This window comes from Arcobacter suis CECT 7833, assembly GCF_003544815.1.
Classification (GTDB): Bacteria; Campylobacterota; Campylobacteria; order Campylobacterales; family Arcobacteraceae; genus Aliarcobacter; species Aliarcobacter suis.
In genome coordinates, this window is sequence record NZ_CP032100.1 from 1,957,622 (window position 1) to 2,015,292 (window position 57,671).

Consider the following 57,671-nt stretch of genomic DNA (forward strand, 5'->3'; position numbering starts at 1 on the left):
ATCATTTTAAGAGTAAATCAACTTGGAAATATAACTTATGTAAATGAGAAATTTTATACAATTAGTGGATATACCCAAGAAGAACTAATTGGGAAACCCTATGATAATATCGAAAGAGTTTTCCCTCCAAGCCAAGATGATAATAAAATAAGTAAACATCTAAAAAGTGGAAAAATCTGGAATGGTCAAATACATAATATTTTTAAAGATGGGAAAATTCATTATTTTCTAGCAACCGTAGTTCCAATAATAAATCTTCAAGGTGAAACTTTAGAATATATGAGTATTAGAAAAGAAATAACAGAAGTAGTTGAATTACATAAAGAAATAGAAGAAACCCAAAGAGAAGTTATTTATAAAATGGGAGAAATAGGAGAAAGCAGAAGTAATGAAACTGGAAATCATGTAAAAAGAGTTGCTGAATACTCAAAACTTTTGGCAAAATTATATGGTTTAAGTGAAAAAGAGTGCGAAATTCTTTTTACTGCTAGTCCAATGCATGATATAGGAAAAGTTGGAATTCCTGATTCTATTTTAAATAAACCTGGAAAACTAACTCCTGAAGAATGGGAAATTATGAGAAAACATTCGATGGTTGGTTATAACATTTTAAAAAACTCAAAAAGAGAAATTCTAAAAGCAGCAGCAATAGTTGCAAGAGATCACCATGAAAAATGGGATGGAAATGGTTATCCAAGAAAAACAAAAGCTGAAGAAACTCATATTTATGGAAGGATTACTGCAGTTGCTGATGTATTTGATGCGTTAGGAAGTTCAAGATGTTATAAAAAAGCTTGGAAAGATGAAGATATTTTCAAACTGTTAGAAGAAGAAAAAGGCAAACAATTTGAACCTAAATTAATAGATTTATTTTTTAAAAATATTGACAAATTTAAAGAAATTAGAGATAAATATAAAGATTAAAAAAGGAGGAAAAGAGAGTTTCTAACTTTCTTATATAAACATGACTTGTAAAAATAGAGTAAAACCAAAACTTCTTAGAGATATAAAAACAGAAGCTCTTTTAGTGTTTATAAGAACAACTTTAGAACAATGTTTTCATCAAATTGATAATGTAGGTTATAATTTTAGATTAGGGAATGATGAAGATAATGAAATTGTTTATTCTTCTTTAAAAAAATTATTAGAACAACTTCAAGATACAGTTATAAACTCAACTTATTTAAGAAGTTTAATTGAAAATGCCCATAAAAATGCAACTTTAAAAATACTTGCAAAAAAAGAAGAACCTTTAATGGTTTATTACGATACTTTAATAAAAACCATTGAAGTTTGTCTTCCAAATGGAAGTTTCTGGATACCTGAATTGGTTGTTATTTCACTTTTAAGTGAATGGATAATAGAAGAAGAAAAAACTGCTTATTTTTATCCATATTTAAAAGATATTGATTATATAGATTTGATAAATAGATACGATAATTCAAAAAAAGAATTAGATAATGAAAAAAAAGAGATTATAATGAGTATGTACAAAATCTCTTCAAAGTTAATTGAGAAGTTAAAAAAAGTAGAATATAAAATAAATACAACTAGAAAAAAAACTAAAAGGAAATAAATGATTAGTTCAAATGTAACAATAGATTTACAAAAACTAGAAAAACTTTTAAATAAAGTTGGAGATTTAGTAATAACAAACTCAATGATGGCTCAAAGTGTTGATAATTTACCAGCTAGTGAAGAAAAAAAGAATTTAGTTGAAAAAATCACTCTTTTTCAAAGACATATAGTTGAACTTCAAGATTATGCAACAGATATAAGAATGATTAAGTTTGAAAGTATGTACACAATTTATAACAATATTATTCAAGAAATATTACCAGCAAATAAATCAATTAAATTACAAATAGTTGGTGGAGAAACTAAAGTAGATAAATCTTTGGTTGAACATTTAGATTTATCTATTAAAACTTTGATTACAAATAGTGTTCTTTATGGAATAGAAACAAAAGAAGAAAGAACAGCAAAAGATAAAAATCCAGAAGCTACTATAAAAATAATCGCTCAACAACTAAATGGACAAATGTCATTTTGTATAGAAGATGATGGAATAGGATTTGATAAAGATGAACTGGATTTTGAAGAAGAGTTTCCTAAAATCAAAGAAGATAATCAACTAAAAAATGTTTATAAAATTAAAGAAAATGTAGAAAAATTAAATGGAAATATAGAAATAAAAAGTGATTTAGAAGAAGGTTTTTCTTTTACAATAACAGTTCCTTTAACTCACTCTATTTTAGATGGTTTAAATATAAAAATTGGAGATAATATTTTTATTTTACCAACTTCATCAATAGTTGAATCAATTCAACCTACAAAGGAGATGATAAAACTAGTAGGTGATGGAAGTTCAGCTTTACTTATGTTAAGAGATGAATTTATACCAATAATAAGATTATATGAATTTTTACATATTGTTCCAAAAACACAAGATTTAAGCCAAGGTATTTTAATAATCGTAAAATCAGGAACACAAAAAGCAGCCTTTTTTATAGATGAATTTTTACAACAGCAACAAGTAGTTTTAAAAGCAATAGAAACTAACTTTAAAAAAGTTGATAGTGTTGCAGGAGCAACGGTAAGAGGTGATGGAAGTATTGGAATTATAATTGATGTTAAAAGTATTATTGAAAATTCATAAACTTTGAATATCAAACACTAAATTAACAATTTAATTCTAATATTGCATAAATGGTCATAAAAAGTTAAACAATATATCACAATTTTATATTTACAAACAGTCTTCCTACTAATTTTCTGAATGTAAGTTTTATGTTTAACTAGAATTTGACCATTTTTATCAATATAAACTTTTATTTGTAAAATAGCAATTATCCAGAAATGCTCCATTTAAAAGATAAACTATCGTTAAAATCATTACTACTAAAATAAAAACTCCTAAAATATATCCATTTTTTGAAAAACTTCTAAAAATATTTCTATCTTTAAATTTTTTTGTTATTAGTGATGTTTTATTAAACTTTAGCATTACACTCTCACAAGCACTTTCACAAAGTCCACATTGAACGCATCTTATATCAAAACCAGCTTTTATATCAAGTTCATCAATTGGGCAAACTTTTACACATTTATCACAGTCTATACAACTATTTTTATCAAAGAACTCAAAAGTTTGTTTCTCTTCTTGAGGCAAAATAGCACTTATAAAAAAATAAGGGCATAAAATTGAACAATACCAACCCCTAAAAACTAAAAAAATACTTGTAAATAAAGTAGTTAAAATTCCAACAAAAATCGAAGACATATCAAATTTCATAAAATTTAAAAATAAATCAATTGCTGAAGTAAAATATGAAATAGTTGAAAATGCTAAAATAAAAGCAAAAAATAAAATTGCAAAAAAAAGAATAAAAGGATTTTTGAGTTGTGAAGTAATAAAAGTTGCAAGGGATGAAGGACAGAAATATCCACAAAAAAACCTTGAAATAGTAAAATTCAATCCTAATAATAATCCAATAAACAAAGTAATTACAATATAAATAAGTTGATGAGTAGAAGCTTCAAAAGCCATAAATAAAAACTCAAATCTATGAAACTCAAAATTAAACATCAATAAATGAATATTATTAAAACTCATCCAAGGAAATAAAACATATAAAAAAAATGTTATAAGTAAAGTTGGTGCTAAAACCTGTTTTTTTGCCATAAATCTATCCTTTGTTCAGGTGGTAATGTACCATTTTCATATAAACCATTTCTCAAATTGGTAATTAAATTACTAAGTAAGTCCTTATTAAAAGAGTTATATTTTTTTACAACTTTTAACTCTTTATCAAAAACCAAAATATAAGGAACACTTTGATTTACTCCAAACTCTTTTGCACTGTTTTGAGTAATTGAAATTAACTCTAGATTGCTATTTTTAGAGATTGTTGAAGGAATTTCTTCATCAACAAAAAGTAATGTAATAAAAACTCCATTATTCTTTTGAGCCAAAGAGAGTAAATAATCATTTGTTTTTTGACATACAGGACACCAAGAAGTTACAAAAGCAACAACATTTATTTTATTTTTATCTAAATTCTCAATTAAAAAAGGAGCAGCATTTGCCACTCCTTTTAAAAATAGAATTAAAAATAAAAGTCTAAAAACTTTTATCATTTAACCTCTTTCATTTGTAAAATCCAAGAAACTAATTTTTTAGCTTCATCTGGTGATACATCTTGTGCTGGCATTGGAATAACATCATATTTATTCTCACTTCCATTCATAATACTTTTTATTAAAGTAGCTTCATCACTGCCTTTTAAAGCAACCTCTTTATATGAAGGACCTACAAGTTTTACATCAATACTGTGACAAGATAAACAACCTTTCGATTCAGCTAAAGTAACGGGGTCATTTAAATCAAGTGCTGGTTTATTTGCTAACTCTTCTTTATGTTTTTTATATTCAGCAATAGAAGCATTCATAAATTCAGATGTAGCTTCTGCTTGAAGAGCAAGTGGTTCTGCAAATGATACAACTCTAACACCTTCTCTTGTTGTCGCCATTAAAAAAATTGATAACAAGACAAGCGCTATAACTCTAAAAGCTGATTGAGGAGTTACAACCTCATCTTTGAATTTACTTAATACAAATAAAAATGCAATAATCAATAATATTGAAGAAATAAATGGTAAATAAATAAATCCTGTATGCATCAATGCTTCACTTATTCTTGCAGTAAACACAAATGGCAATAAAGGTAACACAACAATATTTAGAGGAGTTGCAAGTAAAAACCATTTTTTACCTTGGCTAATTGCAATTTTTCCTATTTCAGTATCACCTCTTTTTACCCATCTAGCTCCAATAAATATCATAACAACACCTGTTGCCATAAATGCTGTTAAAAAGAAATTTAAAAGTCTAAACCCAGTAACAGGAGTAAACATAATGTCCCAAATATTATTTATACTTGCAAATAATTCTGGTTGCATATATAAATTTGTCATTGACATAAATACAAATGGCAATGTAAAAAATGCTAATACCGCAGATATTCCAATTGTTATATGAAAACCTTTATGATTTTCTAAAGCATGCCAAGAAAATTTATAAGCATAAGAAAGTAAGAACGCAATTATATTTCCATAAATAATATGTAAAATATGTGGACTAACTTTTAAAATTGCTGTATAAAAAAATCCAGTAAAAAGTACAGAAATCACAAGTAATGGAGCAACTCCCCATAAAGCACCCATATTTTCTGAAACTGTTGTGTAGTTTGTCATTCTATAGGCAAACTTGTCATAATTTGAATCTTTTTTAAATACTCCCATAATATTATAAATAACAGAAGCAGTTGAAGCTCCAATTAACATATAAATAAAACAGATATGAACAACAAAAACTATAATTCCTAAAATACTAAAAAACTCTAAAGGTAATCCTAAAGTTGGTGTAATTAATGGAATATCAAATGGTAATTTCCAATTCATTTTATAACTCCTTTAGTATTTAAAGATTTAAGATAAGCTGCAAGGGCATCTTTTTCAGCATCAGTTCCAACAAATGGAGGCATATATGGAGTTCCACCACCTGGAAGATTATTTAATCTATTTCTAATTGCATCATGCGACCAACCTGTTGTTAAACCTTTTAGTCCATTGATACCATTTTCAGTGTGACAGATTCTACACTCAATTTGATAAATAGATTTTCCAACTTCTAAAATATTTGATTTATCTTCATTTACTACTTTTTTATTTTCATCTAAGAAAACTGCATGTTTTAAGATTCCCACTTTATTTAAATATGGAACATCTGTTGTTCTAATTCCATTTGAATACATATAGTTATAAATTAAGAATGGTTTTCGTATAAACTCTCTTACTCTTTCTTCATATCCCCAAAGAATTAAAAATCCTGCAACCATTAAACTAGCTGCTAAATAAGGCATTCTTTTTGGTGAAAAATAGGCAATAATAGTTGTTACAACTATTGAGCCACCAACTCCAATAGCCAGTAGATACATTAAATCAAATCTATCTTCAAAAGCTCTTGTCATTACAGCTGTTGGAATCATAGCAAGCGCAGCTGCTGGGATTTCTGTGTAATACCAATAACCAAAAACTGCACTTAAAGGAACAGTTATCATCATGATTCCTGCTAAAAACTTAACAAGTCTAGCTTTTGCTTCTTTATCTTCTTCATTTTTTGAAAAAGTTGCAATTATCCAAGTCCACATAATTGCAAGAGCTGCTGCAAATGCAATAGATGTAAATGTTCTAAATGCAAGAGAAGGCCACCAAGTTGGATTAAATAAAGCGTTGTTGTAGTTTACGTTCCCAGGATAAACTTCAGGGGCAACCCAAGGTTGTCCATCAAAATTTGGAGTAAGCATAAATGCTAAAATAGCCGTAATAATAGCCATTGTTAACCAAGAAGAAATGGCATAATAAACACCGATTCTTACAGTTTTTGCTCTTCCTTCAACACTTGTTTGATTTTTCTTCCAACTCATAAATAGTAAAAGTAAAAGTACAACTTCAAAGTTAAATACAATCCACTCTATAAACCATTTCCAGAAAAACACTCTAATTAATCCACCAATTGCATTTGGACTTAAAATATTCGCATGTATCCACATACCAACACCTGTTAATGCTCCAACTGAAGTAGAAATAATAAAGAAAACCATAACAACTTTAAACGTTAAGTTATACGCAGCCATATCGTTCTTTTTATTTGCCCACCAAGCCATTGCAGCAAGTACAACAGATCCTCCAACAGCACCTCCATGAGACACAAAGACATGAATAATTGCATTAATTGCCATTAACATTCTTTGCCCTATAAAAGGCATTTCAAATATGGGGTAATCAAACATACCCTATCCTCCCTATGTATTTATTTTGCTTTATGCAGAAGCTATTTTAATGCTACTAATGTTAATTGTGCGTTTGTATAAGAGTCTTATTTGACATTTATTTTGTAGCCATTTACTCTACTTGAGCTTATAATATCGTTACCGAGGAGTTGTCTAATTTTATGTATATGAAAACGTATTACTCCCATTTTAGAGTTACTATTTGCAGGATATGCTCCTTTTTCTAAATTCTCAGTTGAGACATAATATCCCCTAAATTTTAATAAATAATCTAATATTAATAAAGCTTTATCCCCTAGGATTATTTCATCTTTATTTTTTAATACTTTTTTATTAAAAATTTCATATTTTGTATTTTCTTTTAGAATTATAGAGTCTGTATAAACTTTATATTGTCTTCGTATAAGAGCTTTTATTCTTAAAAGTATCTCTTGTTCATCAATATTTCTAATTACACATTCATCACAGCCAGATAAAAAAGAGGGTTTGATAATATTTGGAATTGAAGCAATTACCATTTTCATAGTAACATCTTTATATTCATTTAATAACTGTATTAGTTGAAACCTTGGAAGTGATTTTTCATTGATATTTATTAAATACAAATCATATAAATTATTATAAATGCACTCTAGAAATTCGTTATTATTAGAACATATATCAACATAAAAACCATTATTCCTTAAGATTTCAATAATTTGAGAAATTGAACTGTCACTACTTTCTAAAACTATAATTTTTACTGCTTTCAATGTTTTCTCCAATTTTACAATTAAAGTATTTTAGAGAAAATCTATTAATTATCTGTTAGTTAAACAAGATATAATTCCTAAATTTAATTAAAGAATCAAAATGATAAAACAAGCACAAAAAAATAATATAACAAATATTTCAACTCTGATTTTAGATGCAATTCATCATATTGCAAATACTCTAACAGGAGAAAATGAGAAATCAGAAATCTTAGAAACTTTGGATAAATATATAACTATGGATACAAATAGATTAAGTTATAAAAATATCTGGATTTATGAAAAAGAAAATCAAACAGTAGGATTAATTCTTGCTTATAATTCAAATGATGTAGAAAAACTAGATACTCCAATTTTAGAACATTTAAAATCTAAAAATATTTTCTTAGATTCTTTTGATAAAGAGTGTTTTGAAGATGAGTTTTATATAGATACAGTTAGTGTTAATGAGAATTTCCAAGGAAAAGGAATAGCAAAAGAACTTTTTACTTTTATTGAAAAAAAAGCCAAAGAATTAGAATTTGATAAAGTTTCTCTTTTGGTGGATTTAGAAAATCCAAAAGCATTAGCTTTATATGAAAAAATAGGATTTAAGAAAAACAGGATTTTAGAAGTATCAAACCACAGTTATCATCACATGATAAAAATGGTTTGATAAAAAATTAAACTTTATTAGCATTTAAAAGAAGTAATAATCCCAAAATAAACATAAAAATTGGTGAAACTATTTCTAAAATATTTATTAGTTTTGCTGATTTTTGAGTTGTTTTATTTAAAGAAACTCCTAAAAATGAAGAAACAAAAAGAACAAAAGCCATACCTAAACTAATACTAATACTTGCAAGAAATACAGCAAAATAAGTTTTTAAGAAAAAAGCATAAACAAAAAGTAAAACAGTTCCAGGACAAGGAATAATTCCAGCTGTTAAAACAAAAATTAAATCTTGTTTTTTACTTCTTTTTTTACTTATTATAGGTTTATTTAAAGTTGTTTTTACAAAATTTATATTAGTTGGAATTGTACTAAAAGTAGTAGTTTGTAGTTTAACATTACAAGAACAAGATTTTTTACTTAATTTTCTATACAAAATATATAAAGCTAAAAACATAATAATTACGGCTGAAAAACTTGTGATATACGAAATAGAATCTTCCATAAATCTATTCATCACACTTTGTAAAATAAAAACTGAAAATAATACTATAAACAAAGCTCCAAGAATATGAATAAAAGCTGTAACTAAAGAGATAATAAATGCTTCAAAATATGAGCTTTTTTGAGCGCTAAAATATGAAAATGCCAAAGCTTTTCCATGTCCCGGTCCAAAAGCATGAATAACTCCATAAATAAAAGATGCCATAAGTAAAAAAGCTAAAGCAACATTATCACCTTTTTGAATATCTATTAAATATTTTTTTATATTATTGGTAAATTTTTCTAAAATAGTTTGTGAATTTTCGACAATCTTTTCTTCTTTATTTTCTATTTTTTTTTCAACTTTTTTTACATCTAAAGAAGTTTTTTCTTCATTAAAGTTATCTTCATTTGAAAGCAAAGTTGGTGCATCTATTAAAAAACTAACATCATTCATATTTGAAGTTTTTGAGATTTTATAAGGAATATACATTAATTGTTTTTTATCTTCAAATACAATATCAAAATAATTTTCATCATCTATTATTTTTATATATAAAATATTTTTATCATAAATTTTATAGTTTAAATCAATATTATATTCAAAACTCAAAGTTGAGTTTTTGTAACTCATTTTGTAATCTTTTATTTCAAAAGCATTTGATTCTTCATTTATTTGTTTATCATAAGAGATAGAAGTTATAAAATTTTTAGGTTTTAAATAATCAATTAAAGCAGTTTGAATAAGAACTAACTCTTTTTCATCAAAAGATGAATCTAAGTTTTTATCATAAATTTGCAATAACTCTTTTGTAAATTCATTTGCAAATACCCAATTTACTTTTAAAGTTTTTATATATTCTTTATCAGCTTTTATTTGGGTTGAGACATGAGTTCTTGGTGTATAAATAGAACACAAAGAGCATCCAAAAAGGATACTCTTTAAAAGAATAAATATTAAAAAATATCTTATCATTTATAGCTATTTGCTATTTGATTAGCTGTATTTAACATACTTTCTTTCCAATTATCAGACAAAGGATCAATTTCTACAACATTTGCATTGATATTTTTCGAGATTGTTTTAGCACTTTTTTGTGAAAATTGTGGAGCTACAAAAACAATTTTTATATCATGTTTTTTTGCTTCTGCAATTAACTCAATTAGCTCATTTGGTTTTGGTTCTTTTCCTTCAATTTCAATTGAAATTTGTTCTAAATCATATCTTTTAGCAAAATATCCCCAAGATGGATGAAACACCATAAACGCTTTATCTTGATATGGTTTTAATATTGTTTTAATATTTTCATCTAAAGCATCTAACTCTTTTATAAACTCTTCATAGTTTGTTTTATAAAAATCACTATTTTGTGAATCAATTTCAACCATAGCTTCATAAATATTTTTTGCTTGAGTTTTAACTAAAACAGGATCTAACCAAACATGTGGATCTAAACCTGAATGGTCATGGTCATGATGTTTTTCACTTGCATGTTTTTCATGGTCATGTTCCTCATGTTTCGCATCTACAGTATCTTCATCATGATGGTCATATTCTTCCATTTCTATTTTTTCAATTCCTTTTGTAGTATCTACAAATAAAGTATTTTTTGCATTTTGTTTAAATTTTTCCATCCAAGCTTGTTCAAAAGGATCTCCAACAAGAAAATAAACTTTTGAATTAACTAAAGATTTCATTTGCGATGGTTTTGGCTCATAATTATGAGGTGAACTTCCTGGTTTTACCATAACATTTATTTCAAATTTATCTTTTACTATTTTTTCTACAAAATATTTCTGCGGTAAAATATTAACTGTTATTTCAGGTTTTGAAGCATTTAAAAGTGTAAAAAATGCAATACATATAAACAATATTTTTTTCAAAATTAACTCCTATTTTATTTCTGCAACTTAGTTGCGATTTGAGAATTCTAATTAATTTATTCTTTAATGCAACTTAGTTGTAAAACTGATTTTAAATATAAATTGCTATAATAAGTACTATGGATAAAATAAATAACTTAACAGACATTACAAATATCAAGCTAACAACAGCTAGAAAATCAATTCTAGAAATCATGATTAATTCAAATAAACCTTTATCATACGAAGATATGAAAGATTTAATTTCTATGGATAAAGCTACTTTTTATAGAAATATCACGATTTTTGAAGAAGAAAATATTATTAGTTCTTTTGAGTCAAATGATAAAAAAAGATACTTTGAAATCAAAAAAACTCAACATTCACACTTCATTTGTTCAAGTTGTTCAAAAATCGAGTGTATTCATGAAAAGTTAAATTTTCATTTGCCTGAATATAAAATTGAAAATATCATAATCAAAGGTATTTGTAAAACTTGTTTAAATAAGGAGAATATATGATAAAAAAATTCATTATAATTAAAGATTTTATATCAAAAGAAGCGTTAAGCGGTATCATCTTATTTATTGCAACTATTGCTGCAGTTGTTACTGCTAACTCATCTTTGGGAGCAGAATATTATAATTTATGGCATATGCCATTGGGTGTTACGTTAGGAGATAAAACTATTTCTATGACTTTAACCTATTGGATTAATGATGGTCTTATGGCTTTATTTTTCTTAATGGTTGGACTTGAAATAAAAAGAGAAATGGTAATTGGGGAACTTTCATCAGTTTCAAAAGCTTCTTTTCCAATAGTTGCAGCTCTTGGAGGAATGATTATTCCAGCACTTATTTATGTGGCATTTAATCCAAACAATTTTATAGGTTTTGGTATTCCAATGGCAACTGATATTGCATTTGCTTTGGGAATTTTGATGCTTTTAGGAACAAAAGTAAATCCAGCATTAAAACTGTTTTTAATGGCTTTAGCAGTTGTTGATGACTTAGGAGCTGTTTTAGTAGTTGCTACTGTTTATACAAGTGAAATCAAAGTTGAATATTTTTTACATGCTGGAATTACTTATGCTTTAATTTGGTTTTTAAATTATAGTGGTGTAAAAAAAATATTGCCTTATTTGATTTTAGGAGTTTTTTTATGGGTGTTTATCCATGAAATTGGAATTCATGCCACAATCGCTGGAGTTTTATTAGCTTTCTCAATTCCTATTAGTTCTAAAATTGATGAACAAAAATTTATTCAAAAAACAAAAGAATCTATTGATGATTTTGAGAAAAATATTGATGAAATCCCTATTTTAAATCACCATCAAATAGACGCACTTGAGAGTATTGCCCATGGTTATGACAAGGTACAAAATCCACTGGTAAGACTTGAACACAATCTTCATGGAATATCTGCATTTTTTATTATGCCTTTATTTGCTTTTTCAAATGCAGGTGTTTTAATAGATTTTTCAACTGTTTCAGCAAACTTAATGATAGTTTTAGGGGTTGTTTTTGGTCTGATTTTAGGAAAACCAATTGGTATTTTTGGATTTACTTACCTTTTAACAAAACTAAAAATAATCAAAAAACCAGAAAATATATCTTGGTTTGAAGTTCTTGCCGTTGGATTTTTAGGTGGAATTGGATTTACAATGTCAATATTTATCACTCACTTAGCTTTTAATGATGAGGGAATTATTGCAGCAGTTAAACTTGGAATTTTTGCAGCATCATTTATTGCTGCAATTATTGGAGTAATTTTTATTTTAATGATGAAGAAAAAAGCATAAAACTGCTTTTTTCTCAAACTACTTATTTGATATAATTTCCCATGACAAAATTACTAAAAAATACTCTTTTTGAAAATATTAAAGATTTAAGTGAAAACTTCTCAAAACATTATCATGATACTTATACAATTGGAATCACATATAATGGAGTAATAAAAACCTATAACTCAAATAGAAGTTTTGATTTTTATAAATATTCAATTCGTGTAAACAATCCAAATGAAGTTCATAGTGGAGTTTCACAAGATTGGACTCATTCAAATTTTTACCCAACATTGGAACTTTTATGTGATTTATATGAACAAATATTTTTTGAAAAAAAAGTTCCATATTTTGAAAACTATATTATAAATGACAAATTTATATTTTTAAAGTTTCATAACTTCTTTGAATCATTTTTTAGAAAAGATGATGATATTATCATTGAATCAAATTTAATTGATGCTTTATCATATTTAATAATAAACTTCACTTCCCACACTAAAACTTATGACAAAATGTTTGATAATAAAATCGTTCTAAAAAAATCATTAGAACTGATAAATGATTGTATTGATGAAAATATCAGTCTTGATAAATTAGCAAATAATTGTAATCTTAGTAAATACCATTTTTTAAGAGTTTTCAAAAAAGAAATGGGATTAACTCCACACTTATTTATAATAAATGAGCGATTAAATCGTGCAAATAATTTGATCAAAAATGGAAAAACGATTAGTGAAGCAAGTCTGTTAGTTGGATTTAACGACCAGTCACACTTTAGCCGAAATTTCAAAAAATACTTTGGATACACCCCTACTTTACTTCAAAAAAATAGCAATATTGTTCTATAAATAATTAGCTATTTTTTATACAATTCCCTCATAAAAAGTACAAAAAGATTTTAAATGACACAAACAAACAAAAATATATTTTATTTTATGATGGTTTTAGCAATGGCTGGATGGGGAGCATCTTGGGTAAATGCTAAAGTATTAAGCGCTTATATCGATGAATATCAAATGATGTTTTTGCGAAACTTCTTTACAATTATCACCCTTGCACCTATTTTAGTAATCACTAGAAAGTTTTTTTACACAAATATAAAAAGTCTTATTTTGGCATTTATTGCAGCTATTGTGATGATTGCTTATTTGAAATTCTATTTTTTAGGGGTGAAATTTGGAACAGCAAGTCTTGGAGGAGCACTGGTTACAACAATGATTCCAATAAATACTTTTATTTTAATGGCATTACTTTTTGGAAAAGAAATGCTTAAAAAAGATATTTTTGCTCTAATTTTAGGAGTTGTTGGAGTTTTAACTATTTTAAATATTTGGTCTTTTTCATTTGAGCAAATATTTACAAAACATAATTCATATTTTTTATTTGCCTCAGTTTTATGGCCGATATTCACAATAATTAGTTCAAAATCAACAAAAACTTCTCCTTTAGTTTTTTCATTTTATATGTATGTTTTTATGACTATTTTACTTTTAATCTTTTTTGTAGAACCCACAAAAATGCCTTATGCAAGTTTTGATTGGATTTTTTGGGCAAATGTTTTATGTGTGGCTGTTGTTTCAACAACCTTCGCAACATCGATTTATTTTATTGGAATTGAAAAATTAGGAACAAATGAAGTTAGTTCTTTTATATTTTTAGTACCTTTTTTTGCAATAAGCTTGAGTATAATTTTTCTAAAAGAAGAGGTGAATATTTCTATTATAATTGGAACTATTATGACTTTAATTGCAGTTAAAATTCTAAATAATATTAAAATATTCAGAAATTCGAAATAGTAGAAATCTCTACTATTTCGAAAACTATACTAATCTTTTCATAACCAAATTTGCAGTTAAATCTCCCGTTACATTTACAGTAGTTCTACACATATCAAGTATTCTATCAACACCTAATATTAAAGCAATTCCTTCTATTGGAACTCCTATACTTTGTAAAATCGTAGCAAGAACTACAATACCAACTCCTGGAGTGCTTGGTGTTCCAATTGATGCTCCAACAGTTGTAATAGCCAAAATAAATAGTTCAAAAAAACTTAACTCTATTGCAAAAACTTGAGCCAAAAAAATTGCTGCACAAGCTTGATAAATTGCAGTTCCATCCATATTTATTGTAGATCCCAACGGTATAACAAATTTTGAAATAGAAGGTGGAATATTTAGTTTTTCTTCTGCTGTTTTTATAGATAAAGGCATAACAGCAGCTGAAGAAGATGTTGAAAATGCCATAAGTTGTACTTCTTTGATTTTTTCTAAAAATTCCATTGGTTTCATTTTTGAAACTAAATATACAATACTTAAATAAAAACATAAAACTAAAAAAAGTCCAAAAAGAACAGTAAATACATACATAAACATAGAAGAAATAGCATCAAATCCAATCTTTATCGTAATACTACAAATCAATCCAAATACAGCATAAGGAGCTAATTTCATCGCCCATTCTACGATTTTCATAGAAAAGGCTTGTAAGGATTTCGCTAAATCTATCAAAGGTTTTGATTCTTCATCTTTTAAGTTTAATAAAGCAACTCCCGCAAAAATAGCCAAAATTACAAAAGCTAAAATATTTCCCGAAAGTTCAGCTTTTGCAATACTTACAGGAATCAAATCAACTATTAAATCAGGAATAGAAATATTTTGAGTTTCTTTTTCAACTTGTATATTCGCAACAGTTATTTGGTTTATAATATCTTTGGAAACATAAGAACCAGGATTTATAAAATTTGTAATTATAATTCCCAAAGTAACAGCAAATAGTGTTGAAGAAATATAATATGGAACAATAATTAAACCCATTTTTCTTAATGCTTCAACACTTTTTGCACTTGTAATTCCCAAAATAATTGAACTCAAAACCAAAGGAATTACAATCATTTTTATCAAAGCTAAAAAAATATTTCCAATAAGTGCTATCCAAGGTGCAATTTTAAAAGCTGTTGCACTATCAACTAAAGCAAAAGCTGAAGGAGAAAGTAATAATCCAAAACAAACTCCCAATATCATTCCAAGTATTACTTGAAACCAAAGCTTTTTTACTACTCTTTTCATTATTATCTTGGATATGAACAATTATTTATATCTAAACAAATCCCATTTATATACTCTGGGCAATCTGTTGCTAACCATACTATTGCTTTTGCAACTTCTTCAGGTGTTGCAAATCTTCCAGTTGCCACTGTTTTTTTGAATTCTGCTTTTCTTTCTTCTGAATTGTCTTTTTGCATATCAGTTTCAGTTGGACTTGGAGCAACACAATTTACAGTGATTCCGTAAGCCCCTAACATTTTTCCATAAATTTTTGTAGCATTTATAAGCCCTGCTTTTGCTATTCCATACCAAACATCTGGATGACCTATTTGTCCTGCAATTGAAGCTGTATTTACGATTCTTCCATATTTTTGTTTTTTCATATGTTCACAAAAAATATTCATTAACTCAACTGGCGTATATAAATCTACATTCATAATATGCTCTTTAGCCTCTTTTGGATAGTTGTTATAAGTATATTTTGGTTGCATATAACCAGCATTATTAATTAAAATATCAATATTACCAACCTCTTTTGCTAAATCTTTTAAACCATCGACATCTGATAAATCATATTCAATTGCTGTTACATTTGCAACCCCAACTAAAGGACAAGTATCAAAATCTCGTGCAACAATTATAACTTCATATCCAAATTCTAACATAGCTCTTGAAACTGCTATTCCTATGCCTTTATTCCCACCTGTTATTAATACTCTTTTTGACATTATTTTTCTCCATCTTTTAATAGTTTATTATATAAACTCCTTGATTTCAATCATCTTAATAAAATTTACTTTATGATAAAATGTCGCACCCAAAAATTAGGAACTAAATGATTTATAAAAATGAAAATCAATTAATAAATATTATTAAATATACTCCACCCATATTTATTATTACTATTTCAATTATTATTACTTTCTTTTTATCTTTAGATAAACAAAGTGAACTTGAAAAAGAAAAAATTACAATTAAAAATGAATTTATTAAAACAAATAAAGAACTTGTAGAAATAGATGTTGAAAATTTACATGATTTTATTATCAAAACTCAAGAATCTACTGAAAAAAGACTCAAAGAGAATATTAAAAGTAGAGTTTATGAAGCAAAAAGTATTGCTATGAAAATTTATAATGAAAATAAAACTACAAAAACAAAAAACGAAATACAAAAGATGATAAAAGATGCTTTAACAGATATAAGATTCAATGAAGGACGGGGATATTTTTTCATCTACTCTTTTGATTATGAATGTATTTTATTACCTATTTCTAAACATTTAGAAGGAAGTAGTTTTTACAACTTTAAAGATTACAAAGGAACTTATTTAACAAGAGAAATAATAAAACAGATAAAAGAAGAAAAAGAAGGTTTTTTAACTTGGTATTATCCAAAACCAAATGACTTAACAAAAGGATATGAAAAAATAGGATTCAATGTTTATTTTGAACCTTATGATTGGTTTATAGGAACAGGAGAATATTTTGTAGATTTTGAAAATAGTGTAAAAAAAGAGGTTTTAGAATATATTTCAAAATTAGTACCAAATAAAACAAACTATTTTTTTATTCTTGATTATGATAAAAAAACTTTATTTCATGTAATTGATGATTTAATAAATCAACCTGCACAAAATGTTAAAAATCTAGAAAATACTAAAGTTTTTGATGATATGCTTTTTATGGCAAAAAAAGGAAGCGGTTTTATCACTTACAATCATAAACCATTCAATGAGTTTCGAACAAAAACAAGTTATGTAAAAGGTTTAGAAAACTGGGGTTGGATTTTAGGAAAAGGCTTTTATCACGATGATATAAATCAAATTATAAAAGATAAAACCGATGAATTAAATACAAAATTTCATACAAAAGTTATAAATATAATCTCTATTGCACTACTTTTAACTATTATTTTATTGTTAGTTTCATTTTATATGTCAAAATTAATTGAAAAAAAATTCTCAAATTATAAAAAAGAGATTAATAAATATCTTGAACAAAACAATAAACAACAACACATATTGTCTCAAAAATCAAAAATGGCAGCAATGGGAGAAATGTTGGGAAATATTGCTCATCAATGGAGACAACCACTTTCTGTTATAACAACGGTTGCAACAGGAATGAAATTACAAAAAGAGTTTGATACTCTTGATGATAAAACTTTTGATGAATCAATACAAAATATTACAAATTCTGCTTTATATTTATCAGATACAATAGATGATTTTAGGAACTTTTTTAGAACTGATAAAAATAAAAATACTTTCAAAATAGAAAATACACTTGAAAAAATTTTCAAGTTAACACTTACTCAATTTAAAAATAATGAAATTATTTTTGTTAAAAATATAGATGATTATGAATTATTTAATTTTGAAAATGAGTTTATTCAGGCGTTAATAAACATATTAAACAATGCAAAAGATGCTTTAGAAAGTAAAAATAATCCTAAAGTAATTTTCATCTCTACATATAAAAAAGAAAATAAAGGTGTAATTAAAATAACAGATAATGCAGGTGGAATTGATGAAAAAATCATTGATAAGGTTTGTGAACCCTACTTTACAACTAAACATCAAGCAAAAGGTACAGGAATTGGACTTTATATGACAGAAGAGATTGTTGTAAAACACTTAGAAGGAAGTTTTCTAATCAAAAATGTAGATGTAACTTATGAAAATAAAAGTTATAAAGGAACAGAAATTACCATTGAATTAGATATTAATCAAACTAAGTAATCAAAGATTATTTAGTTTATCATTTGTGGTTTTCCAGTATAAAACCCTTGTGAAAAATCTACGCCAATTTCTTTTATAATTGAAAAGATTCTTTCATCAGATACAAATTCAGCAACTGTTTTTGAATCAGTTTTTTTAGCAAAATCTACTATTGTTTCTACAATAATTCTATGTTTTTTATCTTTTTGAATATTTTTAATTAAAGAACCATCAATTTTTATGTAATCAATATTTAATCTCAAAATATGTTCAAAGTTAGAATAACCTGTTCCAAAATCATCAATAGCTATTTTTGCTCCAAGGGATTTTACTTGTACAATAAAGTTTGCAACTTCATCATAATTTTCAATACCTTCTGATTCTAATATTTCAAAAACAATTCGTGAAGCGGTATTTGTTTTTATAATTGTATTTATAATTTCTTGAACAGTATTTGGATCTTTTATGTCATCTATTGATAAATTTACAGAAAAACTCTCTTTTCTATTTTTAAACATATTACAAGATTGATGTACAACTTCTTTTGTAATATGAGAATAAAGTTTTGTTTTTTTTGCTATCTTTAAAAAATCTAAAGGAGGAATTATTTTATTGTTTTTATCAATCATTCTAACCAAAGTTTCATATTTGGCAATTTTACTTGTTTCAATATCTATAATTGGCTGATAATGACAAATAATTCTATTATCAAGTAATGCTTCTCTTATTGAAGTTGCAATTGCAATATTGTGTTTATATTTTTCTTCAATATTTGCATTTTCTTCATATACTGAAACTTTTATTTTTTGTTCCCTTGCATAATTAATTGCAATATCAGCTTTTGTAAGAAGTTTATCTTTTACTTTTGCAATTCCAGCAGATAACTGAATATGTATAGTTTCATCTTCTATATGAAATAACTCTTCTTCAAATAAAGATAAAAGATTTTCAATATTGTGTTTTATATTTTCAATAGGAATATCTTCATAATATAAAATCGCAAATTCATCTCCATCTATTCTATAAGTTTCAAAATCCAATCTTAAAAACCATTTTGAAATATCTTGTAAAATCTTATCTCCACTTTCCATACCAAAAAAATCATTTATTACTTTAAATTCATCAATATTGAATATAACACAGGCTGTTGGATTTTTTAAACTAATATCTAAAAGTATTTTTTGTCTATTTGGTAGAAGAGTTAATTGATCATAAAAAGCTAATTTTTCATTCTTTTTTTCTAATAAAACCTGAGAAGTTATATCTCTTCCACTTCCAATAGTTCCTATTAATTTACCATTTACATCTTGTAGAGGCGCTTTGTTTACTTCTAAATATACAAGTTCACCTTTAATATTTCCATACTCTTCAAAAATCATAGGTTTCATTTCATCAAGAACTAACGTATCAGAATTAAAACACAACTCTCCAAAGGTATGCCATTGTTTATTCTCTGGATGTTTAGCTCTTTCTCTTTGGGCGAAAAAAACATCGTTTTTTCCTATAACTTCTTGAGGTGTTGCCATTAACAACTTATTACAAATAGCATCATTGGCATATAAATATCGACCATCTAAATCTTTTGCCCATAACATATCAGGTAAATGTTTTGAAATTAGCTTTAAAAAATCGTCAGGTTGAATAAGAGTTGAATCCATAGAATTTTCCTTAAAAAAATTATAAAATATTCTTTTTTAATATTCTAGCAAATTATTTTATTTTTTCTCTTAACAATAAAATAATTATTATTTACTTAGAATATTTATTATTTTCCCTTTAAATAAAGGTTTTTTCAATTATTATTTTTGCAAACATAAGAAAAATGATTTATTTTTTAGTTATATTTTCTAATATTATTACTATTAAATACAACAAATTTAATTTAAGATGGTATTTTATATTTAAATATCTAAAGTAATAATGGGTTTAACCTTTGATTAAACTCATTATCCTTTTTCTTTCATCTGCTTTACAATTTATAATATCTCTTTTACTTCGTGAGCTTATAAAACAGTTTAAAGTTTTATCTAATAATAAAACCCGATCTTCTAAGTTTTCTTCTTTTGCTATATCAATTCGTTCATAATATTTATTTATTAATCCGTTTTTTTCTTTTTCTAAATCAAATATATTTACTTCATTTGCAAATAAATTTGAAGTAATAAAAAATAATATTATTTTATTTGTCAATAAAAGCCTTTTTTTCGCGTATTCTATCAAAGTTTTCATAATATAATATTAAAAAATAATTCTTTTATGTCTTATTTTTCTAATAAATTCACATATTTTTATATGATTAAAATCAATTATATTTTCAGTTCTAAGTATAAATTTGCTCACTATTTTAATATTCAATACTTTTAGTTATTCTGTTTTCAGGCAATCCTTGTTTAGATATAAATGTGCTATAATGAATTTTAAGCAGAAATAACACTCTTTTTAATTAAATATCTAAAGGTAAATACCATGAAAAAAGACTATTTTTTACGCTGGATTGGATTTGGAGTTTTTGCTCTTATAATTTGGTTATTTTTACCTTTCTTAAAAAGTTTTTTTGTAGCATCACTAATGGTAATGGCTACTTTCCCCATATACTATTTCATAGAAACAAAACTAAAACGATATAAAAAACTAAAAATTTTTGCACCTATAATTTCTGCTGGTTTTGTTACCTTGGTAGTTTCGTTAATTGTTTTTATGCCAATTACACTGTTTTTATTTAATTTTCTTAGTCATCCAACAGAGAGCATGGCTATAATTCTATCTTTTTGGGATAAGATTGATGCCTTAAATCAGCACCTTCCTTCTTATCTAGAGTGGATTAGAATTCCCCTTGATACAATTATTCCGATGGTAGTAACACGAAAAGAAGAGATTACTTCATTTCTAGCAGCCTTGCTTGGAAATGGATTAAAAGACTTTATGCTGATGTTAGTCGATATGTCAATGATTGTTATATTTTTCTTCTTTTTGACTTTATACAGTCGAAGGCTAATTTTCTTTTTTATCCCTATTATTCCACTATCACGTTCAATAAAAAGAGATTTTTTTAAAGAAATGACGATTATGGTATCTGTTGTTTTTTATACTTTAGTGGGAGTAATGATCGCGCAAGGATTAGCATTTGGGATTTTTATTGCTTTTTTTGATGGATATAACCCTTTATTACTTGGTTTTTTAGTTGCAATTATGTCAATTCTTCCCATTTTAGGAACAGGGTTAGTTTGGGTTCCAATTGCAGTAAACGAATATCTTCAAGGCAATATCTTTAATGCACTCATTATCTCTATTTATTCATATGCCATGATGGCATTTTTCATTGATAATATTCTAAAACTTGTCATTTTAAATTTTGTAAATAAAAAAGTAAGCAAAAATAAACATCGTATCAATGAGTTTATTATATTCTTTGCCATTGTAGGAGGGTTATCGACTTTTGGATTCTGGGGATTTATCTTAGGACCTGCAATTATTGCACTTGCAATTACGACTCTTGTGAGTTTGCGCAAAGCCAATCGATTAAGTCAATCGATTTAAACCTTACGCATAAAAAATTCACCTAGATAAAATTAACTTTTTATACTAAGTGATTCTATCTCTCTTTGAAGTTTATCAAGTTTTTTAACGAGGTGTTTAATTTCGTTTTCTTTGATTCCATCAACAATTCCACCATTTAAAAATTCCTGAGCTGTAGATTGAAATACTTTCATTAATTCTGCAAGCTTATCTTTTGCTTTAGTAACTAATTCTCCATAATCATCAATAAGAGTTTCCTCAAGATCGCTAATTTTGTTTGAGATTTCATCTTTATTTTTGAAAACATAATATGCACTAACACCCGTGATAGCTGCACCGACTGCAAAACTGAATAGATTACTTTTGTTCATGTTGTCCTCTTTTATTTCTGGATTTTTATTAAAAAACTGAGAAAATGCCTTAAACGTGAGAGAGGCATTGGTTAGTTTAACGATGCCATTAGTTAAGAGTTGACTTTCATTTCCTACTTTTTCTATCAAATCACTACTCTCTTGAGTGATTACAGAAATATTACTTGAAAGAATAGAAAGTTTATCTTGCCCAAGGGAAATAAAGGCATTTACTTTATTTATAGTTTTACTATGCTGAATAATAGTAAAAATAATTATCCCTGTGATAATTACCATACATATTGCAATAATCCCTAAAAATATAAGCTGTTGATCAATCATTTTGCACCCCTTTCATCATCATGATTATTTCAGTGTACTCTTATTATTGAATTCACAGCTTAATATTTTTTAAACAAAAAAGAACAACTCTTTAGTTCCTATTTTTCCAACAAATACTCATATTTTTTGTCAGTTAAAAGTTTCATAAATGCAACTAATGCTTCTACTTTTCTATCAGTTAAAGCATTTGCTTTTAACTCTTTTAGAGCAATTGTTTCTTTTACTTCTGCATCATCCCAAGGTTTGTTAGTTTCAGGATTTATATTTCTATCTTTATTGTTGTATTTATCATAAAACTCAATAACTGTTTTTAAGTCTTTAAATACACCATTGTGCATATAAGGAGCTGTAACTGCAACATTTCGGAGTGTCGGAACTTTATGTTTTCCATTTTGTGCAACATCTTTTACATTTGGATTTGCCAATAATCCTTTATCAATATCTTTTACACCATTTTTTGCTCTTAAAGTTTTATTTGCAGGTGTTCCAATATTATGATATTCATAATTTGTAAAAGTTTCCCCTGCTTTATCTTCACCTTTTAACACGTGACAAGTTGCGCAAGAGTTATTGTTGTTTGAAAAGAATATTGATTTACCTAAATCTTCAAGTGGTGTTAAATCATATTCACCTTTTAAGTATCTATCATATTTTGAATCAAATGGTGAAAATTCATTACTTCTTTCAAAAGTTGCAATCACATTTGTCATTGCATCATAAGCTTTTTCATCATCTTTAAAAATATCTTCACCAAATAGTTCTTTAAATGTTTGAACATAATAAGTATTTTCTTTGATTCTCTCAATTATTTCTTTTTTATTTCCCATTCCCATTTCAACTGGATTTAATGGAGGACCACCTGCTTGTTCTTCTAAAGTTTTAGCTCTTCCATCCCAAAATTGTCCACCAATATATTTTTGTTTTTTCTCATCAAAATGAAAATCAGGAGAAAATTTAGCATAAGAAGCAGTTGGCGCTTGTCTATCACCTAAAGATTTATTATCATCTCCTAATGAAGCCATTCTTTTTATACCATTTTCTCTATCATCTGCAAATCCTGCATTTGGATTGTGGCATGTTGCACATGATTGTGTTCTATTTTTTGATAAATTTTTATCAGAAAATAGCACCTGACCTAAAGTCTCTTTTTGTGAAATTTCATTTGCACTTAAACAAATAGAACCTATACACAAAATTCCCATAGAAACTAATTTTAATTTATTCATTTTAATTTTTCCTTTTTATTAAAAGATTTATAAAAGGTCTAAATATTAGACTTTTTAACGAAGTATAATCACCCATTTGATTTTTTCTTAAACCAAATTTTAAAACGGGTACCTCATTTGAAAGTTGTAAACTTCCAAACATTCTGTCCCAAATAGAAACAAATCCACCATAGTTTTTATCAAAATGTTTTCTACTATGATGAATTTGATGTTGTTTTGGAGACATCAACCATTTTTCTATAAAAGCAAAATATGAAAAAGGCACATGTGTGTGTCTTAAGTTTGCTCCGAAAATTGAAAATACAAATAAAAAAACATTCACACCTACTACTGTATAAATATCAATCATTGCACCAAAAAAATATATAAAAATACCAGTTACAAAACCAATACTCAAAGAATATCTCAGTCCAAAAAGAAAATTTTCAACTGGATGAACCCGATAAAAAGTAATTGGTGTTAAAACTTTTGCACTATGATGAACTTTGTGAAACTCCCATAAAAAAGGAATTGTATGCAAAAATCTATGTAACCAATATCTTGTAAAATCACTTACTAAAAATAAAGCCAATGTATACATAAAAATAACTGTTTCATAAGAGAAAAAAGTATTTTCAAAATAATCAAATTGTAAAAACAAGAGTTTATTAATAGAATAAGCAATAGTTTTTGCACTTACAATAAAAGGAACCAATAAAAATATATTTATAAAATATGACAAAAAAAAGTAGTAATAATCAAGCTTTGCACTTGGATGTAACCAAAGTTTCGAAGATAGAATAACTCTTGTATTTTTTTTATTAATATAAAAATATACTATTGCTAACAATATTGAAGATATTATATAAATCCAAAAAAGCCTTTTATTTGGATCTGTTAAATACTCTAGTGCAAAAAAATCGTTCAATTTTTAATCTCCATCCGCATCTAAAATTTTTCCAGTTACACTTAACTGTCCAATTAAAGATAAATAATATGCGTTATGTAAATCTTTTGCACTATTAAATAATGCACTTGCATTTACAAAATCATCTTTTTTAAGTTTTTTTAATGCTTCTTGTGTTTCTTTTATTTTCTCAATTACCATTAAAAGTTCAATCGAAGCACCTTTATCCATAGCATATGATGCAAAATCATAATATTTATTTTTTTCAACTATTTGTTTATGCGCTTCCAAAATAGCATCTATTGCTTCAAAAGAGTTTTGACTTAAAAAATACTCTGCTCTTTCATTTTTTGGATCATTTTTAAATTTACCAGCATTTCCACTTGAATTCCCAATTCTCCACTCTTTTAGTCTATAAGAACTTGCAATCAAAGTATTTATAACCAAAGAATTTTCCCATTTTTCATCTTTTGTAGGTGCAGCTAAATAAGTTTCATAAACTTTTTTTATATTTTCTAAGTGAGAAATTATTGAGTCTAAAATAACAACATTTAACTCTTTTTCTCTTTTTGAAATATCTTTATCATTAAACAAAACATACTCTAAAGCATTTATTGTTTTAAAAGAATTTTTAAATAAAGCAACTTTTGCATCATCTTTTGATTCAACAACCCTTTTCATTTGAGAACCTAAATCTTCTTTTAAATTATTGAAAATATCAATATATCTTGGAGTATCAGCATAATTTTCATCAATATCACCTGCAAAATACAAAGCTTCAACTTTTTTCCACGACTTCAAGAAATTTGTAAAATTCTGAGCATTTGCATCTTTTTGTAGAATTTTTGCATTATCAATTGCAGTTTGTACATTTGGAATTGATACATTTTTTATTATGTTAACAAGTACTCTTTCATTGGCAAAAACCATACTAGAAAGTAATACAACTAAAAACAACACTTTTCTCATTATAACTCCTCTAAAAATTTAAGTAATTTTTCTCTTTTATCTTTCGGTAAATTCATATAATTTTCCTTACTGCCTTGTGCTTCTCCACCATGCCACAAAATAGCTTCTTGAAAACTTCTAGCACGTCCGTCATGTAAAAGTCTAGGTTTTTCTTTATTTATTTTTTCATGAAGTGCTAATCCCCACAAAGGTGCTGTTCTCCACTCATTTGGCATTGCTTTAAATTCAACTTTTCCATCTGCTAAATCTTCACCCATATCATGAAGTAAAAAATCAGAATAAGGAAAAACTTTAAATCCTTTTTTTGTTTCAAAACTACTAATATGACACTTTGAACATGAAATTTGTTCAAATATTTCTAAACCTTCTTCATACTCTTTAGTGATTTTAGGAGTATATGCTTTTACATGCTTCAAATAATAAGTTATAGCATCAAGTCTCTCATCTGGTAAATCAATTTTATCTTTGGCTTTTGAGGCCTCATTACATGCTTTTTGAAAAGAAGTACAGTTTTCATATGAAAAAAGTGTAGTTGTTAATCCCATATCATTATTTGCAGCACCGGCAACTTGCTCTTTTAATGAATAAACACTAGCTTTCCAAGTATATCGTCCTAATTCTTCTTTTTTTGTAAGATTAGAATAAACCCAATTTGCTCGACCAGATATTCCATCTGCATTTTTATCATCAGCATCAACATTTTTTAAAATATCTTCATTTGAAATTAATTCTATTAAACCCATACCATTTAGTGTTGGAGCTAATCTATATGAAACTATAGTATCTTTTCCTAAATCACCATAATTCAAATTTTCTAACGAATAATTTGGTTTTAATAAAACCTGTTTTTCTCCATCTGGAAATAAAATTTCTATCTCTTTAAAATCTATTTTTATTTTACCTTCAAAATCTATTCCGTGGATACCATTTATAGATATTTGATTTCCATAAACACTATCTGGAACAAAACCTTTGAATTTTAAAAACTCTTTATGTTCTGAAGATTCATTTGGTTTTACTGATAATCTTGCAACTAAAGATCTAGATTCCAAACCATCTTTATTAAATAAAGTTCCTCTTCCATTTGCAGGATGACAACTAACACAGGTATTTGCATTAAAAAGTGGTCCTAAACCATCTCTTGCAGTTGTAATACTTGGTGCTTCAACCCATGGAATAGTAAAAAAACTTCTACCTAATACGAATTTATCATACTCTTCATCTTTTAAATTATCAATTGGTTTCAGAAGTAAGGACTTATTTTTATCATTTGATAAAAATTTACCACTATCATTAACCGCAAAAAGCCCTGTAGCAAAAATTACTACAAGGCTTTTAGTGATAAAGAGTTTTTTTAATATATTATAGTTTTGTTTCTTCAGGATCTGTAACATCATCTGTACTTAAACTAATTTTGTTCGCTGCTGCCACATTTACCATTTCATCACCTAATTTTCTTAGATCATTTTTAAGTTTTATAATAACTTTTGATTGAGAACTTTCTGGTCTGATTTGATAATCGAAATGTTCTTTTGTTTTTGCAACTTCATCAATACTATTAATTTTTTCTTCAATTGATTTCATTAATTCTTGAATTCTTGTTTTTGTTTCTGAATCAACAGCATCTAATAAAGAATCTCCATATTTTTTACCCTTATAAGTAGCAGTTAAAATATTTTTAAATCCTAAATAGTTGTTTACTATATCTCTGTGAGTATTATCAGAGAAACAAGAGTGCTCATCTTCTTCACTTGGAGTTAAAACAGCAACTGCAATTCTTTCATTTGCTAATTCAGATTTTACAAAAACTCCCATTCCAGCAATGATTTGTTTTAAAGCTTCAGCTGATTCAATATTTTTTGATGCATTATCACCTGTTAATTGACCTTTTAATGCAGCTTGATATAAACCTTTTGTTCCATTAATATCTTTTTCCCAAGCAGACGTAATAACTTCTAAATCAGCAACTAATTTTTCACTTGCAGCTTTTAAATAAGCTAATCTTCTTGCTGCATTTTTATCAGTTGTAAAATCTTTTAGAGGTCTAAGTCCTGGAGTTAATGCACCATTAGTAATACCATCTTTTAAGAAGTTAGAATAATCTTGATCTTGTCCCCATAATAAAAATTCAATAGCATGATAACCAGATGCAACATTTGCATCTCCACCATTTTCATTTAAATCAGTAATTGATTCAACTGTAATTTTAGTAACATCAACTTCTTTTGATTCTTCTCCACCTGGATTAAAAACTCCAACTGTATCAATGATATTTCCTGAAGTTAATTTTCCATCAGCATCAATTGTATAATCAATCATATTTTCATCAAGTGGCCAAGCATTAATTTGACCTTCTAAAGCACCATAAGCATCTGCAATCCATCCTTCTTCTGCATCAACAGGACCATTTGCAAGTCTGAAAATTTCAGTTTGTCCATAAGATTCTCTTGAAAGTAACCAAGCTATTTTTGCTTTATTAAAATTCTCAAAAGTTGGTTTTTTTGCAAATTCATCAATTGTTACTTTTAAAGTTTTTGCATCTTTTAATGCATCACTATAATTAGCTAATGCAATGTTTGCATAAGCATCTAAAACTGAATTAGCTTTTGTTAATTCCTGTTTTTCGTTTCCACTTTGAGAAGGTGTACAACCAGTTAACGCAATAGCAGTAACTACAGACAGAGAAATCACCACTTTTTTACTAAAATTTAACATTTAATTCCTTTTTCTTAATCTTAATATTAATTATCATTAATGAATTAAAGCCAAATAAAACTTTCATTTGTCTTAAAATGATAATAATTATCAGAACAATATTAAAATTTAAAAATTCAATGTCTTTTTGTAGATATTAAATATGAAAGAGATTTTTAAGAATGGTTTTTTAAGAGATAAAATAGAGTTTTAAAACTCTATTTTACTATTGATTTTAGATTATTGATAATTTCTTTAGCTTTTTCGTCTTCTGCTTTAGTACCTAAAGCTTTGTTTAACTTCTCTTCAATTTTATTTCTTTTTTTTTCAAGTTGCTTATCTATTTTTTCTTTTAATAAATCTTTTGCGTTTAAAGAAATTTTAGGGTTAGAAGTTTCACCTTTTACATCTATTATAAATTTTTTATCTTTTACAATTGCATTAATTTTTGCATCAATTAGCTTTTGTTCTAAATCCAAAATAGAATCTTGAATATCAATTTGAGTATTTGCACTTTTCATAATTACATCAGATGTTAAAATTCTATTATCAATTTGACTATTTATATCTAGTGTTTCATAAACTTCTTTATTTAAATCAAATTTTCCTAACTGATTAAGTAAAAGTGAAAAATTGTTTGGTAAAAAGTGTCCATTGATAAGTTTTCCAACTAATTCACCTTTTTTAAGTAACAAATCATAATCTAAAGTAAAGTTTGCTTTTGAATCAAAAATTTTAGAATAATCTAACATAGCAGATAACTCTTGAACATCAATATCTTTTAAATTTGCATTTAATTTATCATTTTTTAAATCAAAATCAAAAGTTCCACCAAGAGTATTTGATTTTCCTGTTAATAAAAGAGAATCTTCTTTATTTGTAATATCTCCATTTATATCAATATTTCCTTTTAAGCTCATATTTAAAATATCTTTTAATTTTTCTAAAGCAGGAATATTTAATAAATAATCACTATTAAAAGAATCATCAGTAAAAGTGTAAACACTATTTTGTGATGTTAAATTTCCGATTGTTGTTTGTAAATTAGCTTTTGATACTGCTTGATTTGGAACTAAACTTGTATCAATATTTAAATCAAAATTTATTTTTTCTTTTAAATTTTGTTTAAATACAGTATTTGTAACTTCATTTACTATTGAAGCATTTGTTATTTTTGAACTGATATTTCCATCTAATTTATCAAGATTTGCATTTTTTATTTCACCTTGAATATTAAAATCACCAAGTGCATAAATAGGTTCATTTAACATTTGAAGGAATTTTTCTAATTTTGCATTTTCTACAGAAAACTTAATATATGAAGGTTTGTAATTTGTTAATTCTGTATTATATTTTACATTACTTTCAAATACATTTGAATCACCTTCAATTTTTATAGTTTCATCAAATGCTTTTAAATTACCTTTTGTTGAAAATTCACCATTTAATTTTTTTGCAATTATTCCCTCAATTTTATTTAAGTTTTTAATATCAATTTTATAATCTGAGTCAATTTGATTTGTTAATAAATTAACTACTGTTTTGTCCATAAAAATATTTATTAAAGAACTTGTTAAATTTGTTTTAACTTCTGCTTTATTTGGAGATAAAAGAGCATTCATCTCACCATTAAAACTAATTGGAGAAGCGAGTGTTTGATTAAACTCTTTATTCATAACTTCATTATCAATTTTTCCATTAGAAATTTTAGAAACGAATATTCCATCTAAATTTGAAATATTTGCATTTTTTATATCAGCAAGTACATTCAAATCACCTTTTGCATATATTGGTTTATTTAATAAAGTTAATAAATCTTCAATTTTTGCATTTTTTACCTGGATGTTTATGTTTCTTGGCTCAAAATCTTCTAAATTAAAATAATATCTAGTTTGACTTCGTGCAATATCAGATGTTCCTTGAATAATTGCTTCTTCTTCATTTCCAATAAAAATTCCATTTGTAACAAAAGGACCTTTAAATTCTTGTCTTGTTAAATTTTTCAAAGTTGATAAATCATTAATTTTTATATCATACTTCAAATCTACACTTTTTTTAAAAAGAGATAAATCACCAGAAATATTTATTTTAGAATTATCATTTATCCAAGCATCAAAATTTAAATAATTTAAAGTTAATGTAAAATCATTTACCTTTAATTTAACATCTTTTTGATCTAAATTAACTTTTTCTTCGATATAAGATGAAACAATATTGTTTCCAAATTTTGTGAATAATAATCCATAAATTGACCCTAAAATTAGAATAATTATTAGACTGAGAGATAAGAATATTTTTTTCATTTGCAACCTTTTTCAATAATTGTAATCATTATATCAAATTTTGGTAAATAAACAAAAATTTAGTCTTTTAGCTTTTTTTTATTTTTATTGATATATAATCTCGACTAACAAAGTGTTAAGTAGGGATACGCAAGCCGAACAGACTTTGAAACTAACAAAATATAAGGAAAAGAAATGAAAAAAATCGTTCTTTTAATGCTAGCTATTGCTGGTATCGCTTTCGCTGCTGACGAAGCTGTTGTAAATGAAACTTTAAAAGCATACTCTGTAGTTGCTGCTGGGATTGGATTAGGTCTTGCTGCACTTGGTGGTGCTATTGGTATGGGTAATACTGCTGCTGCAACTATTGCTGGTACTGCTAGAAACCCAGGTTTAGGTGGAAAATTAATGACTACTATGTTCATTGCATTAGCGATGATCGAAGCACAAGTTATTTATGCACTTGTTGTTGCAATGATTGCATTATATGCAAATCCATTTTTAGGGTAATCTTTAAATCTACAGATTTAATAAAAAACTCTAAAGGTCAAGAGGTTTATCTTCTTGACCTTTTTTTTATAATGTGCAGTTATGCTGGAACGGTAGACACACTACCTTGAGGTAACGATTTAATAGCTTTTTATGCAGATATGGTGGAATTGGTAGACACGTACGCTTGAGGTGTGTATGGAGCAATCTGTGGGGGTTCGAGTCCCCCTATCTGCACCATGAAGAGCAATTTCTCTTTGACAAAAATTACCATTATGACAACAAAATGGTAACTTAATTTTCTCATTTTCTTCTCATTTTTTTCAAAATTTTTCATAAAATTAAACAAAACTTAAAGCATTGGAAATAATGCGGATTTTATAGTACTTAGAATACATTAATAATGAGAAAATTATATTTATATTCTTCAATAAAATCATATTTCCTATCATAGTTGATTTTATTAGTGTTTGGCAAGTATGGCAGTTTTTTATTAAAAGTAATATTTAATTAATTTAAAAAAGAAGTATTGATTATATTAATTTAAGTTGTCATAAATTTAAATTTTAGCTAAAATACATTGATTAAAATAAAAAGGTTAAAACTTATGGCGTTAAGAATCAAAGATGGTAGAGTTATTAGTATTATACCTCCTAAAACTCTTTCAAAAAAACAATTAGAAAAGTTAGAAAATTCTCCTAGAAATGAAAGGCTTATAAAAGAAGCAACTTCAATTAAATTCAATATAGTATATAGATAAAATTGTTAGAGATAATAAATTATAATAGTTCTTCATCTTCGTACAATCTATATACTACTATTTTCAGAAAACTTAAATTTTCGGATGATATTCAACAAGCGAATAGAGAAGAATTATTTATAAAAGATATTTGCATAAGAATATCAAAATCAAAAAGTGTTTTGTATGTTCTTGATTCAGGAGAAGAAATTATAGGTTTAGTTGTACTTAGTGCTTCATCTGTAACAGACCAACCATCAGTTCAAATTGACTATATTTTTGTTAGTCAATCTTTCAGAAGCCAAAATCTTGAAATACTTAATAATCTTAAACCATTCAGATATTTAATAAATTTAGCTATTTCAATTGCAGAAGATATGTCAAAAAAATTAGGATTAAGATATATAGTTTTATCTCCTGATAGTGATAATCTAAAAGAAAAATATTTAAGTGTTGGGTTTAAAAAATTGAATAAAAGTTGGATGTTTTTCAAAATATAAAGTTTTGAAAAGCTACACCTGGAGAAGTATCAGTAGCTGAATAAGCTTTAAGCCTTATATAATCAAAAGGTAAGATATTTTTATTTCTTGCCTTTTTTATTTTTGTTAGTTATTTGTTGGTAGCAGATTAATTTATCAACAAATATATCATTTGGCAGTTTGGTAAGATTGGCAGTTTTTAAAATCAATTAAAAATCAAATTTACACTTTGCTAAACTTTAATTTTTAACATTAAACAAACTATTAGATATTCTTTACTTCCAGATTAAAGTAAAAATATGTTCTATCTTTATGAAATGGTTTTTCTTTTCTTATGATTACGATAATAGGACTAAAAGATAGCCGAGAAATCAACATTTAAAAAGTTTTTTTCGTTTTTAGTACCGTAAACCATACTGTAAAAAATAAAAAACAATAATTGAATATTTTTATATATTTATTCGATAGTTATTAAAATATGAATTACACAATTAACAAGTTATCCAAATAGTTTTTCACTTATAAAAGAAAATCAAAGCCTATAAAATTGAGTTATCCAGTTATCTTAGTTATCCAAGTGAATATTTATCTATAAATTCAACTGATGATTAAATTCTGGAACTATCTCTTTTAATTTAGAGATTTTATCTTCACAAACTAATAACTCTTCAATTTTTTGATTTAATTCATTTATTTCAAAATTAGTAGAACTTGCAACTGTAATTGACTCATATTTTGTTTTTTGATCACTATCATTTATCAATAACTCTTCATATAGTTTTTCACCAGGTCTTAAACCACAAAACTCTATATTTATCTCATTTCTTCCACTTAATTCTATCATCTTTTTAGCTAAATCGACTATCTTTATAGGTTCACCCATATCAAGTATAAATATCTCTCCACCTTTTCCAATACTTGCTGCTTGAAGTACAAGCTCACAAGCTTCTGGAATTAACATAAAATATCTTGTAATATCGGGATGAGTAACTGTAATATTTTTACCTTGTTCTATTTGTGATTTAAACTTTGGAATAACACTTCCACTACTTCCTAAAACATTTCCAAATCTAACAGCAACTATTTCAGTATTTTTTGAATCCACATTTTGAGCATATAATTCACAAACTCTTTTTGTAGTTCCCATTACATTTGTTGGTCGAACAGCTTTATCTGTTGAGATTAGAACAAATTTCTCGACTTCATATTTAATTGATAAATCTATACAGTTTTTAGTTCCAATTATATTATTTGAAATACCTTCTAAAATATTATGTTCAACTAAAGGTACATGTTTATAAGCAGCTGCGTGAATAAGGATTTGAGGTTTATATTTTTCAAAGGTTCTTTCTAAAAATTCTATTTTTCTAACTGTTTGCATAACTGGAATTACATTTTCATCTTTTAGTTCTTCCATAATAGAATAAAGATTAAATTCACTATGGTCTAAAAGTATTAATTGTTTTGCTCCATAAGCTTTACATTGTCTACTTATCTCACTTCCTATACTTCCTCCAGCACCAGTTATAAGAACTACTTTATCTTTGATAAAATTTTCAATTTGTTTTTTATCCAAATCTTTTGGATGACGAGCAAGTAGATCTTCAACAGAGATATCTTTTAGTTGTTTAGTAAACTCTTCTTTTTTTAGGATATTCTCAATACTTGGAAGTATTTTAATAGTTTTAAAATTATTTTGCATATTTTCATATACTATTTTTATCTGCTCTTTTGAAGCAGATGGTATAGCAACTACCATCTTGTCAAATTTTTTATCTTTAAAAATGTTACAAAATTTTTCTTTTGAATATATAGAAATACCATCTATACTTCTGTGTTGGAGAACTTCATCATCATCTATAAAACAAATTAATTTATACTCTGTATTTAAAAATTCTCTTTGAAGTTGAAGACCAGCTTTTCCAGCTCCATAAATAACTAATTCTTTAGTTTTACTTTGATTTCCCACCGTATGATAATACTTATAAACATAAACTAAAATATTTACAATAAAAGAATAAAAGATTAAATCAATAAAGATAAGATTAAAATGTATTCCTAATACATAATATAATATAGGCATATACACTATAAAACTAGCTAATGCCAATAAAATTTTCATTAGTCCTGTTTTTGTAGAAGCTTTAGACCAAGAAAGTTTATAATCATCAAATAATAAAAATGAAGCAATTACTCTTGTTGAAACTATCACACTTACAACTATCAAGGAAAATTCTTTTTCTAATAAAAGAGTTACTAAAAAAAATGAAAATATTGATATAACAATAGTTGAAAGAACTCCTAAAAATCTTTTATCTCGTAAATAATTCATAAAATACCTTCTAATAATAATTTTTACCATAAGTAAACGGTGAATTTACTTCTTCAAACTTTTTTAAATTTTTATCTCCATCAGAAAGTATTTCTGATATTTTTGGGATTTTCCAATCAATGTTCAACTTTTCATCATTATAAGTAACCCCAATACTTTGATTATTAGCAAGATATCTATCGATTTTTATCATAACCAATGCATTCTGACTTAAAACTGAAAAACCATGTAAAAAACCTCTTGGAATAAAAAGTTGTTTATTATTCTCACTACTTAATTCCAAACTTATAGCTTTTCCAAAAGTTGGACTTCCAACTCTAAAATCAACTGCCACATCCAAAATCTTACCATCTAATACAGAAACAAGTTTTGATTGAGAAAAATCTAATGTATTTGTATGTAGTCCACGAATAACTCCATATTTATTAAAAGAGGTATTATCTTGACAAAAATTTACTTCAAATCCTAAAGAATTATTAAAAGACTCTTTTTTGAATGACTCATATACAAAACCTCGATTATCTTTGTGAAGTGTTGGTTCGCAAAGAATTAATTCCGGAATTTCAAGTTTAATATATTTCACTATTCAAATTTCTTTCTATTATCTACAAATTTCATACAACTAATTAAAACTATCATTGCCAAAACAAATGCTACAAAAATATTTGGAACAAAATAAACTATAGCAAATAAAGCTATATTTACAATTATTGACCAATTTGTAACTTTATAATGACTCCATCCTGATTGTGTTAATCTTTGATAAGCATGTTTTTTATGAGCCTGCGATAATTTTTCCTTATTTAATTTTCTTCTTATCAAGGTTAATGTTGCATCAAACCAATAAACTCCAAATAATATAATCCACACCCAAAAGTTAGTTAATTCTTGATTTGCGTAATATATAGTAAAAATTGCTACATTATATCCAAGAAGAGTACTTCCTACATCTCCCATAAATATTTTAGCTTTATTCCAATTCCAATACAAAAATCCTAAAACTGCCATAACTAAAACTAAAAAGTAACTTCCTCCAAATAAAACAAATCCTGCAAGTGATAGAAATACAGCTTGACTTCCTGCATAACCATTTATACCATCTAAAAAGTTGTAAAGATTTATAAACCAAATAATCATAAAAAATGCAAAAATATTTGTTAAAATAGGATTTGAAATATCAAAGATACCAAAAGTCAAAGTTTCAAATCCACCTAAACTATAAAGTCCACCAATAGCCATAGTAGCCTGAACTAAAAGCCTTAGTTTTGGGCTTAATTCATATATATCATCAAAAAAACTAACTATTGATATAACTGCTCCAAAAAGTAAAGCATAAAAAAGGTTTAGTTCAATTTCACCCATAAAGTAAAAATAGCACAATCCTATAAACCAAGTTATAGATAAGGCTATTCCTCCACCATGTGGAGTTGGTGTTGTATGAGAACTTCTTTCATTTACTACAGCAACCAATGATTTATTTATCATATAGTTTTTTATAAAATATGTAAGCGAAAAAGAGATTAGTAGTAGAATTACATAAATCAAATTTTTTCTCCTTTTATCATTAATCTTATTCCCTCTTCTACACTATATGGATTTGATAAATTTAATTTTTGTTTAGTGATACTATTATCCACTTCTAAACTTCCATATAATCTTTTATGAAATGATGGTTTTAAGATTTTTAATAAACTTTCAAAAAATGGTATTTTTATCAAATATATTTTTTTATCTAAATTTTTTGATATAAGTTTAATAAGTTTTGACGTGCTAAGAGGTTCATCATCACTTGCTAAAAATATTCCTGCTTTTTGTTGGGTTATAACCTCTTCAACTAAATGGCAAAGATTTTGCATAGATATAAAACTTCTTTTATTCTCAATTCTGCCTAGTGGAATAATAGATAGTTTTTTTACAAGTTTTACTAAACTATCTATATTCCCAGGAGCATTTTTACCATATATCATAGGTGGTCTGATGATACTCACGATAAAACTATCATCATTTAGTTCTAATAATTTCTTTTCCGCTTCTAATTTACTTTTTCCATAAGGTGTAATTGGATTACAAATTGTATTTTCATCTAATTTTTTCTCCTCTTCACTATAAACAGCAACAGTACTTATGAAAACTATCTGTTTTAGCCCATTTTGTTTTGCTAATTTTGCCAATTTTACAGGATAATCTACGTTTACCTCATAATACTTTTCATAAGTGTGCTCAACTTTTTGATGAACAAGTGCAGCACAATGTAAGATTATATCTATATTATCAAAGTTTATATCTTCTAATCTTTGATTTAATAATGAGAACTTTTCAAATGAATATTTGTTTTTGTATTCAATTATAAAACTACTTCCTAAATAGCCATTACTTCCTGTTAATAAAATTTTATTCATTACTTAAATCCTGGAACAATTAACATCAAAAACAATACAATTGACTCTGAAATTTTTTTTCTTAGTTGAAGTATATTTCTAAGTATATGCAATCTATCAAAAAAATTATTATTTTTTATACTGTTTGTTATATTATTACTATAATCACAAAAACTTGCTGTGTTTAATATTTGTTCTCTATACCAGCCATTTCTTGCGTTCAACCATCGTTTTTTAAATGCTTTAAAGCCACTATTTGCACCAAATTCATTATTACTATGTTGTCTATATAACATAGAAGGAATATTATCCACAAACCATCTATAATCATTTGCTCGTGCATAAGCATATAAAAGCCAATCATGTAAATCTATTTTTTCTAGTAGAGAATATTTCTCAAGCATCTGACCTTTAAAATCAATTAAGAAATTCTTTTTCATTACATAAGTACAACCAGGACCTGCTGAACTAAATAAAAAATCATATTTTTTTTGAGCTTGACTTTTATTAATCAAAACCCTTTTACCATCTTCCCAAAAAGCCAATACATTACTAGAATAAGCATCTATTTGTTCTTCTTCCATAGTTTTAACAGCTCTTAAGAGCTTATCTTCATACCAAATATCATCTTGATCTGCAAGTGAAACATAATCAAAAGCTGAAAAATCAACATCTCTAATTAGTCTATAAAAATTCTTAGCAGCTCCACCAAATTTTTGATTTGATTCTAAATAAACTAATTTTTTATTATCTTTATATGTATTCTGCAAATATTCTAAAGTTCCATCTGTTGATAAATCATCACTTACAAATATCGTCACTTCTAGATCTTTTTGATTTAAGATACTATCTACCTGCTCTTTTATATATTTAGTTCCATTATATGAAGCTAATAATACAGCTATTTTTTTCATTTACTATATTTCTCCAAATACCACTCAATAGTCTTCACAATCCCACTATCAAAATTCTCATCAGCTTTCCAACCTAGCTCATTTTCTAATTTTGTTGCATCTATTGCATATCTTCTATCATGTCCTGCTCTATCTTCTACAAAGGTGATTAATTCTTTATAAGAAGAATTATCAGCTTTTGGAACTTCTTTATCTAAGATAGTACAAATAGTATTAACTATTTGAAGATTTGTTCTTTCATTTCGTCCACCAATATTATATGTTTCTCCAGTAATTCCTGCGTGGAACACTATATCTATACCTTTACAATGGTCAAGTACATATAACCAATCTCTTATATTTTTCCCATCACCATAGATTGGAATATTTTGATTTGATAAAGCTTTTCTTATAATTGTAGGGATTAGTTTTTCATCATGTTGTTTTGGTCCATAATTATTTGAGCAGTTTGTAATTACTGTATTCATTCCATAAGTTTCATTATATGCTCTTATTATCATATCACTTGATGCTTTAGAAGCTGAATATGGTGAGTTTGGTGCGTATGGAGTATTTTCAGTAAATAAATCATTTGGATCAAGACTTAGTGTTCCATAAACTTCATCAGTTGAGATATGATGAAATCTATAGTTTTGATAATTTGATTTATATTCAAATGGTTTATTCATCCAGTATTTATACGCTACATCTATTAAAGTAAAAGTCCCATTTACATTTGTTTGGACAAATACACCTGGATTTTTAATTGAGTTATCCACATGAGATTCAGCTGCGAAATGAATTACACCAGAAATATCATATTCAGAAAAAATAAATTCTACTAATTCTCTATTACAGATATCACCTTTTATAAATTTATATCTTGGATTATTTTCACACTCTGTTAGATTTTCTAAATTTCCTGCATAAGTTAAAAGGTCAAGATTAATTAAATTATAATCTGGATATTTATCTAAGAAATAAGGTACAAAGTTTGAACCTATAAATCCGGCTGTTCCTGTTAGTAATATATTCTTATTTTGCTGCATTTATTTTCTTTCTCCCATTATTTTTAAACACTCATCTAAGCTATCTTTCCAATATGGAATTTCTATATTAAATGTTGATTTTATTTTTGATTTATTCAACAATGAAAAATGTGGTCTCTTTGCAGGTGTTGGATACTGAAATGTTTCTATTGGGTTTATTTTACAATTCAATTTTGCCATTCTCATTATCTCTTTTGCAAAATCATACCAAGATAATACTCCCTCATTTGAGTAGTTGTAAATCTCTACTTTTTCATTAGTTATTCGAGGAATTATATCTAAAATAGTTTTTGCCAAATCTTTTGCATAAGTTGGAGTTCCAACTTGATCAAAAATTACACCTAAAGACTCTTTTTCACGTCCTAGTCTTAGCATTGTTTTTACAAAGTTATTTCCAAAGCTTGAGTAAACCCAAGAAGTTCTAATTATAATTGAATTCTTTGGATTAATATCTCTCATTTCATTTTCACCATCAAGTTTTGTTTTCCCATAAATTCCTTGTGGGTTTGTTTGAAACTCTTCAATATAAGGTTTAAAATTTTTACCATCAAATACATAATCAGTTGAAATATGAATGAGTTTAATATTTAACTCTTTAGATACAAGTGCTAATTTTTTTACTGCTTTTCTATTTATTAAATCTGCGTTTATTTCATCTGACTCTGCAATATCAACTGCAGTATATGCTGCACAATTTATAATAACATTTATATTATTTATTTGGCAAAATTTCTTGATACTCTCTTTAGAAGTAATATTTATATTATTTCTATCCGTGAAAAAGAAATTATAAGAATAGTTTGAAGATATTACTTTTATTTCACTCCCTAGTTGTCCGTTTGTTCCTGTTACCAAAATATTGTAATCTATATTAAGCATAATAATTTACTCCAAACTCAAATAAATCATTAGTTTCATTTAGTTTTGGTTGTTTTGTATCTTTTTCTGAAAGTTTTAATTCTTCTTTTTTTATTATCCAATCAATATTTAAACTTTTATCATCAAAAGCTATTCCCCTATCACACTCAGGACTATAATAATTATCAACTTTATATGCAAATATTGTATCATCTTCAAGAACTACAAATCCATGAGCAAATCCTCTTGGAACTAACATTTGTTTTTTATTATCTGCACTTAATTCAACGGCTACATATTGACCAAATGTTGGAGAATTTTTTCTTATATCAACGGCTACATCTAAAACTCTTCCTTGAATAACACGCACAAGTTTTGTTTGAGCATAGGGAGAAAGTTGATAGTGAAGACCTCGTAAAACTCCTTTTGAAGATTTTGACTCATTATCTTGACAAAAATTTATTTTATATCCTAAAAACTCTTCTAATTTATCAGCACGAAAAGTCTCTATAAAATATCCTCTTGAATCTCCATGTACTTTTGGTTCAATTATTACCACATCATAAATTTTTGTTCTTGAAAACTGCATATTACATTACTCTTCTTGGTTGATTTGCTCTTGCTACTAGATATTGACCATATTGATTTTTTTTCAATGGTTCTGCAAGTTCTAATAACTTTTCTTTTGAAATATATCCCATTTCATAAGCTATTTCTTCTAAACATGCAACTTTTAAAGATTGCCTATTTTCTATTGTTTGAATAAATTGACTAGCTTCTAATAAACTTTCATGAGTTCCTGTATCAAGCCAAGCATAGCCTCTTCCCATTAATTCTACTTTTAATCTATTTTCATTCAAGTAATCTTGATTTAAAGTTGTAATTTCAAGTTCTCCTCGATGGCTTGGTTTTACATTCTTTGCTTTTTTAACTACATCAGCTGGATAGAAATACAATCCTACAACTGCATAATTTGATTTTGGTTCGTGAGGTTTTTCTTCTATACTTATTACATCCCCATTATCATTAAACTCTGCAACACCATATCTTTCTGGATCTTTTACGTAATATCCAAATACTGTTGCTTTATTCTCTTCTTTCACATTTTTTACGCTCTGAGCAAGAAGTTTAGTTAATCCATGACCATAAAAAATATTATCACCTAAAACTAAACAAGCATCATCACCATTTAAAAACTCTTCACCTAAAATAAATGCTTGTGCTAATCCATCTGGACTTGGTTGCACTACATAAGAAAATTTCATTCCTAAATCTTCTCCACTACCTAAAAGTTCTTCAAATCTTGGTAAATCATTTGGTGTTGAAATTATTAGTACTTCTTTTATTCCTGCTAGCATTAAAACAGAAAGTGGATAATAAATCATTGGTTTATCATAAATTGGCACGAGTTGTTTTGAAACACCTTTTGTAATTGGATAAAGCCTTGTTCCACTTCCTCCGGCTAAGATTATACCTTTCATTTAGTTTTCCCCTTTTAAATTTTGATTATGAATTTACAAACGATATATTATTAAATGAATAAATATAACAAAATTACCAAATAAAACAATTTTATATACATTAAATTTATTGAAAACAAATAAAAAGATCATTAGTATAAAGGGCATCATAAACATATAATATTTAGCAAATGTATAATCTGGAAACATAAAAATAAAAAATAAAATTACGGTGAATACATTATAAAATAGAATCAGATTATAATTGTATTGTTTATAATGGTTATAATTTTTAACTAATTTAATTAACATATAACAAAATAGTACTCCAAATAATATATAGACTATAACCACTTTAATTCCATTGGCTGTCATGAAAACTGCCGTCATATATGTAATTATTGGTCTTAAAAGAATTGGATATTTATCATATGCGACTATAGCATTTTCATACATAGATTGAATTTTAGATGATAAAAATATCATATCATTCAAATAAATTAATAATGATATACCTGTTATATACGCAAATAATATTATAGATAACATGAATAGAATGCTTACTTTAAAATTGAATTTTTGATAAATCCAAATAAAAAGATATGCAAATATTATAAATGTGAAAACAACTATTCCATTACCAACATCAATTAATACTATTAAAGTTACTAAAAACAATATTGTTATAGAGAATCGCCAAAAAAGAAATATATACAAAGATAAAATTAATGTAAATTGTTCTTCTGAGAAAACTCCTAGATAGTAGATCATACTTGGAAAAATTAAAGATAAACTTAAAGCATCTAATCTATTATTCCAATCTTTTTTTGTTAATTTAAAATTCAATTTATCCATTATAGAAATAAATATTTTCCGAAAAGTAATTGCAAATAATAAGGGAGAAATCAATAATAATGTGATAAAAAGCCTTATCGTAATTTGTTCTATACTTTCAAAACAATCTGCTCCAATATCAATATATAAAGATATTCGAGATTCTATCATTTGACAAGAAGAAATAGGATTTAAGTATAAAAACAAATCATGCAATAAATAATAAGGTGACCACCATAAATGCTCATCATAAAGAACTCCAGGTGCCCTAACTTCAAAATCTGGTTCATCCCCAAAAGGAAATAAAATTCTTCCTAAAAAACTTAATATAAAAAAACTAAATGTTGTCAATAGACCAAATTTTGAAATACCAATTTTATTATTCATATTGTTTTACTTAAGAATTCTATTAATTAATTCATCAAAATTTTGATGTTTTGCTATAAATTCTGATCCTTTAGGTGTAAAATGGATTTTATCAAATAAAATTGGATAGAGCGATTCTGTTAAAACTTCACAATTATCATATGAGTCACAAAATATGTTATTTAAGGAAATTATGCTTGTCTCTCCTACTGCTTGTTTCATTAATTTATTAACTTCAATTGCTTTTATATCTAATACATTATTCTTAATAGTTGAAGAAATTAATATTGAACTTGCAAAATATTTTTGATTCTTAAGCTCTAAAAAATATACTTTAGCATTAGGATTTTTATTTTTAAAAAAATCAACTGTATCATTTAAAAATTTTATTGACCAAGGATAATAATGTGCTGCGATTACAATTACATCTGCTTCTTTTACAACTTCACTTCTCCAAAGATATGTATGTTCTCTCTCACAATAAGGAATATCTACTTTTCTTATTTGTGTATTTTTTTCAGCAAATTCATGATAGTTATCTAATGGTAAAACTATACTTTGACAACCAGCAGAAATAGGAATTGTTCTGAGTTGGAAATTTGTTTTTTCTGAATCTACTAACAAGTTAACAAAATCAGCAGCTTGGCTATCTCCAATAACAAGCAATTTTGTTTTTTCATTTTCTTCAAAATTCCCTTTTTGTTTAATAGGCAAATCATGAAATGTTTTAAAACTATAATGCTTAAATTCTTTAAACAATTTAAAGTTTTCCCAAGTATAATCATCATGATTTAAGGCTAAATAATCCAAGTTCTTTCGAATTTGCTCACTATATCTTGCCGTTAATCCTTTTTCTTTTATAACAATTAGCATTGAGACAACAAATACAGAAATCATTATAAACAGAATTTTCCATCTAATCGACACAAAAGAAGTATGACGAAATTTATTTTCAATGTAATAGTAAGATAGCATTGAAAGTATAAAAGATAAAAAAATCAAACACACTTTTTCAATAAAAAGTAATTCTTCTAAACTCTTTAATTCATAAAACAGATAAAAAACCAAAATAGGCCAATGTATCAAATATAAAGAATACGAGATGTTTCCTAAATAACACAATACAGAATTACTTAAAATTAAATTCTTTTGTATAAAAAATAATAAAAAAGTTAAGAAAATCACAGCCAAAATAAATACTAATGATGATGTTTCATTATTAAAAATAATTACAAAAAACAATACTGCTATAATAATATAACCCAGAGAGTTATATTGAACTATTTTTAATTTTTGTATGTCTTCATACAATAAAAAAGCAATAGCCCCAATTAAAAACTCAAATGCTCTAAATGGAAGCATATAAAAAACGAGATTTTCATAATTTTTAAAAATAAAATTCAAAAGAATCGAACCTGAAATCATACATAAAATTAATAGAATATTTCTTTTTTTATTTAGCTTTTTCATTACAAACAACAATAAAAAAGGCCAAAATAAATAAAATTGTTCTTCTATGGATAAAGACCAGATGTGTAATAATGTTCTTGTAATTGCACTCACATCAAAATATCCTGCTTGATTAAGCAAGAAGAAATTCTGCATTCCAAAGAGTGAAAAAATAGACTCTTTTGAAAAGCGTAGCAAATCATTAGGAGGATAAATAAATATGGCAATAATAAAACAACTTAATACCACAATAAAAAGAGCAGGAAACAATCTTTTGATTCTTTTTAAATAAAATTCTGATAAAAAAAACTTATCTTTTTGAATCAATAAAGAGATTTGTCTAGTAATAATAAAACCCGATATAACAAAAAATATATCAACTCCAACAAATCCACTATTAAAACCCGTAATATTAAAATGATATAAAATTACAAGTAAAACTGCAATACCTCTTAATGCCTGAATTTCTTTAATTTGAGTCATTCTGATACTCACTTAATATTTTCTCAATTTTTACAATATTATTTTGTATATTTAATCGTTTTTTTAAAACTTCATTTTTTTCTCTATTTAAAGAATCAAGTTCATCTAAATTAAAATTTAATTCTTCTGCGTATTCATATAATTGAACACTGTTATTCTCAATAAAGAAATCATCAAAATCCCCAATGTTTTTATTTGAAATAATTATTTTATTCAATTGAATGTAATCTGATATTTTAATAGGAGATGCAATTAATTGAGATTTGGTAGGCTCTACAACCGATATACAAATATCCATATTTGTTAAATTTTTTTCAACTTCTTCATAAGGAATAAACTTAACTGTAAAATCTTTAATCATTAATACAGATAACTTTTCTTTTATCATCTCTCTATTAGGATAGTTTGTAAAAAAATAAACTTTTGTATTCTGTGGAATAATATCTTGAGTATATTTCAATACTCTACTAATTTCATCTAAATTATGCCAATGATCAATGCTTCCAATATAACAAATGTTTATGCAATCTTTTTCAACCAACTTTTCCTCTACAAAATCTAAAGAAGTCAGTGCGGAAGTATTATATAAAACAACATACTTAGACGAATTTTCATAATAATCTTTATACAAATTTTTAAATCTTTCTGTAGTAACGATTGTCTTAATCGAATGTTTAATAATACTTTTTTCAATAAATCTTAAAATTCTCAAAATGAAATTATCTTGACTTGCAAATTTTGATTCTGATAATTCCGTTACAAAAGCTCCTCTTGGGTCATATATATAACTTACTTTTTTCCAAAATAAAATTTTTTGAACAAAATAAAATATAAATGCACTAACAAAACCTCGAATGTGATAAACTGTTTTTGATGAATTAATTTTAAAAGTAAAGAATAAAAGTTTAATAAAATACACTACAAATGAAATTTTTCCAAATTCAATATTGATTATTTCTTCACTGTCTTTTTCTTTTCTATTTCTACAAAATAAATATTTTTTATCAACTAAAGAAATCTCATCATAAATTTTTAGAAGTTGGCTATGTAAAAAAGGGTCTTCAAATTTATTATTTGTACATAAAACTATATCCACTCTATTTTCCTTAATGCTTATAAAGTTTTGGAATAGAATTAACAATTTTTATTACTTCTTCAAAATCCATTCCTAAGGTATCTAAATACCATCTTATATTTTGATATCTTGGTTGATTTTCATCTTCTACAAGTTTTAAAGCCTCTTCTCTTGTTAATTGCTCTTCTCGTATTTGATTACTTCTAAAGGTATCATGTTCTGTAAATCCTGCTACCGTATAATACACATAGTTATAAAATCCTGCTGTTCCATCGCCTATTCTCCACGTTGTACTTGTATCTATTGCTGTTTCCCAGTCATATTGATGAATTAAGGTATCATTGACTATATTTTCTTCCCATGTCCAATAATCAAAGATATGGTAATAATCTTCTTTTTGCATAAAGCTTCTATAATACTCACCCGATAAGGTATCCCATAAAGAACTGTTAAAATATCCTGGGCTTTCAAGCATTGCTTTAAATCGTTTACTGTGGTATCTTAGTTGCTTCATAACTCCATTGGTATATACTTTATCTTCTTCAAAATCTGGTTTTATTCCTAAAAACCCTGTTTTAAAATGGGTTTGTTCGAGTGGATTTACTCCCCAAAGATTTAGATTTATTCCTGTTTGCTTTTTTATGGCTTCTACATATCTAAAAAAGTGTTTATCTCCAGCAGTTAGCATTGCCATCATTCCTAAATGAGGTGATTTTAGCCATGCTTGTAAATTCATTTTTATATTTTTTCTTTTTTGCGAAATATCAGCTGCTACGATAATATTTTCAACCCCCATATCGCCACACATTTGACTTATATTTCTTCTTCCTAGATCTGTTACCATTCCCCAATCATAAGTATAAGTTACAGGTTTCATTTCTAGTTCTTTTACAATTAAATGCAATCCATAACAACTATCACGCCCTCCTGAAAAAGGAACAATACAATCAAGTTCTTTTCCTGGTCTTCTATAAGGCTCAACAAGTTTAAGAAGCTCTTCTTTGGGTTTTGGTTTATTTCTTTTCTTATAATTGTTACAGTAATTACACACACCATGCTCATCAAATCTAATAAATGGCATGGTTTCAGGTAAAATGCACTTTGTACATCGTTTAAGATTAATTGTTTTAAACTCTAATAGTTTTTCTTCATTTTGATTAAACTTAAATTCAGGGATAAGATTCTCTTTTCTGACATTTTCATCATTTACAATAAAATTTTCACTTGACAAAGTAATATCAAGTATCAAAGCATCATCTTTAATTTGTTTAATATTTTGACAATTTATTTCATCTAACGCGTATCTTTCAGATGCAAAGTATATATTCTCTTCTATGTATCCTACATATAAGCTTCCATTGTTTGAAAATAAAAGAAGTTTTCCATATAGAGGAAGTAGTAATGCACAAGCAACTACACCTCGACATAAAGAGAGAATTTTATTTGGAAGCTCAGTTATCTCTCCAGCATTTTTTAAATATTCTTCAGCAATAGCAACTATAACTTCTGAATCTATTTGATATTTTCTTTGAATTGTCAACTTTTCCCAAATCTCTTTTTCATTGACTATTATTCCATTGTGTATAGCACAAATATCATCTCTGACAACGGGTTGGTTATCTCCCAATCCATTGGTGATTAGTCTGCTATGCCCTAATACTATATGTGAATTGTATGGCTTTAGCTTGTTTAATAGTTTCTCAATATTATAATCTGCTCTGGAAATTTTATATTGATTATTATCATAATAAATTAATCCACTTGAATCAACTCCTCTTTGTTCTGAATGTTTAACAAGTTTTTCAAAATTTTCTTTATTAATTTTACTATTAGAAATTTGCCCAAATATTCCACACATTTTGTATTACCTTTTCCCTAAAATTTTTTCATAAATATATTCATATTGTTTAGAACTTATTGTGTTAAAGCTACTATTATGCCACAATAAAACAAAAGTGCCATTATATCTTTTTGTTCTGTTAATAAGAGTCATTATTTTACTTTCTACTTCAAATAGTTCTAAAAAAGATTGATAAGTAACAAAACTATCTTCCATAACGATAAGAGGTTTTTCTACTAAAGAGAGTTTTTTTCTTGTTAAAATATTAAAAACGCTGTACTCATAACAAACCCCACAGCGAAATCCTTCTTTATCTGCATATCCGCATGTGCTATCCCAAGATATTGCATTATCTTCCCATATTTGCCAAGTTATAGGAACTTCAAACCTTAAATAATGTTCTCTTCCAAAAGTTATTTGTGTATTAAAGTTGTTTTCTAATTCTTCTTTTTCTTTTTTTAATTGCTCATAATTATTATAAGCATTATACGTTGGATGAATTCCTATGTGGTGACCTTTACTTTTAATTCTTTTTATTAAATCTACAATGAAATCATCATCACTTTTATACATATTATCATATTTTGTTACTCCATTAGCCATGAAAAAGAAATATGATTTTACTGCGTATTTATCGCTCATTTTTATTAAATTATCAAATGTATCATAAGGATCTTTTTCTAATTTTAAATGAACTTTGATTTTTTGAATAAAATTTGCAAAAGCCTTTTTTATATCTTTTCGTTTAACTATATCACCGACAATTTCTTTTATGCCATCTGTGAAATTGATAAATTTCTTAATATTATCAACATCATGTGTTACATAAAGTTGGTAGTTTCTAGCTTTTATTTTTTGATTTAATCCTAAATGCAACAACATATTTTTTAGCATCTCAACATATTCGTTTACAATTGGTCTGTCTAAAAAACCATTTTTATAAGCCAAACTTTGTGTTGCAGTAAATCTATCATGCTTGTCTCTATTTTTGTTTACATACTCTTCCCAACGTGTAAGCATAAAAAAGCTGGAAGCAAATATATCGATACCACATTTAATAATGATTGGTGATTGACTATTCGTGGTTAGTGTACTTGTGCCATATATTACTGGTATATCTTTTTCTGGTATAAATTGATTGTTGTTTTTTTGTTCATAGTTTATAGTGCTTGGTATGTTCTCTAGTTTTAAATACTCTAGCTCTTTTGGATATTTGTTGAAAAAGTGATCTTCTACTATAAGATTACTGCCATTCGCAAGCTCAATTTTCCAATCACAACTATTCACTAATCCCAAATCACAAATCATTACTTCGTAAGAAAGTCCTAAAAACTCATTAAAAATAATATCCAGTATATATCTTCTTTCTTCAAGATTATTTTGGGGAATTGTTATTTTTATCACTTTTTTAACTCATTAATAAAATTTCTAATTTTTAGAATATTTGAATTGGTTTTTTTAATACTAAAATATGGCGTTTGAACTGCCCCAAAACCTCTGAAATATTTTTCAATGCTCTCTATCATACTACCTTCAAAATCGAATCTTTTCCCACTTTCTAAAGCAAATTTTATGCTCTCAAATTGGATAGCATCCATTGCTCCCAAATCTCTTTTTTCTGCATTAATGCCACCCATAAGATAATATACCGTATTGTCATCATTTACCAAGAAATTTGCCGCAATAATCTCATTTTGATACTTTGCAAAATAGATTTTAACGGCATTATTTTCTTTACAAATAGTATAAATTTTTCTAACAAAATCAAGGCTATAAGGTATTTTTAGACCTTGTCTTTGAAATGTCATTGAATTTAATTCATAAAATTTTTCTATATCATCACTCTCAATGATTTCAATACCTACATCATAAGCTTTTCTTCTTCTTCTTCTTATATCAGTTTCAAAGTTTTTTTCTAATTCTTCGATTGTGATATTTTCTATAATATAAGTATATCGTGTCGTTTGAATAAATCCATTCCAATAAAATGGCAACCAATTTGTCAAACTATGATGAAAGTTTTGAGAAAAATAATCAACTTTTGGAAAAGCAGATATAATATTTTCCATGACCTCTTTTTCCCAAGATAATTTTTTATAATATTTTTGTTTTAATGGATACTTAATATAAATCCCCATAGTTTGAGTAAGTTCTGGCATTATAATTATGTCAAATATAGCTTTTTTTGTTTTTTGATAAGGTAAAGTTCCCCAAATCTCTCCACCTTTTTCAAAAAGAACTACATCCCAATCCGATTCTTGGCAAACAATATCAAGCCACCAATCTTTACTAAAAATAGGAATATCTTTCTCCTTTTTGCAAAAATCTCTGTATTTTTCTTTATTTGTCATAATTACTCTCTTCTATATTATTCTCTTCAACTACTTTATTCAATTCTTTTGTATCTATCCCAAAATCTTTTAAAATTAATCTTATTTTATCTCTATGTTTATACTCTTTATCTTTATATAAGTCTTTATAAATTTCTAAAGTAATATTATAAAAGTTTTCCAAGTTTTTAAGTTTGTAAGAATCTTTTAAATATTTAATCAACTCAAAAGTAGATTTAAAATACAAACTATCATCTTCTTTTAGCTTTTTTTCATGCTCTTGCTTTGAGATGTTGTCCAGCATTCTTTCTTCTGTATTATTGCTCTCTTGTTTTATAATTTTAGCCATCGTGTCCAAAATATCTAGTTGATTTATTTGTTTGTTTTGAAAGTTTATATCTCCTTCTTTCAAACAATTATAATATTCTCTCAATTCTTTTTTAATTTCTTCATCTAAAAAATATGCTTGTTGAAAAAAATATTTTTCCATATTTTTATATTCGTTTTTAATAAATATTTTTGCTTTATGTTTATAAAACTTTTTATATTTTTCTTCTTGTTTTTTATCTATTTCAATCAAACAGTCTTTAATAAAAACTGTAAATCTATCAAAATAAGTAAACCCTATAATATCTTTTCGACCTTTTAACAGTTTGCAAAATTCTTTTACAAAAGTTTCTTTATCATATTCTAAATCAGAAATATATCTTAAATAAGTATCTTCTATTTTTTTCTTATACTCCTCATTTTCTTTTTGCATTTGTTTGGATATTGCATATTTTTTATTATCATCTTCTCTTCTTTTTATATTCTCTCTTGCTCTTTCTATATCTTCTAAAATTTTTATTTTTATTTTCTCTTTATCTATTATTGTATTTTTTACTATCTCTTCTATATATAATCTATTCAAATTATTCATATTTTTAAAACCAAAATCTTTATTTATAATATCCGATCCAAACAATAATTCAAAGGTTTTCAGCAGAATTTCATCTATAAAAAAATCTTCCAAATCTTCTTTTTTAAGTATGTCTTCTAGTATTTCAAGCTTCAAAAAGTATTGTTTCATCACTCTAATATTTCTTTTTTTATCTTCTTTGAGTCTATTGAATAAATTTACAAGTAAATCCCAATTTAAATATTCTTTATCAAAATATATTTTTTCAAATAATTCTATTTGATATTTTACTTCTGGAAAATACTCATACTCCACATCTAAAATCTTTTCTAAATATTTTTTAAATATCTCATTATTATTTGTTTTGCTTAAGCTTAGTCTATGAATATCTTGATTTTTTGTAAAAATTAAATTTCTATTTAATCTATCCAATTCTTCTAGCTGGTCATTGTTGTTTATAATTACAATTTTGCAATTATATTGCTCTTTTAGTTCAGATATTACTCCTAAAACTTCAGATATATTTAGATTTGGAGATAATCTTTCAAAATCATCAAAACAAACTACAATATCTTTAAAATTCTTTATTCCAAAAAGTGATATAACTGCTCCTATATCAACCCCTTTTATCCTAGAAGAACCTAATAAACCTTTGATTTTATTTACGATATTTGCTTGTTTTGATATTTTATTCAATATCTTTGTTTTTATCTCATCTAATTTGCTAATTCCAAAAAGTGAAATATACACATACTTTTTTTCATTTAAATTTTCTTTAGCATAAATATTCCAAAAAAAAGTTTTTCCTACTCCCCAATTTCCTTTTATAGATATGACAAAACCTTTTGAACTACTATCTTTTAAATATCTATTTAAATTTTCTTTTAGGTTTTTTATATCACTATTTTCTTCAAATTCTGATAATTCATAAGATTTATTTTCTTCTTTTTTTGGCTCTATACAAAATAAAAATAGAATAAAATTATATATTCTTTTGAAATAATCAACTATGCAATATCTAAAAAATCGTTTTATGTTTTTAATACACTTACAATATTTTTCTTTATTTGTCATAATTTATCCAGTTAAATTGTTGAATTTCTTTTGAAAACAATTTTACTTCTTTTTCATTTAGACTTATTTTCTCAGTTAGTACTATATGTGCTTTCTTGAAATCTTGTTTTTCTTTAGTTGTTATAAAATCTTTATACTCACAATACTTATTTTCTATCTCATTATAATTTATCGTATAAAGCTTTAGCTCTTTAAATTCTTTAAAATTATCTACAATCTGTTTTTCTATAAAATATATTTGGCTTACTATTTGTTCATAAGCAGATAACTTTTCTAAATCATTAGAATTCTTTGGCATTACTGACCAAAATTGATTATCATCTATTTTTAATTTTCTCTTTGCTTTTAAAATAGATTGAGCAGTAAAAATCGGTTCTCTTTTTACAAAAATAAATTTTCCATTAGGAAAACACTTTTGTAATAATCTAACTCTTTGCCCTGCATTAAGATTTTTGAATACTAAAGGCTTATCAAAATAGTTAATGACACTAGTTATCTCATCTCTTATTTCTTTTACCATAGTGTCATTTATATCATCATAATCAATAAAATGTCTCTCTTTTGGAAGCCATCTGTACCAAAATGCACCACATTCACTTGGAGAATGAAGTCCTTTCGTATCTCCATGGTCTGAATCAAAACAGTTATGAGCTTTTTGACCAAAAAACTTACTGCTTAGCCAAAATCCAAAAAAGAGATTCCGATGAAAGTTACACACTAAATTATCTATATATAATACATCCAATTGATTTGTAATCGTTTGATACAAAATAGTGCTTCCTGTTCTTGGTGCTCCTATGATAAACACGGGCTGATGTTTTAATGGCATTGAAGCATATTTTTTTATCTGTTTATCTTCCCAAAGTTTAATAAGTGGAGACACTAAAGAAAAAAGTTTTGAAATAATAAAACGGATATAATTTTTGGGGTTGAGATATTTATTCATTTATCATCCCTTTATCAAAAAAATTCTGAAACCATAATTCACACATTACAAGTTGCCATTTTTGAGATATGGTTCCTTTTTTCATAATATCTTCAATCCCTTGATTCTCAAATATTTTCCTTTGTTTTAATGATTGTATTGAACTATTGACTAATTCTTTTAACTGATTATCAAACCAATATTCAAGTGGCAAACCAAAACCTTTCTTTTTCATACTAAGACACTCTGGTGCGATATATTTTTCTGCTACTTTACGAAGAACATATTTTTGTATATTTCCGTTGAGTTTATATTTTGATGGAATAGTAAAAGCTTTTTCTATTAAATTATGGTCTAAAAAAGGAAATCTTCCTTCAATTGAAAAATGCATTGTAAATTGGTCTGTTCTATGCACATGATGATTACCAATATACGATTTCATATCTAAATAACTGAGTAGTTCCAATTCATCTGTAAACTTTTTATCTTTTTTCCCATATTGTTTATATATTTCATCGATAGAATTATAGTTTTTATTAAATAAAGATTTTTTTTCGCTGTCAGTAAAAGTTGAATAAATCAAACTGTAATATTGATAGATATTAATGGCTTTTGAGATTTTCTTTATTGTTTTTACTTTAGGATGTAAAGTATTTGGTATAACATTAAACAAAAACCCTATATTTGATAAAACTTTCCAACTGTTTAATCTTTTATAAAACCCATATCCTGCAAAAAGTTCATCTCCTCCTAATCCATTTAATACAACTTTAACATTGTTATTTTTAACGATTTCAGAAATCGCAAAATTTGCAGCTAGGTGAAAAAATGGTTCTTCATATCCAAGAACCATATTATTGATATTGTTTAAAACAACATCGGCATCAAGATTGGAAATAATATGTTGCATATTATACATATTCGCAGTTGCTTTTGCCTCTTCAAGTTCATCGTATAAACTAATCGATTTATCAAAAGCCAAAGTAAATGCTTTTATATTTGGATGCATGATAGAAGCCATTGCAGAAATTGTTGTTGAATCAATTCCTCCACTCATAAATGTACCTACATCTACATCTGCAATAAGCCTGTATTGTATAGATTTCTTTAATTCTTCTTCCAAAAGATTAATAGCATCATTTTCACTCATTGTCAAATCTTGAACATTGGTTGGAATATCCCAATATTCAATTTCATCAAACGTTAGTGTCTTGCAATCTATTTTCATATAATGTGCTTGTTTTAACGCATATACACCTTGAAATGAAGTCATTGGTCTTGGTGCCATTGAAAAACTAAAATTGTGATATAACCCTTCCCAATTAACTTCTGGAGTATATAGCTTTGAAGCAATCAGTGTTTTAATATCACTGGCAAAAAGAAAATGCCCATTTTGAACGGTATAATAAAGAGGTTTAATCCCTACTCTATCTCTGGCTAAAAATACCTCTTCTTTATCATTGTCATAAATAGCAAAAGCAAAATCACCATTGAACTTCTGAAGAGATTTTTCTCCCCATTGCATATATGATTTTAGTATCACTTCTGTATCTGTCTTTGATACAAAGTTATAACCTAGAGATTCTAACTCTACTCTTATTTCTTTGAAATTATAAACCTCTCCATTAAACACTATCCAATATCGCCTTAACTCATCACACATAGGCTGATGCCCATGCGATGATAAATCAACGATACTTAAACGTCTATGTCCAAAGGATAAAGTATAAAAGTCCTCAAAAGCTGATTGAATATTTTTTATAGGATAATAAGGTTGCTTATCACCAAATGAACTCAAAGGAGTATCTTTGCCATAACATATATCAATATTTTTATTATTTACTAAAATAAAGCCCTCATCGTCAGGACCTCTTCTATACATTTGATTATTGGCTAAAAAAATATTTTTAGCTATTTTATTGGGTTTTTGAGTTAATATTCCTACTATTCCACACATAGCTTATTTTTCCTTAAATTTAAAATATCGCTGTCTATTTTTTTAACTGTTTTAGTAATCATATAAAAATATAAAAGATACAATACAATCTCATGCCATAGAAAAAATAGAAGAAATGTATCAAAACTAATATTAAATAATGTAATACAAAGAAATAAAAAACTTGTTGAAATAAAATAGATATATTTCCATAAAGCACTTTTCTGTACTTCCATAGAAACAGAAAAAGATATACTTAAAGGAGAAACTATAAATCTGATTAGAAAAATCCATGCTAAGTATTGAGCAATTTCACCTGAAACTCTCCATTTTTCACCAAAAATCAAAGAAAACATAAAAGGTGAAAACAAATAAATAATGATTGCAAGAGGTAGTGCAATAAGAAACAATTTTTTAATCGTAGATAAATAAAATCCAAAACTCAAAATCTTTTTGTTTTTATTATCTGAAAGTTTTTGAAAATATACTTGAGAAACTGAGTTTGCTATTAAAGAAGCAGGCATATTAACAATTTTTTGAGCAAGGAAAAAATATCCACTTACAGTTAAATTAAAAACTTTTGGAAGTAACAACGAATTCATTTGAAGAGTAAGATCATCTACAAAGCTTGATGGTAAACTGTATTTGGGAAATTTTTTGTATTTTTTTGCTAATGCAATCATTTTAGCAATTGATATTTTTGAAATCAGTAATTTGTCTTTTAAAATATTATTTAAAAGTTTGATATTGGCAAATAAATTTGAAACTATTTGTCCCGATATTAGTCCTGTAGCACCTTGTTTAAGCAATCCAATTGATACTTGAATAACTGCCAAAACGATAGATTTTAAAATTGCTGCATTTCGTAAATCTTTATAACATTTTCTTCTATTATTAAAATAATTAAGAATATTATATAAACCACTGAAAAAAACTGTAACAGGTATAAAATACAGCCAAAAACCTATTTCTTCGTTTCCAAGTAATTGAACAAAGTACTGATTAAACAATAAAAGTAATAAGAATAAAAATAATGATATAAGACAAGTAATAATAAATCCCAACGCAAATATATTGATAGCATCTTCATCTTTTTTTGGAAGCATAATAGCCAATTCATATCTTGCATTGGCAGTATTAGCTAATACAGAAATTATGGCTACAAATAAAGCAAAAACTCCAAAATCTTCAGGGTTATATATTCGTGTTAAAATTGGACTTATTGCTATTGGGATTGCTTGAGCAATTGCTGTACCTGTCATAAGAGTAATTATATTTTTTGTAAAATCTGATTTCAATTTTATAAGATTCTCCTGTTCTGTTTTTTTATCAAAATTACCTCAATCTTATTTATTATTCAAAATAGATTCTTTAAAATACTTAGCTTGCTCGAAGCTTCCATCAACACTAAGATGATCATCATCAGAATAAAGCATTTTCCCATCTTTTATGGCATAACAATACTTATCATCACAAAATAGTTTTTCTGGGTCTAATATTTTTATGTTCTTATATTGTTTACTCAATCCAAAAACATACTTTCTGTACTCTTTTTGTCGAACATGATATGCATCATAACTTATTTTACAATCTTGTTTTGTAGACTCAATCGATTGGGATAAAGACCTTGACAAGCAAGTTTTTGGATGAAACCCTAATTCTGGATTTTCTAAAACAAAATAAAATTCTGTGTCCATTTGGTTAAAAAATTGTAATGTTGCATCCAATTTCTTAAGATGTATTTCTTTATGGTCATAATTATTAGAAGAATGGTAATATTCTTCATAATAATACTCTAAAACTCCATCATCTACATCCCCAAATCCTAAATTATACATTGGTTTTGCTCCTCTGGCAACATAAATTATTTTACTAATATTTTTTTCAAAAATATTAATAAATTTATAGATATTTTGAATCTTTTCTTTACACTCATTGATATCATCCATAGTTCCTCTAGCACCATTTACAAGAGGTTGACAACCAGAATTTGCTAAAAGTATAGTTTCATTACCCATTTGATTTAATACATTTGCTAATCCTTCATATGAAGTATGCGCATGACTATCTCCAATAACTAAAATATATTTTTTAGATAAATCATCTGACGATGATTTTATATAATCATTATTTGGTTTATATCCTAATACTTTTCTTAAAAGTGAAATGCCCATGCTATTTTGATCAGATGTTCTTACAAATTGGTTTTCAAAACTTGTACTCATTCCTAAATAACTTCTTACACTTATTAAATATTTACTATTTGCTACAAATCCCAATAAAATTGCCAATACAAATAAAAATAGAGCAAATTTATAACTACTTTGTCTTCTCGTATAAATTTCAATATACCTAAAAGTTAAATATGAAAAGATAATAGAAATAAAAATCAGGAATAACCCCATTAAAATATCAATTTTAAAGTCAAAAATATGGGCATAACTTATAAATACATAGTGCCAAAGATATAAAGGAAAACTAATAAGTCCAATAAATACCAAAATATTATTTGAAAAAAATTTATTTTTATCTTCTACATTTAAAAGTAGAATCAAAAATCCACTGGCTACAACTATTAAAAAAGTTTTAGATGTACTAAAACTACTATTTTCATAAGAAAACAATACTGACAATATAAAAAAAATAAATATTCCATACTTAAACCTTTTTATGTACTCTATAAAACTTTTGTATTTATATGCTATTACAAATATCAATCCACCAAAACAAAGCTCCCACGCTCTTGAAATGGTATGATAAAACTTATCTATTTCTAAAATAAAAGGAAGTAAAAATAATATTATAAAAACTGTAATTAGGGAATTAACAATATTAAATTTTAATTTACCAAGAATCACTAATAAAACTGGCCAAAACACATAAAACTGTTCCTCAATTGACAATGACCAAAAGTGTAATAATGGCTTTAAAACTGCTGATTCATCCCAATATCCAATTTCACCTATTAATCGGAAATTTTGATAAAAATATGTAGAGGATTTTATATGTCTTCCAAGTTGTTCCAGTTCCATTGTAAACATAAATACAAACCCTATAATAAGAGTTGTTAAGACTACTATTATCATCGCTGGAAATATTCTTCTAATTCTGTTTCTATAAAACTCTTTAAAAGAAAAATTATTGTCTTCTATTTTAGTATATATTATCTGAGTGATTAAATATCCTGATAATACAAAAAATACATCTACTCCAACATATCCAAAAGAAAAATAATTTGGCCATATGTGAAAAAGAAGAACTAAGAATATTGATACACCTCTTAATCCATCTATAGAAGAATTATATTTTAAACTGTGATTAACTTGAGGAACAAAATTATTCATTTATAAATTCTCGACAA

52 protein-coding genes and 1 tRNA gene (2 of these 53 running past the window's edge) are annotated in these 57,671 nt (G+C 26.3%); 14 read left to right on the forward strand and 39 right to left on the reverse strand.

Annotation, left to right across the window (positions count from 1 at the left end):
• The 3 genes in view from ASUIS_RS10070 to ASUIS_RS10080 are tightly spaced (at most 40 nt apart) and all read left to right on the forward strand, a layout consistent with a single transcriptional unit that may run on beyond the window.
• On the forward strand, positions 1–924 hold the 3' portion of the coding sequence (locus ASUIS_RS10070) for a PAS domain S-box protein (protein WP_118887004.1). 1,272 nt of this gene lie to the left of the window's left edge; the window shows 924 of its 2,196 coding nt (coding positions 1,273–2,196); the start codon falls outside the window, past its left edge; it ends in the stop codon at positions 922–924.
• Positions 925–964: 40 nt separating this feature from the next.
• Positions 965–1,576, forward strand: a complete 612-nt coding sequence (locus ASUIS_RS10075; RefSeq protein ID WP_118887005.1) for a hypothetical protein — start codon at positions 965–967, stop codon at positions 1,574–1,576.
• A complete protein-coding gene (locus ASUIS_RS10080; protein WP_118887006.1) occupies positions 1,577–2,659 on the forward strand; it encodes a chemotaxis protein CheA in 1,083 nt (360 codons plus the stop codon).
• Positions 2,660–2,818: 159 nt separating this feature from the next.
• Here ASUIS_RS10080 and ASUIS_RS10085 read toward each other — a convergent pair whose 3' ends face one another.
• The 5 genes from ASUIS_RS10085 to ASUIS_RS10105 all read right to left on the reverse strand — a co-directional run bounded on the left by ASUIS_RS10085 (position 2,819) and on the right by ASUIS_RS10105 (position 7,605).
• Positions 2,819–3,685: a 4Fe-4S binding protein gene (locus ASUIS_RS10085; protein WP_118887007.1), complete on the reverse strand. Its 867-nt coding sequence runs from the start codon at positions 3,683–3,685 to the stop codon at positions 2,819–2,821.
• Positions 3,664–4,140 carry a TlpA family protein disulfide reductase gene (locus ASUIS_RS10090; RefSeq protein WP_192894483.1) on the reverse strand — a complete coding sequence of 159 codons (477 nt, stop codon included), beginning with the start codon at positions 4,138–4,140 and terminating at the stop codon, positions 3,664–3,666. The genes ASUIS_RS10085 and ASUIS_RS10090 overlap by 22 nt, the downstream gene beginning before the upstream one ends.
• Positions 4,137–5,462, reverse strand: coding sequence for a c-type cytochrome (locus tag ASUIS_RS10095; protein ID WP_118887008.1), 1,326 nt, complete (start codon positions 5,460–5,462; stop codon positions 4,137–4,139). Before ASUIS_RS10095 ends, ASUIS_RS10090 begins: the two co-directional genes overlap by 4 nt.
• Positions 5,459–6,853 (reverse strand): c-type cytochrome, encoded by a 1,395-nt coding sequence (locus tag ASUIS_RS10100; protein ID WP_118887009.1) that lies wholly within the window; start codon positions 6,851–6,853, stop codon positions 5,459–5,461. The genes ASUIS_RS10095 and ASUIS_RS10100 overlap by 4 nt, the downstream gene beginning before the upstream one ends.
• 86 nt (positions 6,854–6,939) lie before the next feature.
• On the reverse strand, positions 6,940–7,605 hold the full coding sequence (locus tag ASUIS_RS10105) for a response regulator transcription factor (RefSeq protein WP_118887010.1): 666 nt from the start codon (positions 7,603–7,605) through the stop codon (positions 6,940–6,942).
• A 100-nt stretch (positions 7,606–7,705) separates the two neighbouring features.
• On the opposite strand from ASUIS_RS10105, the gene ASUIS_RS10110 reads away from it, so the two are divergent.
• A complete protein-coding gene (locus ASUIS_RS10110) occupies positions 7,706–8,260 on the forward strand; it encodes a GNAT family N-acetyltransferase (RefSeq protein WP_118887011.1) in 555 nt (184 codons plus the stop codon).
• 7 nt (positions 8,261–8,267) lie between these two features.
• Here the strand turns inward: ASUIS_RS10110 and ASUIS_RS10115 are convergent, their stop codons facing one another.
• Together ASUIS_RS10115 and ASUIS_RS10120 are read right to left on the reverse strand one after the other, a co-directional pair.
• Positions 8,268–9,659 carry a nickel/cobalt transporter gene (locus tag ASUIS_RS10115; RefSeq protein ID WP_192894484.1) on the reverse strand — a complete coding sequence of 464 codons (1,392 nt, stop codon included), beginning with the start codon at positions 9,657–9,659 and terminating at the stop codon, positions 8,268–8,270.
• Between the two features lie 53 nt (positions 9,660–9,712).
• Positions 9,713–10,624, reverse strand: coding sequence for a metal ABC transporter solute-binding protein, Zn/Mn family (locus tag ASUIS_RS10120; protein ID WP_192894485.1), 912 nt, complete (start codon positions 10,622–10,624; stop codon positions 9,713–9,715).
• Between the two features lie 119 nt (positions 10,625–10,743).
• On the opposite strand from ASUIS_RS10120, the gene ASUIS_RS10125 reads away from it, so the two are divergent.
• Genes ASUIS_RS10125 through ASUIS_RS10140 form a run of 4 tightly spaced genes read left to right on the forward strand, consistent with a single transcriptional unit; the run spans position 10,744 to position 14,185 of the window.
• Positions 10,744–11,124: a Fur family transcriptional regulator gene (locus ASUIS_RS10125; protein WP_118887014.1), complete on the forward strand. Its 381-nt coding sequence runs from the start codon at positions 10,744–10,746 to the stop codon at positions 11,122–11,124.
• Positions 11,121–12,404 (forward strand): Na+/H+ antiporter NhaA, encoded by a 1,284-nt coding sequence (gene nhaA, locus ASUIS_RS10130; RefSeq protein ID WP_118887015.1) that lies wholly within the window; start codon positions 11,121–11,123, stop codon positions 12,402–12,404. The genes ASUIS_RS10125 and nhaA overlap by 4 nt, the downstream gene beginning before the upstream one ends.
• 41 nt (positions 12,405–12,445) lie before the next feature.
• The gene (locus tag ASUIS_RS10135; protein ID WP_118887016.1) at positions 12,446–13,237 is read left to right on the forward strand and encodes an AraC family transcriptional regulator; all 792 of its coding nucleotides are present in this window, start codon (positions 12,446–12,448) and stop codon (positions 13,235–13,237) included.
• Between the two features lie 54 nt (positions 13,238–13,291).
• On the forward strand, positions 13,292–14,185 hold the full coding sequence (locus ASUIS_RS10140) for a DMT family transporter (RefSeq protein WP_118887017.1): 894 nt from the start codon (positions 13,292–13,294) through the stop codon (positions 14,183–14,185).
• A 24-nt stretch (positions 14,186–14,209) separates the two neighbouring features.
• On the opposite strand, the gene ASUIS_RS10145 is transcribed toward ASUIS_RS10140, so the two are convergent.
• Both ASUIS_RS10145 and ASUIS_RS10150 read right to left on the reverse strand, forming a co-directional pair.
• On the reverse strand, positions 14,210–15,457 hold the full coding sequence (locus ASUIS_RS10145; RefSeq protein ID WP_118887018.1) for a dicarboxylate/amino acid:cation symporter: 1,248 nt from the start codon (positions 15,455–15,457) through the stop codon (positions 14,210–14,212).
• 2 nt (positions 15,458–15,459) lie between these two features.
• Complete coding sequence (locus ASUIS_RS10150) at positions 15,460–16,164, reverse strand: SDR family NAD(P)-dependent oxidoreductase (RefSeq protein ID WP_118887019.1); 705 nt, start codon at positions 16,162–16,164, stop codon at positions 15,460–15,462.
• Between the two features lie 107 nt (positions 16,165–16,271).
• Between ASUIS_RS10150 and ASUIS_RS10155 the strand changes: the two genes are divergently transcribed.
• Positions 16,272–18,179: a sensor histidine kinase gene (locus ASUIS_RS10155; protein ID WP_118887020.1), complete on the forward strand. Its 1,908-nt coding sequence runs from the start codon at positions 16,272–16,274 to the stop codon at positions 18,177–18,179.
• Positions 18,180–18,190: 11 nt separating this feature from the next.
• On the opposite strand, the gene ASUIS_RS10160 is transcribed toward ASUIS_RS10155, so the two are convergent.
• Positions 18,191–19,816, reverse strand: coding sequence for a sensor domain-containing protein (locus ASUIS_RS10160; protein WP_118887021.1), 1,626 nt, complete (start codon positions 19,814–19,816; stop codon positions 18,191–18,193).
• 268 nt (positions 19,817–20,084) lie between these two features.
• A complete protein-coding gene (locus ASUIS_RS10165; protein ID WP_118887022.1) occupies positions 20,085–20,348 on the reverse strand; it encodes a hypothetical protein in 264 nt (87 codons plus the stop codon).
• Between the two features lie 276 nt (positions 20,349–20,624).
• On the opposite strand from ASUIS_RS10165, the gene ASUIS_RS10170 reads away from it, so the two are divergent.
• On the forward strand, positions 20,625–21,695 hold the full coding sequence (locus tag ASUIS_RS10170; protein WP_118887023.1) for an AI-2E family transporter: 1,071 nt from the start codon (positions 20,625–20,627) through the stop codon (positions 21,693–21,695).
• A 32-nt stretch (positions 21,696–21,727) separates the two neighbouring features.
• Here ASUIS_RS10170 and ASUIS_RS10175 read toward each other — a convergent pair whose 3' ends face one another.
• The 7 genes from ASUIS_RS10175 to ASUIS_RS10205 all read right to left on the reverse strand — a co-directional run bounded on the left by ASUIS_RS10175 (position 21,728) and on the right by ASUIS_RS10205 (position 30,444).
• Entirely contained in the window at positions 21,728–22,366 is a 639-nt protein-coding gene (locus ASUIS_RS10175) for a hypothetical protein (RefSeq protein WP_118887024.1), read from the reverse strand.
• Positions 22,367–22,464: 98 nt separating this feature from the next.
• The gene (locus ASUIS_RS10180; RefSeq protein ID WP_226799895.1) at positions 22,465–23,592 is read right to left on the reverse strand and encodes a cytochrome-c peroxidase; all 1,128 of its coding nucleotides are present in this window, start codon (positions 23,590–23,592) and stop codon (positions 22,465–22,467) included.
• 1 nt (position 23,593) lies between these two features.
• Positions 23,594–24,499, reverse strand: coding sequence for a sterol desaturase family protein (locus ASUIS_RS10185; protein ID WP_118887025.1), 906 nt, complete (start codon positions 24,497–24,499; stop codon positions 23,594–23,596).
• 3 nt (positions 24,500–24,502) lie between these two features.
• Positions 24,503–25,447: an imelysin family protein gene (locus tag ASUIS_RS10190; protein ID WP_226799897.1), complete on the reverse strand. Its 945-nt coding sequence runs from the start codon at positions 25,445–25,447 to the stop codon at positions 24,503–24,505.
• Positions 25,447–26,841, reverse strand: coding sequence for a di-heme oxidoredictase family protein (locus ASUIS_RS10195; protein WP_226799899.1), 1,395 nt, complete (start codon positions 26,839–26,841; stop codon positions 25,447–25,449). Before ASUIS_RS10195 ends, ASUIS_RS10190 begins: the two co-directional genes overlap by 1 nt.
• Entirely contained in the window at positions 26,810–28,162 is a 1,353-nt protein-coding gene (locus ASUIS_RS10200; RefSeq protein ID WP_118887028.1) for an imelysin family protein, read from the reverse strand. The genes ASUIS_RS10195 and ASUIS_RS10200 overlap by 32 nt, the downstream gene beginning before the upstream one ends.
• 197 nt (positions 28,163–28,359) lie before the next feature.
• Positions 28,360–30,444, reverse strand: coding sequence for a hypothetical protein (locus tag ASUIS_RS10205; RefSeq protein WP_118887029.1), 2,085 nt, complete (start codon positions 30,442–30,444; stop codon positions 28,360–28,362).
• 174 nt (positions 30,445–30,618) lie between these two features.
• On the opposite strand from ASUIS_RS10205, the gene ASUIS_RS10210 reads away from it, so the two are divergent.
• The 4 genes from ASUIS_RS10210 (at position 30,619) to ASUIS_RS10220 (ending at position 32,151) form a co-directional block, all read left to right on the forward strand.
• On the forward strand, positions 30,619–30,933 hold the full coding sequence (locus ASUIS_RS10210) for a F0F1 ATP synthase subunit C (RefSeq protein WP_004509928.1): 315 nt from the start codon (positions 30,619–30,621) through the stop codon (positions 30,931–30,933).
• A gap of 134 nt (positions 30,934–31,067) precedes the next feature.
• Positions 31,068–31,152, forward strand: a tRNA-Leu gene (locus tag ASUIS_RS10215).
• 367 nt (positions 31,153–31,519) lie between these two features.
• Positions 31,520–31,672 (forward strand): hypothetical protein, encoded by a 153-nt coding sequence (locus ASUIS_RS13735; RefSeq protein ID WP_153801679.1) that lies wholly within the window; start codon positions 31,520–31,522, stop codon positions 31,670–31,672.
• A gap of 2 nt (positions 31,673–31,674) precedes the next feature.
• Positions 31,675–32,151: a hypothetical protein gene (locus ASUIS_RS10220; protein ID WP_118887030.1), complete on the forward strand. Its 477-nt coding sequence runs from the start codon at positions 31,675–31,677 to the stop codon at positions 32,149–32,151.
• 568 nt (positions 32,152–32,719) lie between these two features.
• On the opposite strand, the gene pglF is transcribed toward ASUIS_RS10220, so the two are convergent.
• The 21 genes in view from pglF to ASUIS_RS10325 are tightly spaced (at most 48 nt apart) and all read right to left on the reverse strand, a layout consistent with a single transcriptional unit that may run on beyond the window.
• Positions 32,720–34,462: a UDP-N-acetylglucosamine 4,6-dehydratase (configuration-retaining) gene (gene pglF, locus ASUIS_RS10225; protein ID WP_118887031.1), complete on the reverse strand. Its 1,743-nt coding sequence runs from the start codon at positions 34,460–34,462 to the stop codon at positions 32,720–32,722.
• Between the two features lie 10 nt (positions 34,463–34,472).
• Entirely contained in the window at positions 34,473–35,045 is a 573-nt protein-coding gene (rfbC, locus tag ASUIS_RS10230) for a dTDP-4-dehydrorhamnose 3,5-epimerase (protein ID WP_118887032.1), read from the reverse strand.
• Positions 35,045–36,007 carry an MraY family glycosyltransferase gene (locus ASUIS_RS10235; protein ID WP_118887033.1) on the reverse strand — a complete coding sequence of 321 codons (963 nt, stop codon included), beginning with the start codon at positions 36,005–36,007 and terminating at the stop codon, positions 35,045–35,047. The genes rfbC (ASUIS_RS10230) and ASUIS_RS10235 overlap by 1 nt, the downstream gene beginning before the upstream one ends.
• Positions 36,004–36,861, reverse strand: coding sequence for an NAD-dependent epimerase/dehydratase family protein (locus tag ASUIS_RS10240; protein ID WP_118887034.1), 858 nt, complete (start codon positions 36,859–36,861; stop codon positions 36,004–36,006). The genes ASUIS_RS10235 and ASUIS_RS10240 overlap by 4 nt, the downstream gene beginning before the upstream one ends.
• Positions 36,861–37,754, reverse strand: coding sequence for a glycosyltransferase (locus tag ASUIS_RS10245; protein WP_118887035.1), 894 nt, complete (start codon positions 37,752–37,754; stop codon positions 36,861–36,863). Before ASUIS_RS10245 ends, ASUIS_RS10240 begins: the two co-directional genes overlap by 1 nt.
• Positions 37,751–38,782, reverse strand: coding sequence for a dTDP-glucose 4,6-dehydratase (gene rfbB / locus ASUIS_RS10250; RefSeq protein WP_118887036.1), 1,032 nt, complete (start codon positions 38,780–38,782; stop codon positions 37,751–37,753). The genes ASUIS_RS10245 and rfbB overlap by 4 nt, the downstream gene beginning before the upstream one ends.
• Positions 38,783–39,661, reverse strand: a complete 879-nt coding sequence (rfbD, locus tag ASUIS_RS10255) for a dTDP-4-dehydrorhamnose reductase (protein ID WP_118887037.1) — start codon at positions 39,659–39,661, stop codon at positions 38,783–38,785.
• A complete protein-coding gene (gene rfbC / locus ASUIS_RS10260) occupies positions 39,654–40,229 on the reverse strand; it encodes a dTDP-4-dehydrorhamnose 3,5-epimerase (RefSeq protein WP_118887038.1) in 576 nt (191 codons plus the stop codon). Before rfbC (ASUIS_RS10260) ends, rfbD begins: the two co-directional genes overlap by 8 nt.
• 1 nt (position 40,230) lies before the next feature.
• Complete coding sequence (gene rfbA, locus ASUIS_RS10265; protein WP_118887039.1) at positions 40,231–41,121, reverse strand: glucose-1-phosphate thymidylyltransferase RfbA; 891 nt, start codon at positions 41,119–41,121, stop codon at positions 40,231–40,233.
• Between the two features lie 33 nt (positions 41,122–41,154).
• Complete coding sequence (locus ASUIS_RS10270; RefSeq protein ID WP_118887040.1) at positions 41,155–42,321, reverse strand: hypothetical protein; 1,167 nt, start codon at positions 42,319–42,321, stop codon at positions 41,155–41,157.
• Between the two features lie 6 nt (positions 42,322–42,327).
• Positions 42,328–44,232, reverse strand: a complete 1,905-nt coding sequence (locus ASUIS_RS10275; RefSeq protein ID WP_118887041.1) for an acyltransferase family protein — start codon at positions 44,230–44,232, stop codon at positions 42,328–42,330.
• Positions 44,219–45,328 (reverse strand): glycosyltransferase family protein, encoded by a 1,110-nt coding sequence (locus tag ASUIS_RS10280; protein ID WP_118887042.1) that lies wholly within the window; start codon positions 45,326–45,328, stop codon positions 44,219–44,221. The genes ASUIS_RS10275 and ASUIS_RS10280 overlap by 14 nt, the downstream gene beginning before the upstream one ends.
• 10 nt (positions 45,329–45,338) lie before the next feature.
• Positions 45,339–47,165, reverse strand: coding sequence for a glucosamine 6-phosphate synthetase (locus ASUIS_RS10285; protein WP_118887043.1), 1,827 nt, complete (start codon positions 47,163–47,165; stop codon positions 45,339–45,341).
• A gap of 6 nt (positions 47,166–47,171) precedes the next feature.
• Entirely contained in the window at positions 47,172–48,551 is a 1,380-nt protein-coding gene (locus ASUIS_RS10290; RefSeq protein WP_118887044.1) for a polysaccharide deacetylase family protein, read from the reverse strand.
• On the reverse strand, positions 48,548–49,498 hold the full coding sequence (locus ASUIS_RS10295; RefSeq protein ID WP_204513393.1) for a GNAT family N-acetyltransferase: 951 nt from the start codon (positions 49,496–49,498) through the stop codon (positions 48,548–48,550). The genes ASUIS_RS10290 and ASUIS_RS10295 overlap by 4 nt, the downstream gene beginning before the upstream one ends.
• Positions 49,488–51,449 carry a P-loop NTPase fold protein gene (locus ASUIS_RS10300; RefSeq protein ID WP_118887046.1) on the reverse strand — a complete coding sequence of 654 codons (1,962 nt, stop codon included), beginning with the start codon at positions 51,447–51,449 and terminating at the stop codon, positions 49,488–49,490. Before ASUIS_RS10300 ends, ASUIS_RS10295 begins: the two co-directional genes overlap by 11 nt.
• Positions 51,439–52,395 (reverse strand): sulfotransferase, encoded by a 957-nt coding sequence (locus ASUIS_RS10305; protein WP_118887047.1) that lies wholly within the window; start codon positions 52,393–52,395, stop codon positions 51,439–51,441. The genes ASUIS_RS10300 and ASUIS_RS10305 overlap by 11 nt, the downstream gene beginning before the upstream one ends.
• Positions 52,388–54,331, reverse strand: a complete 1,944-nt coding sequence (gene asnB, locus ASUIS_RS10310) for an asparagine synthase (glutamine-hydrolyzing) (RefSeq protein WP_118887048.1) — start codon at positions 54,329–54,331, stop codon at positions 52,388–52,390. Before asnB ends, ASUIS_RS10305 begins: the two co-directional genes overlap by 8 nt.
• Positions 54,319–55,608, reverse strand: a complete 1,290-nt coding sequence (locus tag ASUIS_RS10315; protein ID WP_118887049.1) for a lipopolysaccharide biosynthesis protein — start codon at positions 55,606–55,608, stop codon at positions 54,319–54,321. Before ASUIS_RS10315 ends, asnB begins: the two co-directional genes overlap by 13 nt.
• Before the next feature lie 48 nt (positions 55,609–55,656).
• Positions 55,657–57,654 (reverse strand): acyltransferase family protein, encoded by a 1,998-nt coding sequence (locus tag ASUIS_RS10320; protein WP_118887050.1) that lies wholly within the window; start codon positions 57,652–57,654, stop codon positions 55,657–55,659.
• On the reverse strand, positions 57,655–57,671 hold the 3' portion of the coding sequence (locus ASUIS_RS10325) for a DegT/DnrJ/EryC1/StrS family aminotransferase (RefSeq protein WP_118887051.1). Its footprint extends 1,072 nt past the window's final position; 17 of the gene's 1,089 nt are visible here — the last part of the coding sequence; the start codon falls outside the window, past its right edge — the gene reads right to left on this strand; the stop codon is at positions 57,655–57,657.

Coding starts and splice junctions, on each gene's coding strand:
- ASUIS_RS10075 (WP_118887005.1), top strand. CDS start 965: ATGACTTGTAAAAATAGAGTAAAACCAAAACTTCTTAGAGATATAAAA.
- ASUIS_RS10080 (WP_118887006.1), top strand. CDS start 1,577: ATGATTAGTTCAAATGTAACAATAGATTTACAAAAACTAGAAAAACTT.
- ASUIS_RS10085 (WP_118887007.1), bottom strand. CDS start 3,685: ATGGCAAAAAAACAGGTTTTAGCACCAACTTTACTTATAACATTTTTT.
- ASUIS_RS10090 (WP_192894483.1), bottom strand. CDS start 4,140: ATGATAAAAGTTTTTAGACTTTTATTTTTAATTCTATTTTTAAAAGGA.
- ASUIS_RS10095 (WP_118887008.1), bottom strand. CDS start 5,462: ATGAATTGGAAATTACCATTTGATATTCCATTAATTACACCAACTTTA.
- ASUIS_RS10100 (WP_118887009.1), bottom strand. CDS start 6,853: ATGTTTGATTACCCCATATTTGAAATGCCTTTTATAGGGCAAAGAATG.
- ASUIS_RS10110 (WP_118887011.1), top strand. CDS start 7,706: ATGATAAAACAAGCACAAAAAAATAATATAACAAATATTTCAACTCTG.
- ASUIS_RS10125 (WP_118887014.1), top strand. CDS start 10,744: ATGGATAAAATAAATAACTTAACAGACATTACAAATATCAAGCTAACA.
- nhaA (WP_118887015.1), top strand. CDS start 11,121: ATGATAAAAAAATTCATTATAATTAAAGATTTTATATCAAAAGAAGCG.
- ASUIS_RS10135 (WP_118887016.1), top strand. CDS start 12,446: ATGACAAAATTACTAAAAAATACTCTTTTTGAAAATATTAAAGATTTA.
- ASUIS_RS10140 (WP_118887017.1), top strand. CDS start 13,292: ATGACACAAACAAACAAAAATATATTTTATTTTATGATGGTTTTAGCA.
- ASUIS_RS10145 (WP_118887018.1), bottom strand. CDS start 15,457: ATGAAAAGAGTAGTAAAAAAGCTTTGGTTTCAAGTAATACTTGGAATG.
- ASUIS_RS10150 (WP_118887019.1), bottom strand. CDS start 16,164: ATGTCAAAAAGAGTATTAATAACAGGTGGGAATAAAGGCATAGGAATA.
- ASUIS_RS10155 (WP_118887020.1), top strand. CDS start 16,272: ATGATTTATAAAAATGAAAATCAATTAATAAATATTATTAAATATACT.
- ASUIS_RS10160 (WP_118887021.1), bottom strand. CDS start 19,816: ATGGATTCAACTCTTATTCAACCTGACGATTTTTTAAAGCTAATTTCA.
- ASUIS_RS10170 (WP_118887023.1), top strand. CDS start 20,625: ATGAAAAAAGACTATTTTTTACGCTGGATTGGATTTGGAGTTTTTGCT.
- ASUIS_RS10175 (WP_118887024.1), bottom strand. CDS start 22,366: ATGATTGATCAACAGCTTATATTTTTAGGGATTATTGCAATATGTATG.
- ASUIS_RS10180 (WP_226799895.1), bottom strand. CDS start 23,592: ATGAATAAATTAAAATTAGTTTCTATGGGAATTTTGTGTATAGGTTCT.
- ASUIS_RS10190 (WP_226799897.1), bottom strand. CDS start 25,447: ATGAGAAAAGTGTTGTTTTTAGTTGTATTACTTTCTAGTATGGTTTTT.
- ASUIS_RS10195 (WP_226799899.1), bottom strand. CDS start 26,841: ATGTTACAGATCCTGAAGAAACAAAACTATAATATATTAAAAAAACTC.
- ASUIS_RS10200 (WP_118887028.1), bottom strand. CDS start 28,162: ATGTTAAATTTTAGTAAAAAAGTGGTGATTTCTCTGTCTGTAGTTACT.
- ASUIS_RS10205 (WP_118887029.1), bottom strand. CDS start 30,444: ATGAAAAAAATATTCTTATCTCTCAGTCTAATAATTATTCTAATTTTA.
- ASUIS_RS10210 (WP_004509928.1), top strand. CDS start 30,619: ATGAAAAAAATCGTTCTTTTAATGCTAGCTATTGCTGGTATCGCTTTC.
- ASUIS_RS13735 (WP_153801679.1), top strand. CDS start 31,520: ATGGCGTTAAGAATCAAAGATGGTAGAGTTATTAGTATTATACCTCCT.
- pglF (WP_118887031.1), bottom strand. CDS start 34,462: ATGAATTATTTACGAGATAAAAGATTTTTAGGAGTTCTTTCAACTATT.
- ASUIS_RS10240 (WP_118887034.1), bottom strand. CDS start 36,861: ATGAATAAAATTTTATTAACAGGAAGTAATGGCTATTTAGGAAGTAGT.
- ASUIS_RS10245 (WP_118887035.1), bottom strand. CDS start 37,754: ATGAAAAAAATAGCTGTATTATTAGCTTCATATAATGGAACTAAATAT.
- rfbB (WP_118887036.1), bottom strand. CDS start 38,782: ATGCAGCAAAATAAGAATATATTACTAACAGGAACAGCCGGATTTATA.
- rfbD (WP_118887037.1), bottom strand. CDS start 39,661: ATGCTTAATATAGATTACAATATTTTGGTAACAGGAACAAACGGACAA.
- rfbC (WP_118887038.1), bottom strand. CDS start 40,229: ATGCAGTTTTCAAGAACAAAAATTTATGATGTGGTAATAATTGAACCA.
- rfbA (WP_118887039.1), bottom strand. CDS start 41,121: ATGAAAGGTATAATCTTAGCCGGAGGAAGTGGAACAAGGCTTTATCCA.
- ASUIS_RS10270 (WP_118887040.1), bottom strand. CDS start 42,321: ATGAATAATAAAATTGGTATTTCAAAATTTGGTCTATTGACAACATTT.
- ASUIS_RS10275 (WP_118887041.1), bottom strand. CDS start 44,232: ATGACTCAAATTAAAGAAATTCAGGCATTAAGAGGTATTGCAGTTTTA.
- ASUIS_RS10285 (WP_118887043.1), bottom strand. CDS start 47,165: ATGTGTGGAATATTTGGGCAAATTTCTAATAGTAAAATTAATAAAGAA.
- ASUIS_RS10295 (WP_204513393.1), bottom strand. CDS start 49,498: ATGACAAATAAAGAAAAATACAGAGATTTTTGCAAAAAGGAGAAAGAT.
- ASUIS_RS10300 (WP_118887046.1), bottom strand. CDS start 51,449: ATGACAAATAAAGAAAAATATTGTAAGTGTATTAAAAACATAAAACGA.
- ASUIS_RS10305 (WP_118887047.1), bottom strand. CDS start 52,395: ATGAATAAATATCTCAACCCCAAAAATTATATCCGTTTTATTATTTCA.
- asnB (WP_118887048.1), bottom strand. CDS start 54,331: ATGTGTGGAATAGTAGGAATATTAACTCAAAAACCCAATAAAATAGCT.
- ASUIS_RS10320 (WP_118887050.1), bottom strand. CDS start 57,654: ATGAATAATTTTGTTCCTCAAGTTAATCACAGTTTAAAATATAATTCT.